Below are 57,671 nucleotides of genomic sequence, written 5' to 3'. Positions count from 1 at the left end.
GGTGGTATGTATCACAGAGGGTATTCCTGTACAGGATATGATCAAGGCGAAGAATTTCCTGCAGGGTACAACTACCCGCCTCATCGGACCAAACTGCCCTGGCGTTATCACGGCAGATGAAGCTAAAGTAGGTATCATGCCTGGCTTTATCTTCAAAAAAGGTAAAATCGGTATCGTATCCAAATCTGGTACTTTAACCTATGAAGCAGCCGACCAGGTGGTAAAAGCCGGCTTAGGCGTTTCTACTGCCATCGGTATTGGTGGAGATCCCATCATCGGTACACCTACCAAAGATGCGGTGGAACTGCTGATGAATGATCCTGAAACAGAAGGTATCATCATGATCGGTGAAATTGGTGGAAGTATGGAAGCAGAAGCTGCCCAGTGGATCAAAGCAAACGGTACTAAACCCGTAGTTGGTTTCATCGCTGGTCAAACCGCGCCTCCCGGACGCCGTATGGGTCACGCCGGTGCTATCATCGGTGGTGCTGAAGATACCGCTGCTGCGAAAATGAAGATCATGGCAGAATGCGGTGTTCACGTAGTGGAAAGTCCTGCTAACATTGGTAAAACAATGGCAGAAGTATTAAGCAAAACTGCAGCCCTGGCATAATTATCTGCCGGTAAAAATATATAAGGTGAAAAGTGAAGGGGATTTATTCCAACACTTTTCACCTTTTTTGTTCCCCTTTATGGAAACCATGCCTGCACCGGCATCCTTCAGTAAAAGAAGTAACTTACTGTAAATAACGATCCTATATGCGTTTATTCATCGGAATATTCATTGTTTTAATCTTTAGCAGCAATAAGATGATGGCCCAGTTCAACTACGATAACTCCTGGAAGAAAATTACAACACTGGAAGATAAGGGATTACCTAAATCAGCCCTGGAAGTCGTCAACGATATTTATGCCCATGCTGTAAAAGACAAGTTAACAGCGCAGCAAATCAAAGCGCTCATCTACCAGATGAAGTACAACGCGCAGATCAACGACAGCAGCACCCTGCTCAATATGCAGAAAATGGACGCGGAAATCACCGCTGCTGCCGGCGCACAAAAGGCCATTCTGCAAAGCATCAAAGCAGAAATGCTGTACCGGTATTTTCAGAATAACCGGTACCGGTTCTACAACCGCACCGCCATTGCCGGCGATGAAGGAACAGATGTAAGCACCTGGGGAGCCGACCGGCTGCACCAGGAAATTACCGCCGCCTACCAGGCGTCGCTGTCTGACCGGGAATTACTGGAAAAAACAAGCCTCTCCGCCTTTGAGCCCGTTATCGTTAAGGGAAATACCCGGCAACTGCGGCCAACCCTGTACGATCTGCTGGCTCACCGCGCCCTGGATTATTTTAAATCAGGAGAAGCGACCATTACCAACCCCGCCAACCAGTTTGAACTTACGGACCCTGCTGCCTTTGCGCCCGCCGCTACCTTTGCGGCACATCACTTCACCAGCGCCGACAGCACTTCCCTGCAATATCACGCCCTGCTGATCCTGCAGGAACTGATCCGTTTGCATGCCGGCGATAAAGCCGCCTTACTGGATGTGGATGTGGAAAGAATGGCCTGGATAAACCTGGTGGCAGTAATGGAAAATAAAGAGGCGCTTTATCTCCAGGCGCTCGACCAGATGGCATTAGCCTACGAGGGGCAAAAAGAGGTGACCACTGTAATGGTAATGCAGGCATCTTATTATATGCAGAAGGCAGATGACACGGAAAACGGAAAAGGAGATAATATGCAGAAAGCGAAAGCTATCTGTGAAAAGGCGGTGGCGCTGGCGCCTGAATCGGCCGGTGGCGCATCCTGCGCTTATATGCTGGACCAGATTAACGAGCAATTCCTGGAACTGGCAACAGAAACGGTGAATGTACCGGAGCTGCCGTTCAGAACACTGGTGAGATATAAGAATATTAATAAGATTTACCTGCGTGTTTTTAAAATAGATGAAACCTTCCTGAAGCTGTTACGCAAGGCGCAGAGTAACTACCGCGACCAGGGCAATACTTACTGGCAGCTAATGCTGTCGCGCCCGGCCATCAAATCCTGGGAACAGGCCCTGCCCGATCCGCAGGATTACATCACCCACAAAGCGGAAATTAAAATAGATGCGCTGCCAACCGGCCATTACATGCTGTTGTCCAGTGCCGATCCGAAGTTTGCACTGAAAAACAACCCTATGGCCATGCAAATGACCTGGGTATCCAATATCAGCTATGTGGAAAACGGGACTACCTATTATGCCCTGCATCGTACCACCGGTAAGCCACTGGCTGGTATCAACCTGCAGTTGCTGCGAAATAAGAACAACAATACAGAAGAATGGACGCTGGTGGAAAACCTTACCACCGGCAATGATGGCCGCGTAAAACCGGCTCCCATAAAGCAAAATAATAACCTGCGGTTGCATTGGAAAAATGGTCAGGATGAGCTGTATATCGACTCACACCGTTACTATTATACCAACTATGAGCGTAAAGAAGAACCCAAGGCCCAAACGTTCCTGTTTGCCGATAGAAGCATTTACCGCCCCGGACAAACCATCTACTTTAAAGGAATTGTTTTAAAGAAACGCACCAACGAAACCGGCAGTGACATACTCACTAATTACAAAACTACCTTGTCGTTGTACGACGCCAATGGCGATAAAGCGGATTCCATTAAAGTAACCACCAATGAATTCGGCGCTTATTCCGGGAAGTTTATTTTGCCGGAAGGCCGCATGAACGGCGGTTACAGCCTGAGAGATGAGGTGGGCAACGGATACCTCGCTTTCCAGGTAGAAGAATACAAACGCCCAAAATTCTATGTGCAGTTTGATACCATAAAAAGCACTTATCGTATAGGTGACACCGTTACCGCCAGTGCAAAAGCCCTGGCCTTTGCAGGTAACAATATCGACGGCGCCAAAGTAACCTACCGCGTGGAGCGGCGGGTACGTTATCCTTACCCGTGGTTATTTTACAAGATAGCCGCGCCGTACGGTTCCTCCCGTGAAATTGTTCATGGAGAAACAACTACCGATGCCAACGGCGCCTTCCAGGTGCAGTTTCCGGCCCTCAACGATAAATCCGTGGATCCTGCCACCAAACCGGTATTTACCTACGTGGTACATGCCGATGTAACAGATCTTAACGGCGAAACCCGCAGTGGCGACCAAACAGTAAGCGTGGGCTACCAGTCCATGGAAATTGTGGTAAACGCGCCGGCCCGCCTGCAACGGGATGATTTCAAGGATGTCAGGATTTATTCCCGCAACCTGAACGGCGCCTTTGAACCAGCCAACCTTACGGTGCAGATAAAACCGCTCACTCCCAACAAACGCCTGTTGCGCCCCCGCTATTGGGAAGCGCCCGACCAGTTTGTAATGGACGAAGCCAGTTACGTACAGACGTTCCCGGTAGATATCTATAAATCTGAAGATGATCATAAAAACTGGCCCCGCCAGGCGGCAGTTCTACAGGAAACGGTTAAAGGTAATCCCGAAGGGAAAGTAGTGCTGGATACCAAAAAACTGGCCCCTGGATTTTATGAACTGGAAGTAAGTGCAAAAGATAAAAACAACGAACCGGTTGTTCAGAAAACAACCTTCGAATTAATCGACGCTCATCCGAAAACGTTACCAGCACCGGTATATTTGTGGTCTTATCCTGCTACAGCAGTAGTGTCGCCGGGTAAAACGGCCACCATCCTGCTGGGTTCTTCTGCGGGTAATGTGCACCTGATTCAAACAAAGAAAACGGTGGTGGCACCGGAAGTACTTTCCACATTGGAACTCTCCGGTGTAAAGCAACTGGACTTCCCCGTTACAGAAAATGACCGGGGAAATATATCGCTGGCCTATGTGTTTGTAAAAGATAACCGGGTGTTTACTGTTGAGCCAACCGTAACAGTCGCCTGGGACAATAAAGACCTGCAGATAAAACTGGGTACCCATCGCGATAAATTATTGCCGGGACAAAAAGAAAAATGGACCGCACAGATATCCGGGTATAAAAACGAAAAAGTAGCCGCCGAAATGCTTGCTTCCATGTATGATGCATCCCTGGATGAATTTGTGCCACACAAATGGTACCAGCCGGCTATCTACCCTTATGTAAATAATATATTGAGGTTTAACGGCGGGGAGAATTTCAAAATGGATGTGTCCACAGGACTGTATGACCGTGATGGAAAAGTACATCTGGCGGAGGAAAAGAACTATGAAATGCTGAACCTGTTCGACTGGAACATGATGGATGGCGCCGGCGGAGGACAGATCATGATACGGGGGGCTGCCACTACAAAAAGAATGAAAGCATCTGCCGCGATGGGTAGCATTGCCCCCGGTGTTGCCCTACAGGAAATGGCGCCAGCTCCGGCAGCAGCAGTGGCCAATGACGCCATGGGTTATAAAGCCGTTGACACCCAATCGGCCAAAGAAAAAGCGCCGGCAGGCGGCGAGGAGCCAACCGCTCCTTCTATCCGTAAAAACTTCCAGGAAACTGCCTTCTTCTTCCCGGATCTCCGCACGGATAAGGACGGCAATATCACCTTTGAGTTTACTGTTCCGGAAGCCCTCACCAAATGGAACTTCCAGGGCCTGGCACATACAAAGGAACTGGCCTTCGGTTATACCAACGCCAGTATTGTTACACAGAAAGTGCTGATGATCCAGCCCAATACGCCCCGGTTTGTACGCGAAGGAGATAAAATGGAATTCACTGCTAAAGTGAGTAACCTGTCGGACTCCCAGCTGATAGGCCAGGCACACCTGGAACTGCTGGATGCTACTACCATGCAGCCGGTGGATGGATGGTTCCAGAACATTTTCCCGCTGCAACATTTTACGGCCAAAGCAGGACAAAGTACCGTGGTAAGCTTCCCGATCCAGATCCCGCACGGGTTCCAGAGCGCGCTCATTTACCGGGTTACCGCGCAGGCAGGGAATTTCAGTGATGGAGAAGAAAATGCATTGCCCGTGTTAACCAACCGGATGCTGGTCACAGAATCGCTTCCATTACCGGTTCGCGGCGATGGCAAACACGACTTTACCTTTGGTAAATTACTGCATAGCGATTCTTCCCAAACAATTGTACAGCATGGCGTTACCGTGGAATATACCAGCAACCCCGCCTGGTATGCCGTACAGGCGTTGCCTTACCTGATGGATTTTCCGTATGAATGCGCCGAGCAGGTGTTTAACCGCTATTATGCCAACGCATTGGCTACACATATTACCAATGCCACTCCTGGTTTAAAGGCCATCTTTGATAAATGGAAGATCACCGATACGGCTGCATTGCAAAGCAACCTGGCAAAGAACGAAGAGTTGAAATCTGTGTTGCTGCAACAAACGCCGTGGGTGCTGGAAGCAAAAAATGAAGCGCAGCAGAAAAAGAATATCGCGCTGCTGTTCGACCTGCAACGGATGCAGAAGGAAAGAAAATCAGCACTGGATCAGCTGGCGGCCAAACAATTGCCGGACGGCGCTTTCCCATGGTTTACCGGTATGTGGAAAGACCGTTTCCTTACACAATATATTGTTGCAGGCTTAGGTCATTTGCAGCAGCTGATTTCAGAAAAAGATCCGGCAGCTACCGCAATGGCCATGAAGGCCATCGACTACCTCGATAAAGAGCTCGATGCAGATTACTATAGATTGATCAAAGCAAAGGCTAACCTGAAAGAGGAGCAGATCAATCAGGTGCAGATCCACTACCTGTACGCCCGCAGCTTCTTCGACAAACCCGTGCCCGCTGCCATGAAGAAGTCGTTTGACTTTTACTACGCACAGCAGCAGAAATACTGGACAAAGCAAAGCCGTTATGCACAGGGCATGATTGCATTATCGCAGTTCAAAAAGAATGACCAGGTAACGCCGGCGGCTATATTAAAATCGCTGAAGGAAAATGCCATGAACAGTAAAGAGATGGGTATGTACTGGAAAGATGTAACCGGTGGTTACAACTGGTACCAGGCGCCTGTTGAAACACAGGCATTGCTGATTGAAGCCTTCCAGGTAGCAGGAAAAGACGCCGGCGCAGTGGCGGATATGAAAACCTGGTTGCTGAAAAACAAGCAAACTAATAACTGGCATACCACCAAAGCAACCGCAGACGCCTGCTACGCCATGCTGCTGCAGGGCGCTAACTGGCTGGCTGCTTCTCCCGAAGTATCCATTCAACTTGGAAATACTACGGTGAAACCCGCTGCCAAAGAAGCCGGTACCGGCTATTTTAAAGAAAGGATAGACGCCAAAGCCGTGAAGCGGGATATGGGCAATATCAGTGTAACCGTTAGCGATAGTAAAGGACAACCTTCCTGGGGCGCCGTGTACTGGCAGTACTTTGAAGACCTGGATAAAATTACTGCTGCAGCCACGCCGCTGGTACTGGAAAAAGAACTGTTCAAAGAAGTGAACAGCGACAAAGGACCGGTACTAACTAAAATCACCGACGGCAACGAACTGAAAATAGGAGACAAGGTAAAAGTGCGGATTGTGCTGCGCGCCGACAGGCAGATGGAATACATCCACCTGAAAGACATGCGGGCGGCATGTTTTGAGCCCACCAATGTAATCAGCGCCAGCAAGTGGCAGGATGGATTGAGCTATTATGAAAGCACCAGGGATGCCTCTACAGATTTCTTTTTCAGTTATCTGCCCAAGGGAACTTATGTGTTTGAATACACGTTGTTTGTTACCCACCAGGGTAAATTTTCCAACGGTATCAGCACTGCCCAGTGTATGTATGCGCCGGAATTTTCGGCACATAGCAGCGGCCTTAATGTAAAAGTAACCGAGTAATAACAGCAATATAGTTCAGAAGGGCTGGTGGACATCTCCATCGGCCCTTTTTTTATTGCTAATTTTGAGGCTATGAGGAAAGCAGATTACCTTATCATAGGGCAGGGAATTGCGGGAACCATGTTAAGCTGGTTCCTGTTGCAGGCAGGGAAAAAAGTGATTGTTATCGATGATGCAAAGCCAAACAGCGCTTCCAGGGTGGCTGCCGGAATCATGAACCCGGTATCGGGCCGCCGGTTTGAACCTGCCTGGATGTATGATACCATTTATCCTTTCGCAAAAGCCACATACACTGCGCTGTCGGATCTGCTGCAGGTGCCGGTTTTCACGGAACGTCAGCTATGGACGGTTTTCCCTTCACTGCAGATGCGGGAAGCTTTTCTGAACAAAACTACCGGCAATGAATATACGGAACTGCCGGTGGCACTGAAATATGAAGCTTTCCTGGATCAGCCTCACGGTGCAGCCATTGTACATGGCGCTACGGTGAACCTCCGTGACTTATTGCCGGCTTACCGGCAGTATTTAAAGGCGCAGGAGGCGCTGCTGGAAACTCACCTGGATGTGGCGGACCTGGAAATTACGGAAGATGGGGTTACCTATAAAGATATTGCCGCCACTAAAGTTATCTTCTGCGATGGGGTAGGTACTACCGGGCTTCCCTTTTTTAAGGAGATAAAATTTTTACCCAATAAGGGAGAAGTATTACTGGTGAAAATACCGGGGCTGGAAACCGGGGACATTATAAAGAAAGGCATTACGCTGGTACCGCAGGACAACGGATTGTTCTGGGCGGGGTCGTCTTTCGTATGGGATTATGAGGATGACCACCCAACGGCAAAGCAACGGGAAGTGCTGGGAAAAAGCCTCGCACAGCTGCTGAAGGTCCCATATGAAATAGTGGACCAGTTATCGGCAGTGCGGCCATCGGGAAACGACCGGCGACCAATAGCGGGTTTTCACCCTGCGTTACCGTCTCTGGGCTTATTTAACGGGCTAGGCACAAAGGGATGCTCGCTGGCGCCTTTTATGGCGGCGCATTTCAGGGATGTGCTTGTTCTTGATGCGCCACTGATGCCGGAAATAGACCTCGTACGATATTTTTAACATACGCCGGGCATAAAATGCCCGATCCAAACCGTATCTTTGCCCCCCTTATGGGTATAAGTGAACAACTGGATAGTGGTCGCCAATTGATGATTACTTGTCCCGTAATTCAACCATAAAACTAACTAAATCAACTATTTACGCATGTATAGGACGCACACTTGCGGGGAATTACGAATGGAACAGGTGGGCCAGGAAGTAACTTTGGCCGGATGGATACAGACAGTAAGAAAGTTTGGCAGCATCAATTTTTTTGACCTGCGGGACCGTTATGGTATTACTCAACTGCTGTTCGGCGAAAGCCTGAACGCAAAACTGGATGCACAGCCGCTGGGCCGTGAATTTGTGATCCAGGTGAAAGGTACCGTGACCGAGCGCTCTAATAAAAATAAAAACATTCCCACTGGTGATATTGAAATCACCGTGAGCGATTTTACCATCCTCAATGCGGCTAAAACACCGCCGTTTACTTTGCAGGATGATACCGACGGAGGTGATGAGCTGCGGATGAAATACCGCTTCCTCGATCTGCGCCGTAACATCGTAAGACAAAACCTGGAACTGCGCTACCAGGTAGGACGTGCTGCACGTAACTACCTGCACACCGCTGGTTTTATGGATATAGAAACGCCTTTCCTGATCAAATCTACCCCGGAAGGCGCCCGCGATTTCGTAGTACCGAGCCGTATGAACCCCAACGAGTTCTATGCGCTGCCACAGTCGCCGCAAACCTTTAAGCAATTGCTGATGGTGAGTGGATACGACCGCTACTATCAGATCGTGAAATGCTTCAGGGATGAGGATCTGCGTGCAGATCGCCAGCCGGAGTTTACACAGATCGACTGTGAAATGAGCTTTGTGGACCAGGAAGATATCCTGGCCACCTTTGAGCATATGCTGAAGCACATCTTCAGGGAAATAAAAGGAATCGAATTCCCCAATGCTTTCCCAAGGATGACCTTTGATGATGCCATGGAATATTATGGTAACGATAAGCCGGATATCCGCTTTGAAATGAAGCTGGTAAACCTGAATGATACCGCAAAGGATAAAGGTTTTAAAGTATTTGATGACGCAGAACTGGTGGTAGCTATTGCTGCCAAAGGTTGTGCCGATTACACCCGCAAACAGCTGGATGAACTGACCGATTGGGTAAAACGCCCGCAGATAGGCATGAGCGGACTCATCTATGTCCGTTATAACGCGGATGGTACACTGAAGAGTTCTGTGGATAAGTTTTTTGACGAAGAACAGCTGAAATTATGGGCGCAAAAATGTCAGGCGCAACCCGGAGATCTTATCCTGGTGCTGGCTGGCAAGGAAGAGCGTACCCGTAAAGCTGCCAGCGAACTCCGCCTGGAAATGGGAGAACGCCTCGGTTTACGCAACAAAAACGACTTTAAACCGTTGTGGGTAATAGACTTTCCGTTATTTGAATACGCCGAAGAGGAAAACCGCTGGGTGGCCCGTCACCATCCGTTTACATCACCAAAGCCGGAACATATCTCGCTGATGGATGATCCTTCACAATACGCTAAAATTAAGGCAAACGCCTACGATATAGTTTTAAATGGCACAGAAGTAGGTGGTGGCTCCATCCGTATTTTCCAGCGCGACCTGCAGCAGAAAATGTTTGCAGCACTGGGAATGAGCCGGGAAGAGGCAGAACATAAATTTGGCTTCCTGTTAGGCGCCTTTGAATATGGCGCACCGCCGCATGGAGGTATTGCTTTCGGATTCGACCGCCTCTGTTCGCTGCTGGGTGGTAGTGAAAGTATCCGTGATTTTATCGCCTTCCCGAAGAATAATTCCGGACGCGATGTAATGCTGGATGCACCTGCTGCAATTGACCAGGTACAGCTTAACGAATTGAAGATCAGCCTGGTAAAGCAATAAGCCACCAGTTAAATGGCAGAAGTTGCTATTGCCGGCATGGTCTTTGCAAAAGAGAATGCTTTTTGTCGCTAAAATCCCCTTTGATATGGCCAACTACCGCATCAAAGGGGATTGACACAAATATGAGGTACAATTTTTTTTAACAAGAGATTAACGGGTTAGATAAGAAAAAGAGAACGACGTATTATTTAAATTTTTAAAGTAATATTGCGGTGTGATCATCGTTGATATGTGAGGTAAGAAATGATGCTGAAAACAAAGAAGGAATTATCACCTGTATCAAAAAATACTACCATGAGAATTTCAACATTCTTTAAGAGGACAGTATGGTTATGTGCGGTGTTATTATTGCTAATGCTCAGCAATGTTGGGTTTGCACAACAATCCACAAACAGTTATTTAAAGAAATTTAAACCGGTTTCTGTAGAATTAATGCAGGAAACTGGTATCCCGGCAAGCGTTATCCTCGGAATAGCGATGCTGGAATCAGGCACCGGAACAAGTAGAAACGCAAAGTTGCTGCACAACCATTTTGGAATTGTAGGGAAAAATAATATTTCCAAGGCAAAACCAGGAGCCCGGTCCGTGTACAAACAATATGTGTCAGACATGGCTTCCTATGAGCATTTTGTGGAAGTACTGGCACGCAAGAAGTGGTTCGGCGAAATGAAGGGGAACCCCGAATTTACACTGTGGCTCAAGAAAATGAACCATAGCGGTTATTCATCTGCCGGCCATGAATGGATCAGACGAGTGACAAATATTATTAACCGCTATAAATTGTATAAGCTGGACGCAGGTATGGATAGCGTGGCAACGGAATCAGAAAAATGGTTAACCGTGGGCATGCCGGCAGCAGGCGATCAGTGATGTGCAACAGATCATAAACTATGTCCGGCAAAAATAAGTCTGCCTATCCGTTCTATATTATTCTTGGAACTTTAGTTTGCGTAGTAGGGCTGTCACAGCTCAATTACACCTTTTCATACAAAGACTTTCAATTCCGGAAGCTGGATATGTTGTCAGATCTGAGAACAAATGCTACTTCCCCGGACCAACAAAAGCTTACTGCAGCCGGCAACGACAGCAGTAAGCTTTCTGGTTTAGACAGCACCGGCGTTAATCCGCATATTCCGAATCCGGATCATACCCACGACTTTATGTCGTATACCGGTATCATGGAATACGCTTCCCCCGTACCTGGCGACTCCATTGTAGGAATGAAACAATTTCTCACCGCCCTCAAAGAACTGAAAGCCGGTAAACGCCGCAAAGTAAGGATCGCCTATTTCGGCGACTCCATGATTGAAGGCGACCTGATTACCGGCGACCTGCGCGACAGCCTGCAACATTACTTCGGTGGCGGCGGCGTGGGGTTTGTTCCCGTAACCTCTGTGGTAGCATCTTTCAGAACTACCATCACACATACCTTTTCAACCGACTGGAAAGATTATCACTACAAGAATTCACCACCATCCAATGTTACCCTGGGTTTATCCGGGCATACCTTTTATCCTGGCGGAAACAGCTGGGTGAAGTATTCTCCTGTGAAAAAGCCGTTGCTCGACAAATTCCGGGAAGTTTCAATACTATACGGCCCCGCTGAAGCCGGCGCGGTTACGATTAACGATAAAGCCTATACGCTTTCTGGTGCAGCACCGGTGAACCGGCTGGACCTGCAACAGGATACCGGCGCCACTTCGGTAACGCTCCGCAACGCCGGAAGCGCTATGCCTTTTTATGGTGTTTGTTTTGAAAACGGGGATGGTGTTTATGTAGATAATTATTCGTTCAGGGGCATCAGCGGCGTGGAACTGGGCCGCTTGTCCGCCAATATGGTCCGCCGCATGCAGCAGGAACGTCCTTACGACCTGGTAGTAATGCATTATGGTGCTAATGTATTGTTCCGTCCTGAGCTCACTGACTACAGCTGGTATGAGCGCCCGATGAAAAAAGTAATGGACTCACTTCGCCAGGACCTGCCAGCGACTTCATTCCTGATCATCGGTACTGCCGATAAATCTTACAGAAAAGCTGATAAATATATTACCGCACCCGGTGTGGAAGCATTGCTGAAAGTACAGCATAACCTGGCCGCCGGTCATGGTACAGCCTACTGGAACCTTTTTGCCGCTATGGGCGGAGAAGGCGCCATGGTAAAGTGGGTAGAGGGAGACACGGTGATGGCCAACAAGGACTATACACACTTTAACAGGACGGGAGCAGCCAAAGTAGGATCGCTGCTTTACAAAGCTATTATGAATGAATACAGTCAGGCACAACAACCTTAGCACAAAATGGGTGGCAGTGCTTTTACTGATACTCAGCGGGTTTAGAACTTATGCGCAACAATCAGCAGATGCCGGGGCTATCCAGCAGGACACTGCCTTGTACAATGTTTTTTCCCTGCTCCATGAAGCAGATAGTAACGTAATATCCATCCTGCACCTGGGCGATTCCCATGTGCAGGCAGGCTTTTTTTCACTAACAGTGGCATCGCTGTTGCAGAACCAGTTTGGTTATGCCGGAAGGGGATTTGTTTTTCCATATAACCTGGCCGGCACCAATGGCCCGGAGGATTTTAAGTGGAACAGCACTGCGAGATGGGCGTCGGAGCGGGTGGTAGACCGCAATAAATCTGATGTGCTGGGTCCAGGTGCCATCACCATCATTTCCCAGAACGATGCGCCTACCTTGTCTTTCTCCGGCAAAACGGACGGATCTATGGACAATAATTTCCGTAAAGTAACCCTGTTGTATGATGCCGGAAATACCAACAACACATTGGTAGTGCCGGATGCTACTGTAACGGTAACGCCTGCACCTTTTCCCGGCTCTTCCACCCTGAGCAAAGCAACCCTCGATTTTTTACAAACATCACAATCTTTCCAGGCCAGATGGGAAGGCACAGGGAGCGGCCCTTTCAGGTTTTACGGCGCCATTATGGAAAACAGCCGCAATGGAGTACTGTATCACAGCGTTGGCATTAACGGCGCGATGTTTCAACATTACAACGAAATCAGCAACATCCTGCTGGCACAAATGGCCGTGCTGAAACCCAAACTGGTCATCATTTCCCTCGGCACCAATGAAGCGTATGGCGGCAGAATGGACCCGCTGGCCTTCAGGGATGAAATAGATAAAACAGTAACACTCATCCGCGAACAAGACCCTTCCGTAAATATCCTGCTAACCACACCACCGGATTGTATGCGCGCAGTGCGGAAAGCCACCCGGAAGAAAGTAGGCAAAAAGAAATACAGAACAATATATCATACCGCATATTATCCCAATCCATATATCTCTATGGTGACGCAGCAAATCATGGGCTATGCCCGTCAACATGGTATTGCCTGCTGGAATTTTAATGCGGTGAATAAAGCGCAGAAAGGTAGATTTGCAGGAACTTGGGCGCCCGACCATATTCATTTTAATGCACGGGGATATCAGTTACAGGGACAGCTATTGTATGAAGCCCTGCAACGTTCTTATACACATTATCTACAGCAAACAAAGAAAAATCCAGTAACCTCCGATGATCGACATTAATAAACTGTTATACGAACTGTCGTACCATGAGTCAGACCCGGTCCTTTTTAACAGTGGGTTCTTCTTTTATTATTTTGCGCTATTCCTGATGTGTTACCTGCTGGTAAGCAGGAATAAAACCGCCAGGGTATGGGTGTATACGGTATTCTCGCTTTACTTCTTTTATAAAGCCTGCGGCTATTATGTAGGCCTGGTCATACTTTCAGCGATTGTGGATTTTAATTTGTCGAGATGGATCCATGAAAGCCCCGACAAAAAAGTGAAGAAATCGCTGCTCATACTGAGTATCTTTTTGAATATAGGGCTGCTGTTTTATTTCAAATACACCAACTTCTTTATAGGGATGATCAACGACGTTACAGCGGGGCATATTTCCACGCTGAAGCTGATCCTGCCCATTGGTATCTCCTTTTATACTTTCGAAAACCTGAGCTATACCATAGATGTTTACCGGGATGAAATTAAGCCGGTAGATAATTTCATGGATTATCTTTTCTTCCTGTCTTTCTTCCCCAAACTGATGATGGGGCCTATTGTGCGTGCAGCGGATTTTATCCCGCAGATCTCTATGCCTTACCGCCTCAGTTCTGAAGACATTGGCAAGGGGATGTACCTCATCATGGGGGGATTATTCAAAAAGATTGTGATCTCAGATTTCATTTATCAGAACTTCGTACAATACATATTTGATGATCCCAGCAAGCATACGGGTTTGGAATGTTTGATAGGTGTGTATGGTTATGCGCTGGTGATTTATTGCGACTTCTCCGGTTATTCCGATATGGCGCTGGGTATTGCCCGGTGGACCGGTTTTAAGATTCCGCCTAATTTTGATTCTCCTTACCAGAGTTCTTCCATTACAGAGTTCTGGCGCCGCTGGCATATTTCGCTGTCCAGCTGGTTGAGAGACTACCTGTATATACCACTGGGTGGTAACCGCAAAGGCAGGGTGCGCCAGTATGTTAACCTGGCACTTACAATGCTGATTGGTGGCTTCTGGCACGGCGCCAGCTGGAACTTTATTTTCTGGGGGGCGATGCACGGCGGTGCGCTGGCACTGGATAAAGTGCGTATCGACTATCTGAAGAAAAGTAAAACAGTAATCACCGGGTGGAAAGCCAGTTTCCTGAAAGTCCTGGGAGTGCTCATCACGTTCCACTTTGTGTGTTTTTGCTGGGTGTTCTTTAAGGCATCTACCTTCCACGATGCATGGTCGCTGATCCACCAGGTGGTATACGACTTCCAGCCTGAAATTGCCCTGGAGTTATACAATGGTTATACCGCTGTATTCTGGGTAATGGTACTGGGCTTCATCTTGCACTTCCTGCCTTCAAAAGTGGAATTTTCTGTAGAGAAAATACTGGGACGCATCCCTGTAGCGGGGAGTGTAGCCATCATGGTAGCTTTCATCTGGTTGCTGGTGCAGGTGAAAAGCACGCAACCTATGATTCCGATTTACTTCCAGTTTTAATAGGTTTTATCTTTTTTGCCAGGGGATGTAGATTTCAGATTCGTTTTCGCCGGTGAGTGAAATAAAGAAATGATTACCGCTCATTTTGAAATATCCTGCCCGGCAGCTGTTGTTAATGAACTCATACATGGGCAATCCTGCGGCTGCGAAGCTCATGGGCACCGGCAGCTTTTTGTAGTTGCCTGCCGGAACACGTTTCGTAAAAAGACTGAAGGGCTCCTGGAATGAACTCCGTACCTGGTTATGCGCTTTATCATATTCGTTTTGCAACGGAATCATAATACCCACATACATTAACATTCTTGAATAATCGGTTACAGGTACGATGTCCAGTGTGCCGGTGATGATCATGGCGCCGGGCAGTTCCAGGGAAGTTTTAATGGCATACAGCTGCTTCTGGTAAATCCCCAGGTAGTCCACCATTGTTTTCACCGGGTCGACCGTCCGTGGGAGGATATTATAATACAGCTGGTAATCAAGCAGTTTTATGTCCTCGGTCCGGTCCGGCGTGAAAATAACATGCTGTGGATCATCATGCGGCGTAGAGGCTATTTTGGTGCGTGCCAGGGTATTCTTTTCATTTATCAGGTAAAGCCTGTTGCGGAAGCTGATGGGCGCTTCGTCAAAGAATTCCCGGAAAGCTTTGGTAAAGCTGGATTGCGTGTATCCGCACAATTCACTGATCATTCCTACACTGTAATCGCTGTGACGCAGGTACCCTGCGCCCGCTTCCAATCTTCTTAGTTTAGTAAAATGGATGTAAGACATCCCATACATTTCTACAAACTTGTGCGAGAAGTTGCCAACAGATTCGCTGATCAGCGCGGCTACTTCTTTCAATCCGCGATCCCCCTGCGGATCGTCATGGGAAAGGGCAATCGCCTGTTGTATTTTCTTCTCCCAATGGTTAAAAGTTGATGTTTTCATGGACGCATATTTTTGGAGTAAACTAATTTACACGAAAGACTGCCGGCAGCAGGTGAGCTGGCCGGAACGGGAGCAGATTAACGAGCTATTAACGATTTAAGCCCTTCCGGTTTAAACAACTGGATTAAATAAAGGCTAATTCTATACTTTTGCGCAATAATTTCAGAACCTGATGCGCACTGCCAGAATTATTCCGATCGTTATTTTGATGTTATGTTTCACGGGAACTGCCCGTGCGCAATTCCTGATGGATATGATAGACACTACCACTGAAATGGGAAAGGGGATGATATCCATGTACATGAAGTACGATGCGCTGCGTTTTAGCGGCTATATCCAGCCCGAATTCCAGATGGCGCAGTCGAGGGGTGCCCAGGGGTATGCGGCGGGAAATTTCCCCACCGCAGTGGATAATCGCTTTACCCTGCGACGGGGGCGTATCCGGGTGGATTATGAGCGTTACAACAAACAGGATATGCCGGTAGTGCAGTTTGCTTTCCAGTTTGATGGAACAGAGCGCGGAGTGAACATCCGCGATTTCTATGGGCGTTTTTTTGAGACGAAATTCAATTTATTCTCGCTGGTGGGAGGGATGTTTGCCCGTCCTTTTGGTTATGAGGTGAACCTGTCATCGGCGGATCGTGAAACCCCTGAGCGTGGGCGGATGTCACAGATCCTGATGAGAACGGAGCGCGACCTTGGCGCCATGATATCTTTTGAACCCCGTCGCAAGGATCATCCGCTGCGCTTCCTGAAAATAGATGCGGGCGCTTTCAACGGGCAGGGGCTTACAGCTACCACTGATTTCGACAGTCATAAAGACTTTATTGGCCGCATATCTATTAAGCCACGGAAAATAAAGGGCACCCAAAGCCAGTTATCGGGTGGTGCATCTGTGCTGTACGGCGGCATGCAGCAGTTTACAAAACAGATCTATACCATGGGCACCGCCAATGGGCAGCCCGTCTTTACAGTGGATTCGTCCGTATCCAATGTGGGAAAAATTGCGCCCCGGCATTACTACGGCGCGGATGTACAATGGAAAATTTCCAACGGGGAAGGGAAGGGATTCACCCAGTTCCGGGCGGAGTATCTCCGCGGAAGGCAAACAGCTACTGCGCTTACCACGGAAACGCCGGGTGTTATACCGGTTGGACCGGAAGGGAGACTGCTGCCCCTTTATATCCGCAATTTCGACGGGGCCTATCTCTATTATATCCAAAACCTCGGCAACGCAAAACACCAGGCCGTATTGAAGTACGACTGGTACGATCCCAATACAAAAGTAAAAGGTAAAGATATCGGCGCTCCCGGCGCAGGACTCACCCCCGCGGATATACGCTACAATACCGTAGGCATCGGCTACCTGTATTATGCAAACGAACACCTGAAGTTCATGGTGTATTACGATTGGGTGACCAACGAAAGCACTGAACTGGAAGGGTATAAGGACGACCTGAAGGATAATGTGCTTACCTGCAGGATGCAATACCGTTTCTGATTATTTTATTCTCTTCCGGATTCCATGGTAAATCCAAACGTGCTGCCTATTTCAGGTTTGCTGCGTACGGTAATGGACTGGTCGTGGGCTTCCACGATGTGCTTTACGATGGCAAGACCCAGCCCGGTGCCGCCAATATCGCGGCTGCGTGCCCTGTCGGTACGGTAAAACCGCTCAAATACACGCGGCAGGTGTTCTTCCGCCATCCCGATACCATCATCGGAAATTTCTATCAGCACCCTCTTTCCATCCATGCTGTAAACGCTGGCAATGGTATGTCCATCGGGTTTGCCATATTTTATGGAGTTATCTACCAGGTTAATGAGTACCTGGCGGATCTTTTCTTTATCGGCGTATACCGGCTGCGGCGCTTCACAGCCCTTTTTGATACTGAACTTAATGCCTTTGGTATTGGCTTTCAGCGACAGGGTATCAAATACATCTTTGATCAGGTCCTGGATCACGAATACTTCTGCGTTCACGGTCATTTCACCGCTTTCCAGCTTGGATATTTCGTCCAGGTCGTCGATCAGCCGGCAAAGGCGGTCGATGTTCTTGGTGGCGTTTTTCAGGAACAGCTTATTTACATTGGGATCTTCCAATGCGCCATCGAGGAGGGTGTGAATATAGCCCTGAACGGCAAAAATAGGCGTTTTGAGCTCATGGGAAAGGTTCAGCAGGAACTCCTTACGGAACTCTTCATTCCGGCGCAGGTTGTCCAGTTCTTCTTTTTTCTGGCTGGCCCATTTTTCTACATCTTCACTTACTTCTTCAATGGTTTTCAGGGGAAGAATATTCTTTTGGAAAAACTCCTCTCTCTTGGACGCTTTTGTTTGGTAGATGAATTTATAGATCAGCTTTATCTTCCTGTAAATAAAATTCTGCAGGGTATAAAGATAGAGGTAATAGGATACCAGGAAAGTCAGCACAAAGGCTCCCACTACTACTTTCCAGTTGCCATCTATCACCAGGCTGCCCAATGCGATGACGGCTGATATCACAAGGGCTGTAAATCCCGCTAACTTCTGGGGGGACAGGTTTTTTGCTTTAAACATACTCCAAAGTGAGTAATTAAGGTAATAATGGGAAATTACTTTAAATTTTTTACTTGACAACAGTAATGGCTTTTGACCGCCAGCATTCAGCTGCCGGAGAACAATGTTTTGGTGGGATCTGAACAGGCTGCCGGCGCTGAAAGGCCAACAGCCAAAGGCTAACAGGGTGGATGACTACATCTCAAATTTATAGCCAACGCCTTTTACAGTAGTGATCAGGTCGATGCCTATTTTCTGGCGTATTTTGCGGATATGCACATCGATGGTACGGTCGCCCACAATCACTTCGGTACCCCATACCTGGTTAAGGATTTCGTTGCGCAGGAATACACGGCCGGGTTTAGATGCCAGCAACTGCAGCAATTCAAATTCTTTCTTTGCCAGGATGATTTCCTGTCCTTTGTAAGTAACCGTGAATTTTTCCCGGTCGATGATCAGGTCGCCCAGTGTTACGCGGGTTTCCTCGGGCTTGTGCAAACGGCGGAATAGCGCATTGATGCGGCTTACCAGCAATTTGGGTTTAATGGGCTTGGCGATGTAATCGTCTGCTCCCATGTTCAGTCCGTCTACTTCGGATTTCTCATCGTTGAGCGCAGTTAAAAACAATACCATTGTATCTTTGAACTCAGGGATTTTCCTGATTTCGCGGCAGGTATCAATCCCGTTCTTGTTCGGCATCATGATATCCAGCATAATCAGATCCGGTCTGAATATTTTTGCTTTCTGGATAGCCTCGCTGCCGTCTTTCGCCGTTACGGTATCGTAACCCGCTGTTTTGAGATTGTAACTGATGATTTCCAGAATATCCAATTCGTCATCTACTACCAGAATTTTTCCTGCAACCGCTTGGTCTATCATAAATTTTGCTTTTAAAAAGACGGGACAAAATTATAAAGCCATCTCCGTGATTAATGGAAAATTAACATTATGAAATTGTTAATTCAATATCAGACTGGTTTTCCGCGCTCCACGGCAAGGTACGTCAAATAACAATGCTGTATTAATATGTCAATTATCCGCCATCCATAGGAAGGTGATTATGATCATGCTGAACAACAGCCTTCTTTTTCGTGTTTATTTTCAATCAGACGCTGGTAACGAATAACAGGTTTAGTTATAGATAGAATAATTAAGATATATTTCCCGCTAAAAAACAAAAGATAGCAACGAAGTGCTGGCAAACTCTGTATTTGGTTGTAAATTTGCTATCTGGTCCTTGCGAAAAGATCCATTTAGTATGAGAAGATTTTTATTAATAGTGACGCTGACGGTCTTGGCAGTCAGCCAAATACAGGCACAAAGCAGCCACCATCCGATTCCAATCAGCAGACAGGGATTTCACGATAACATCGATAAAGAACAGGCCGCTGCCGCCAAGTTCGATGGTAAAGCAGATGATCTCGTAAAAGTATCTGATGATCAAACCACCAACCTGCAGGTAACCAACGCCCTGATCAAGGAAGTGGACGATATGCAGCAGGAGATAGAGGATAACGATTCACTGGATCACCGGCTGAAAGTAAAATACCTTTCTGCTATCTATGTAACGCTGAAAGATTATAACCAGAAACGGTCGCGCCGTAACATCGATCCGGAAGAAGCACCTGCTATGATAGCGGCTTTCCGCAATATGATGCGTGCAGATATCAAAGGTCAGAGCATTTTGCCCTACATCAGCAATCTTTCCTTTGAGGCATCCGAAAAGATCATCGAATCCTTCCAGGATAACCCCGGCTACAAAGAAGCCAGGGGACAGGTATTCACTAAGTATGCCTTCAATAACCTGGAAACTGTAATGCCTAAGCTGGGAGACTATCTCAACTATCCGGGCACCGATTCCATTGTAGCCGCCGTAGCCCGTAAATACCCCAACCAGGTACTTACCTACGCCACCTCCTATACGCCAATGGCCAATGCCGTTAAGCGTAACCAGGATCCTATTGTACAGCAGATTGTACGCATTGGGCAGTCGCCCCAAAGCACCAAGATATTACCCTTCATAGATGAGCTCCTGGCAGGCACCACTACCGTTGAGAAGCTGGAGGCCGTTGTAGATAACGACTACCAGTACTTCAAGCAAATGGTGAAGTCCAATATCGCGCTGCAGAAGCTGAAAGCCGACGGACAAAACCCATTCGGCCTGAAAGCTATGATGGAAAACATGCAGGCAAAATCACTACTGTATATCCGTACGGTAAACGACCTGCATGAAGAATCCGCCCCGGTGAGATTCGCGATCGTTAAGAATTTCACACCGGAAGAACTCTACTACCTGATCATCAACGGCCAGGAAGAACTGTATACCTCCAGCTACACCAATCACAGCAACGCCGGTTTATACGACCAGATGATGCTTCGCATGAAACCTCCGCGTGGCGACAGCCTACTGATGGTGGTGAATTTCGACCGCTTCAAGAAGTTTATTGCCATGGCCGCCGGTTTCAATACCCTGGATCATTTCCTGAAATCCATGGCGCCGGAAAATTCCAACTATCTCATGCAGAAATATGTGCAGAACCTGGAAAAAACCGAAGACCTGGAAGATGCGGTAGACGTGGCGAACTCCTTTGGTAGTATCCGCGATGAGAAACTGCTGGAATTCCTCCGTGTAGAAGTAAAGAAGAACCTGAACTATGTAAAAAAACACAGTGATAAACGCGGTACAGTGATTTATCAACTGCTCAGCAGCCTGTTTGAAACGGAGTCAAAATCAGAAAACGATTCTTCCAAAGCCACCGATATGGCTGCCAAGCTCCAGCTGCCGCCTATCAACTACGTTACCTATAACACATTGGAAAGCGATAGTGGCAGGGTATATCAGCAGGTGTTTTTTTATGGAGATAAGGACGGGCAGGAATCTTTTGCCAGCTTCATGACTAATTTCCCTTCGTCCGACTGGAAAGTGAGCAAGAATAAATACTGGGCCACCATTACTTCGGTGAAAGGGAAAGCCACCACTATTTATGCAAACCTGCCCACCGATGAACCTGCGGATAAAGAAGCAATATCCAAACTGTCGGAATACCTGGATGAAAACGATATCCACCCTACCATTTTCATTCACCGTGGCCACAGTTATCATATCAATACCACCCTGGAAAATCTCCAGAGTTCTGCTAAGATAGTCGTGCTTGGTTCCTGCGGCGGTTATCATAACCTGGCTACTGTACTGGAAAAGTCGCCCGAAGCGCATATTATTTCTTCCAAACAGGTAGGTACCCGGTTTGTAAATGAACCGATCATCCACAGCCTGGAAGACCAGGTACGTTCGGGTAAAAATGTGGATTGGGTGATCATGTGGGCGCAGCTGACAAAGAAATTTGCAGGAGATGCCCGCAACAAGGACCTTTTCAGCGATTATGTACCACCTCATAAAAACCTTGGAGCTATATTCATTAAGGCTTACAAGCAAATTATGAAGGACGAAAAGAAATAACATCTTCTCAATAACGGATAAAATAAAAGCAGCCGTCTCAATAGGGACGGCTGCTTTTATTTTATCCGTTAAGTGTCTTTATATTTTTACCCATGTGCCGCTGAGGGAAGCTCTTTTATAAACGGCCCTGTCGGTGCCAACGCCTAATATGGTGCCGTCACTCATTACCGTAGCGGCAATTACGGCGCCGCTGTTGGGAACTACCACCCAGGGGGCATCCAGTGTTGTCCGTTGATAAAGCAGGTGGTCCCGGCCCACTCCGAGGAGGCTTCCATCATTCATAGTAGCAACAGTCACTATTGGCGTGCTCACCGCAGCGGGTGCCCAATTGTAGCCGAGTGAAGAGAGTGTATAGAGCTGTGAATCGGTTCCTACACCCACTATGGTTCCATTTTGCATAACTGTAAGGGCAGTAACCAAACCGCTGTTCGGTATTGCGGCATTCCATCCGATTTCCGTACGACTCCATATTTGCAGATCAGTGCCCACACCCAACCATTGCCCGGTTGGTGTAACCGCTACACCCAGCACAACACTACTGTTAGGAACAAGTGTCCAGGGGCTGGTAAGGGTGGCTTTCGAATACACCAGCATATCTGCACCTACGCCGAGGATAGTACCGTTTGGCGTCACCGCAAGGTTAACGAACTGGTTGCTGTTTGGCGGCAGGTTTTCCCCGTAAATGCGATTCAGTGCAATGGTGTCGTTGGCATTGAACGGACGATCGTATCCACTGTTGCATGCCAGCATCCAGCTCAGTGCGTTAGTAGTGGAAGGGGTACCGGAGACGCTGATAGCGCCTGCCGATCCATTGGACGAAGCGGTATCAAAAACGCATCCGGCCATTCCGTTCAGGTATTTTGTATGTCTGAAACCAATAGCGTGACCAATTTCGTGCGTAATCAATGTAACCAAGTAACCTAAATCCGGGTTGCTGCCAAGCAGTTGTGTGTTCAGCTTTATGCTGTCGGCAGGGTTACCATTGCTGTCAGGAAATCCATAGATTCTGGCCTTCCGTGTAGCACCGAGATTTTCCGGTGTTATGGTAATATCCCCGTTCGCCTGAACTCGCCAGAATTTGATACGGAGATTTAGAGAATTAAAACGCCTGTTGGCACGGTCTACTGCGTCTTTATAGTAGGAAGGCAGCGCCGAGGCGTTGATCGTAATAACACGCGGCAACCCGGTAACAAGACTGCTCGTTTTGTACAGTTCATTGCCTGCTATCTTCAAGCCGATAGATGATGCAGTTTGATTCAGATCTGCTTCAGAAAGAAAAATATCGTCTTCCACTACATAGCCGTTCGGAACAGTAAGAACGCCGTCTGTACTAAATCCAAGATTCCTGATCTTATCAAGTGCGGTAAGAGAATCGGTTTTGGGAGGATCGGTGTGTGGCGACTTTGTACAGGATTGGAATGCGGCTAATAAAATTAGCCCGCAACTTAATAGTCTTAAGTGCTTTATCATAGTGTAAGGGTATTTAAACAGATTAACAAACGATTACTCTGTTTTACGGTTAATAAAAATGTATAAGGAAAGCAAATATAAAAGTAAAAAGACAGATTACATCAGTTTATATTTTCTTTTTTACTGCTCTGGATACCCACATGCAAACCTCCGGCATAATTATTTTTTATCGTAGGTTTGTTGAGTAGTTTAAACCTGGCACATTGGAAAATCTTGCGGTAAAGAAAGTATTTGATTTCAGTTTATTACGGCGCATATTCTCATTCGCGGCCCCTTACAAACGATCCTTTTACATCTCCATGATATTAACGGTTGTACTGGCCGCTATTTCCCCGCTGCGCCCGTACCTGATCCAGGTAACGGTAGATAAGTATATAGCGGGGCAGCTGATGCAGATGCTGATCCTGGTGACCATTGTACAGATAGGGTTGTTGTTGCTGGAAACAGTGGTCCGCTTCTATTTTTCCTACCTCACTAACTGGCTGGGGCAGTCAGTAGTAAAGGACCTGCGTGTAACTGTCTATAAAAAGATCGTACACCTCAACCTGGCATTTTTCGACAAAACTCCCATCGGTACGCTTACGACGAGGACTATCAACGATATTGAGGCAATCAATGATGTGTTTTCTGAAGGGATTATTTCTATAGTGGCGGATCTGCTGATGATCATCGCCATATTGGCCGTGATGTTTATGGAAGACTGGCGTCTGACGCTCATCAGCCTTTCGCCTTTCCCTATACTGATCTTTGCTACTTATATTTTTAAGGAAAGTGTGAATAAGTCGTTTTACAGGGTCCGTAATGCGGTGTCGGCGCTCAACGCCTTTGTGCAGGAACACCTTACAGGAATGGTGGTGGTGCAGGCATTTACAGCGGAGAAAAGGGAGTTTGCCCGTTTCAAACATATTAACAAGGAACACCGTAAAGCGAATATTGACGCTATTTTTGCCTATTCCGTTTTCTTCCCGGTTGTGGAAATTATCCTGGCCATTTCATTGGGATTAATGGTATGGTGGGGCGCTAATAAAGTGCTGAACTACGAGGTTACCCAGGGGGTGATGATCGCTTTTATCATGTACCTGAATATGCTGTTCCGCCCGCTGCGGATGCTGGCAGATAAGTTCAATACGCTGCAGATGGGTATGGTAGCCAGTGAACGGGTGTTTAAGGTAATTGATAACCAGGATTATATCCCGGACAGGGGGCACCAGAGCGCTGAGAAGATGAAAGGCGCCATTACTTTTGATAACGTAAGTTTTGCGTATATAGATGATCGTTATGTGCTGAAAAATATCAGCTTTCATGCAAACCCCGGCGATACAGTGGCCATTGTAGGGCATACCGGGTCCGGTAAAACCACTATCATCAGTATCCTGAACAGGTTGTATGAAATTCAGAAAGGAAGTATTAAGATCGATGATATTGATCTGCCGGCTTACTCCCTGGAGTCGTTACGCAGCAAAATAGGCGTGGTATTGCAGGATGTGTTCCTGTTTGCCGGGTCCATTTATGATAACATTACGTTGCATAACAGCAATATCAGCAGGGCGAAGGTAGAGGAGGCGTCCCGGCTGATCGGGATCCACGATTTCATTATGCAGCTGCCCGGCGGCTATGATTACCAGGTGATGGAGCGCGGTAGCACCCTTTCCCTGGGGCAGCGGCAGCTGATTTCGTTTGTACGGGCTTTGCTGTACGATCCGGCTATCCTGGTGCTGGATGAGGCTACATCTTCTGTGGATACAGAATCAGAAATGATGATCCAGCAGGCGATCGACAAGCTGATTGCCGACCGTACCGCCATCATCATTGCCCACCGCCTTTCTACGATCAGCAAGGCCGATAAAATTATCGTGCTGGACAAAGGGGAAATTAAGGAGATGGGTACCCACGAAGAGTTACTGAAGCAGGAAGGGTTTTATTTCAAACTACACAGTATGCAGTTTAATGTGAGTAAGGTATAAGACGGTAAAATGAATTAGAAAAATATTAATATGAAATACTTTAACGGGCTGTTGATTTCAACGGCCTTTTTTTATGGAAAAAAACGGGCGTTTTTTAATTACAAGCAACTGGTTATCAGTATAATTACGATATATCTTACTTTTTTTCCGTAGTCGCTTAATTTTGAAGATAAAAACGAGTATCTTTGCGCAAAATTTCAGAAAACGGTGATTTCTTTCAATTGGTTCAAACATAGAATGGTAGCACTTGTGTTGGTTTTAGGCCTTCACAGTTTTAGTAATTTTTCCTTTGCACAGGAAGTTTCCCACCATGAAACGGCAGCAGCTGCACCTCATGAAGGAGAAGAAGGTAAGGGGGGAGAAGAAGGTGAGCCTAAAAAATTTGATGCTAAGGAAGTTATTCTGGGACACGTAAAGGATGCCCACGACTGGCACCTGTTCAGCATTGGAGATAACCATGTAACTGTTCCGTTACCGGTGATCATTTACAATCCTGCACGCGGCACGTCAGTATTTTCGTCTTCTAAATTTGAGCATGGTCATGCAGCGTACGATGGTTACCAGCTGGTAAACGCGCACTACCTGCACGAAAAAGGACTGGATCCGGCCAAATACATGGATGGCAAAGTGATCGCAGTAGACGCCAATGGCAATCCTACCGATGAGCCGATCTATGATTTCTCCATGACCAAGAACATCACTTCCATGATCATCGCCGCTGTATTGCTGGTAATCCTGATGCTGAATGTAGCGAAGGCTTACAGGGTACGTGGTTCCAAAAAAGCCCCTAAAGGCTTCCAGAGTCTGATGGAACCGGTGATCATCTTCATGCGTGATGAAGTGGTAAAGCCTAATATTCCCGGTAAACATGCAGAAAGGTATACGCCTTTTATTTTGACTATATTCTTTTTTATCCTGATAAACAACCTGTTAGGTCTGTTACCTGGTTCTGCCAACGTAACGGGTAACCTGGCAGTAACGGCAGCACTGGCCATCATCAGCTTTATTGCTACCATGTTCAGCACCAACAAACATTTCTGGGGTCACATTTTCAATCCTCCGGTTCCGTTTGGCGTTAAGTTTATCCTCGCGCCGGTAGAGCTGATCGGTGTATTTACCAAGCCAGTGTCACTGATGATCAGGTTATTTGCCAATATCCTGGCAGGTCACATTATCATCCTGAGTATTATATCCCTGGTGTTCATCTTCGGATCTTTAAATAAGGTAGCTGGTTACGGCTTCCTGCCTATCACTGTTCTGTTCAACATTGTAATGATGATGCTGGAATTGCTGGTAGCATTTATCCAGGCGTTCATCTTTGCTAACCTGACAGCCGTATTTATTGGCCAGGCAATGGAAGGTGCGCACGACGAAGCACACCACTAAGCATAGGAATTAGCTTTTAGCCTTTGCCAAAAGTTAAATGCCAACCGCGTTATTAAATCGAAATTTTTTATAATTCAAATACATATTCATTATGGCACTTTTGTCTATTTTATTGCAGGCTGCTGCTGCATCTGGTCTGGCTAAAGCTGGTGGTGCTGTTGGTGCTGGTATCGCGGCTATCGCTGCTGGTATTGGTGTTGGTAACATCGGTAAGAGCGCGCTGGAATCTATCGCTCGTCAACCGGAAGCTGCTAACGACATCCGTGCGAACATGATCCTGGCTGCTGCGCTGGTTGAGGGTGTTGCTCTCTTCGGTGTAATCGCTGGTCTGTTGGCGGTAGTTCTGTAAGCCAAACTTTTTACTGCATCCGGCGCACAGGGCAATGGATGCAGTAATCTTTTGTTACAGACAAACCATCAAACTACCTGAAATCAGAAAATATCAACATCAAAAAAATAATAAAATTCTAATTATATGGATCTGTTGCAACCCGCGTTAGGCTTGTTTCTTATTTCATTATTCATTTTCATCGTCGTTTTCCTGATTCTGAAAAAATTCGCCTGGACTCCCATCCTCGCTACCCTGAAGGAAAGGGAAGGTTCCATCACTGACTCTATCGCAACTGCAGAAAGAGTAAAGGAAGAAATGGCCCAGATGAAAGCTGAACATGAACATGTGCTGGCGGAAGCTAAAGCTGAAAGAAGCAAGATCCTGAAAGAAGCGAAAGACGCGAAGGATATGATCATCAGCGAAGCCAAAACACAAGCGCAGGCAGAAGCAAAGAAGATCATCAGTGAAGCTTACACCGCTATCGAAAACCAGAAAATGGCTGCGTTAACGGATGTAAAGAACCAGGTAGGTAACCTCGTGATTGAAGTGGCTGAAAAAGTACTGAGAAGAGAACTGGCTGATAAAACAGCACAGGAAGGTTACGTGAAACAACTGGCAGGAGAAATCAAATTGAACTAAGATATTAGCCATTAGCTCTAAAGGCTAACAGCTAAAAGCTAAAAGCTTTTTTAATATGCAGAATCCCCGTTTAGCATCCCGGTATGCAAAATCATTGATAGGTCTGGCTCAGGAACTGAACCAGCTGGAAGTGGTGCATACAGACATGCTGTTCTTACAACAGGTGATGAAAAGCAACCCCGATGTGGTGAGTTTGCTTAAAAGCCCTATCATAAAGGCCGATAAAAAGCAGAAGATACTGGCTGCCATATTTGAAAGCCGCATCAGTGCTACTACCATTTCCTTTATCAACCTGTTGGTGACCAAAGGCCGTGAAAGTGCACTGGCTGAAATGACCACTGAGTTTGCACGCCAGTACATGGTACTGAAAAACATCAGCCCGGTGAAGATCACCACGGCTGTTGCTTTGGATAATGCTACCCTGGACGTGATCAAACAGAAAATTGCCAGCGAAACAACGCAGCAGATCCAGCTGGAAACAGCCGTGAATGCTGACCTGATCGGTGGTTTTGTACTGGAAGCAAATGATCAGTTGTTCGATGCTTCTATCCTGCGTGATCTGAAAGATATTAAACAACAGTTTAACAAGAATATTTACGTATCTGACTTACGTTAATCTATACAGCAGCCGCTGCGTACACGCAAAGCTGTTGTCGTTATACTAATTTTCTCTAACGACTTTTTTTAAAATCATAATTATGGTTGATATTAAACCTGATGAAATTTCGGCGATTTTACGCCAGCAGTTAAGCAACTTCAATGCTTCTGCCGACCTGGAAGAGGTAGGTACTGTATTACAGGTGGGTGATGGTATTGCCCGCATATACGGATTGGGCAATGTAGGTTATGGTGAACTGGTTGAATTCAGCAATGGCGTAAAAGCAATTGCACTGAACCTGGAAGAAGACAACGTGGGTGTGGTATTGATGGGTCAGTCAGCAGGTATTAAAGAAGGTGATAAAGTACGTCGTACCAAAAAGATCGCTTCCATTAACGTGGGAGAAGGTGTTGTTGGCCGCGTAATCAATACACTGGGTGAACCTATCGATGGTAAAGGCCCTATCAAAGGTGAATTGTATGAAATGCCGCTGGAGCGTAAAGCACCAGGTGTTCTGTACCGTGAACCAGTAAAAGAACCACTGCAAACAGGTGTAAAAGCAATTGATGCGATGATCCCTGTTGGTCGTGGTCAGCGTGAGCTGGTAATTGGTGACCGTCAGACAGGTAAAACAGCTATCTGTATTGATACGATCATCAACCAGAAAGAATTTTATGAAGCAGGTAAACCTGTTTATTGCATATACGTAGCAATTGGCCAGAAAGCATCTACTGTTGCCGGTGTAATGAAAACATTACAGGAAGCAGGCGCTATGGCTTACACTACCATCGTAGCAGCCAACGCTGCTGATCCTGCACCGCTGCAGTTCTACGCTCCATTTGCCGGCGCTGCTATCGGTGAATTCTTCCGTGACTCAGGTCGTCCTGCACTGATCGTTTATGATGATCTGTCCAAACAGGCAGTTGCTTACCGTGAGGTATCCCTGCTGCTGAAACGTCCTCCGGGCCGTGAAGCATATCCTGGTGACGTATTCTACCTGCATAGCCGTTTACTCGAGCGTGCTGCGAAAATCATCAGCAATGATGCCATCGCAAAACAGATGAACGACTTACCTGAATCTATCAGACACCTGGTAAAAGGTGGTGGTTCCCTGACCGCATTGCCTATCATCGAAACACAGGCAAGTGACGTATCTGCTTACATCCCTACCAACGTAATCTCCATCACCGATGGTCAGATCTTCCTGGAAGGTAACCTGTTCAACGCCGGTATCCGTCCTGCTATCAACGTAGGTATCTCTGTAAGCCGCGTGGGTGGTAACGCGCAGATCAAATCCATGAAGAAAGTATCTGGTACCCTGAAACTCGATCAGGCACAATACCGTGAAATGGAGGCCTTCTCCAAATTCGGTGGTGACCTGGATGCTGCTACCAAAGCAGTTATCGATAAAGGTGCCCGTAACGTGGAAATCCTGAAACAGGCACAGTTCAGCCCGTACGCTGTAGAAAAACAGGTAGCTATGATTTACCTGGGTACAAACGGTTTGCTGCGTGATGTTCCTGTTAAACAGGTACGTGCTTTTGAAGAAGCTTTCCTGAATGAAATGCAGGTACGCTTACCGGAAGTACTCGGAGAATTCAAGAAAGGTAACCTGCCGGAAGATGGCCTGAAGAAAATGGTTACACTGGCTAATGAACTGAAGCCAAGATTCGCATAAATAACAGCGTTCATCGCTAAAAAATATAAGCACCTTTTACCGTCAGGTAAAGGGTGCTTTTTTTATATAGATACCCGCATAGTATCTTATACAATAAGATAGTGATATTATCTTTTATAAATCTTTAAAAAAAGAAAATGTAAGCGGGCTGTGCTTTATATGGTGAGGTCGCTATACATTTGCTACAATTGTCCGTATCCAAATCTTATTCGTCAGGGCTCCTGACAGGTTCATAATCCCCGCTAAGAGTACTGTTCATCGCCTCTCCACTTAAGAGTTAGTATCACCAAAACTGAATCCGTGCGCGTCTGTAAGCTAGTAGTTCGTCATTTTTCTTCAGTATTATTTTTCTGGTAAATCGAATACAGTTGCCTGAACCCCGGGTTAATGCGATTAGAAAATGTGTCTGTTCAGCAGTTGCCTGAGATGCAAAATGTTTCTATGAGAAAACTTTTGACCCTTTGTTCCGTCGTATTATTCGCCTTATTCCCCGTTGTGTATTGCCAGGCAGAAGGCAGTAAGGATATGTATCCTTCCGGCGCCCTGGGAAACAGGGCCTATATGACCAGTTCTTCCACTTCTACCAGTTCCCTTATCGGGAATATCATCAACCCGGGCAGAATGTTCGTATATGCGAAAGCGGGAGAAGTGATTTATATCGGGTCCAGCGCACAGGGCATTGGGTCGGGAACTACCAGGCTGGTGGCTCCTAACGGTACCGTATATACCACAGGCGCTTCTGTTACAACAGGGCGGATCAATAGCCGTGCAGAAGAACTCGCCGGCCCTGCCGCTTTAAATGCCGGTGGGTACACGGCTTACAACAGGACGGTATTGGCTGCAGAGGAAGGCATATGGACAGTTGAATTTACATCGCCCAATCCCGCGTCGGCATTGGGCTCCGGGTATACCCCCCCGGCTGCAAATGCCAGCTGGACAACGGCCAATCAAACCGCAGTGAGTGCCCTGGCCCTCATAGTGGCCTGGGACATCACCGTGGCCAGCGCCGGAATCCAAAAACCAGGACGTGTATACCTGAATATTTTTACCGGAAACGCCGGTACTGCCAGTTCAGCTTTTTATGGCAAATTTAATGTGCTTACAAAAGACGGCTTTACCTATACTGCAACCGGTAATGGTATACAACCTTTCCTCTTTGCTTTTTTTGTGAATAACAAAGGCACCCGCGATAAGGCAACAGGTGTGCCGGTATATAAAAGTGTTGATCTTGCCCAGGTTACCTCCGCCGGAGGCGCCTATTCTTTTCATAATCCCACCTTACCGGACGATGCCACCAATATTACCCAGAAGATGTTCTATAACCCGCCGGATAATACCCTGCCAGCCACCGCTCCGGTTTGGATAGACGCCGGCGCAACATCCACCTGGCTAATCAGTACACCTGTAGTGCCCACTGTTACCAATGTCTCTTTTACCGGAAAGGAAGGCACACCCGGGCAATCCGGCACACCTCCCCTGGCAGGTGGCTATATCCGTTTTACTGCCAATCAGAATGGCAATTTCAAAATTTCAATAGATGTCAATAACAACGGAAGCACAGCTGATCCGATAGATCGCATCATCACAGGATCTTCTGTTTCCGGGGCCAACAGCATTTTATGGGACGGTAAAAACGGCCAGGGCGGCGACGTAGCCAATGGCGCTACCATCAATATATCAGTAGTATTGTTTTCCGGCGAAGTTCACTTTCCCTATATGGATGTGGAAAATAATGTGAATGGCATCGTTATTACCCGCACCAATGGCTCCAATGCGCCAGATCCTACCGTTTACTGGAATGATGAACTGCTGGGCGCCGGCGCCGGCGCACCGTCGCCTATTAATGCATCTGCCAGCCCGGGAGTTAACAGCAGTACTAACGGTCATAAATATACGAACAGCTATGGCGACAATAGTTTACTTGATACCTGGGCTTATATTTTTAGTGCGCCTGTTACAACTACAGTAACGGTAAGGCAGCTTCAGGCGGATCTGCAGGTAGTGAACAACGACCCAAGTGTGACTGCTATTTGTGTTGGCAGCAGGATTTCATTTACTACCAGTATAAGGAATAATGGCCCTGATACAGCGAAGGGAGCGAAGTTTAATTTTTCTTTCCCCGCGGCGCTGACAGGCGTCACCGTAACACCCACTATTACCGGCACCGCTGCAATTGTATCCGGTGGTGTTATTGGTAATGCATATAGTGCAACGGTGAATATGAACAATGGAGCGGTGATCTCGTACGTTATTTCAGGTACCGTATCAGCAGTTCCCGCCGGTGGAAACCTGCTAACCAAATCAAGTATACTCCGTCCTGCCGATGTAACGGACCCGGATGCCACCAATGCAGCCAGCTCCATACCAACAGATCCGGATGTGGAATGTAACGGCGCACCATCGGGTACCGGTTGTAACAACATCATCACCAGTTCTGTTGCAGTGTCGCCTACCATCGGAAGTAATACCGTTGCTGCGGAACAATCAGTTTGTTTCGGCAGTACACCTGCCCCGCTAACCGGCACCACCATTGCAGGAACGCCGGTGTATTTGTGGCAAAGCAGTACTGTTAGCGCCACCGGCGGTTTCGCCGTCGTTCCGGGTGTATCTAACGGTAAGGACTATACGCCACCTGCCCTGCAGCAAACTACCTGGTTCAGGAGAGCAGTTACTGCAGGCAGTTGCAGTGACACAAGCCTGGCAGTAATGATTAAAGTAAACCCGGTACTCACACCCGGCACCATCACCGGCAGCCAGGTGTTTTGTGGAAGTGGAAATCCGGTGGCATTTAGCCAGCCAGTCGCGCCCGGCGGTGGAACCGGAACGTATTCTTACCGCTGGCAATCGTCAACAGACAGTATCAACTTTACAGATATTTCCGGCGCTACGCAACAAATATATGATGCGCCCGTACTCAGCCAGAGCACCTGGTTCCGCAGGGTAGTTAGCAGCGCAGGATCTGGTTGTGCAGATGTGATTACAGATACCGTAGCGGTTAAAATTGATGCACTACCTACGGTAGCAAATGCAGGCGAGGACCAGCAGTTGTGTAACGTAAACACTGCTACGCTGGCTGCCAACACAGCCACCATTGGCACTGGCCTATGGTCGCAGGTGGCAGGTCCGGGGGCCGTTATCTTTGTAAACGCAGCACTGCCCAATACCGGAGTCCAAAACCTTGCGCCAGGTAATTATGTACTAACCTGGACCATCCGCAACGGTTCCTGTGCACCATCTGTGGATACGGTGCAAATACAGGTGTATGCCCAGCCGGATGCAGCTAATGCAGGCCCGGATCAGACAAAAAATAACAGCGGCAGCTTTGTTATGAGTGCGAATGCACCGGCAAATGGTACCGGTACATGGACACAGGTCAGCGGCACAGCCGTGATTGCGGATGTTAATAATCCCAATACAAATGTTACACTGCAACCCAATATCAGCGCCACACTCGTTTGGACTATCTCCAACGGAAATTGCGCTGTGGCAAACGATACGGTTGTATTAAATTATATCCGTCAGGCTGATCTTACAGTAACCAAATCTGATGCAGGCAATACCTATAAAACCGGTAGCCCGCTTACGTACACCATTACCATTGAAAACCTGGGCCCTTCCAATGTTTCAGGCTTCCAGGTGCAGGATCTCCTGCCTGTAAAAATGGAAAATGCTTCCTGGACTTCCACCGTTAGCGGTGCAGGTGTTGGCTTGCAGCCTGCCACAGGTACAGGTACATCTGTAAACCCAACCGGGAATTTGCCGTTTGTAACAGGTAACAAAATTGTTATTACCGTAACAGGAAACGTAGCAGCTACAGCTATTGGTGGTGATGCTATTGCCAATACCGCTACTGTTGTGAGCCCTGCCGACATGCCGGATCCGGTTGCTGCCAATAACACTTCATTTGTTAGCGGTATCGTACCCAATAACCCACCGGTAGCGGTAACGGATAATTTTACTACCAACAGGGATGTACCGGTAAGCGGTAATGTGCTGACCAACGACAGTGATCCCGAAAATCAGCCGATTACGGTAACAACTACACTGATTGAACAGCCATCTCATGGAACCGTTGTGCAAAATGCAAATGGCACATTTACATATACTCCGCAGGCAGGCAGTGTTGGCGTTGATTTTTACCGGTACCAGGTTTGTGATAACCAGGGCGCCTGCGCAATAGGAACAGTAAATATTACAACACAGGCGGGAGTAATAGATCTGAGTATCTCTAAAACGGCTTCCCCTGTCAACGCTACTGCAGGATCCCCACTTACCTATACCATTACAGTTACCAACAATGGACCTTCCACTATTTTGCCCGGAGAAACATTTACCGTTACAGATGCTTTACCGGATGGCTTTATTGCAAACAGCTATACACCTTCTGAGGGTACGTATTCAGGCAGCAACGGAAGCTGGACGGGAGCGCTGCTGCCTCCGGGAAAATCAGTAACGCTGACCATCGCCGGTGAGGTACAGTCTCAATATGCAGGTACCAGCTTAACTAACAGCGTAGAAGCAACACCACCTTCTTCCACAACAGATCCCACTCCTGCCACCACTACATTGGTTACGCCGGTAGCGAAATCGGTGGAAGTTAAGGTCACCAAAACAGACAACACCACTACCTATACCGCAGGAACTACTACCACCTATCATATCAGTATCCTGAACAGCGGGCCATCGGATTTAACCGGTGCGACTTTCCTGGATCCACTGCCAACGGGTATTACCGTTGCTTCCTGGACAGCTAGCAACCCGGGAGGAAGCCAGTCGGAAGACGATGGCTCAGGGCCAATTAATGAACTTGTGAACATCCCGGCGGGTGGCGAAATCGTATATACGTTAACGATAAATATACCTTCCGGTTACACCGGCCCGCTCACAAATACAGCGAGCATTATTATTCCATCCGGCTACAACAATATCAATCCTGCCGGCAACAGCGCAACGGATACGGATACCCCTGATCCGCAAACGGATATTGAAATAACAAAAACGGGTCCTGCCAGCGCAACAGCCGGCACCGGCATCAGTTACCAGTTAACAATTGTCAATAAAGGCCCTTCTGATGTAGCAGGTGTAGTGATGGCAGATCAGCTACCTGCGCAAATACAAAACCCGGTATGGACAATCACCGCTAATGGTAACGCTACCGCCAGCGTGCCCGGTGGCAATGGCGCCGTGAATTTTACGGCTGGCCTGCCAGCGGGTACGGGCAATTCTATCATTGTAAATATCAGCGGTACCATAAATCCTGCTGCCACCGGGAATCTTTCCAATACAGCTACCGCCACGCCTCCAGCAGGTACGCCGGTTTCTTCCAATACGGTAAATACCACGCTGATCAATACTACTGGTCTCACCCTGGTTAAGCAAGGCCCCGCAACCGGCAGAGTAGCTGCCGGTGAGGCCGTGAGCTATGTGCTCCGGCTGGTGAACGCCGGTCCTTCAGATGCAACAGGTGTTATCCTCACAGATGCAGTACCTGCCGCCATCACAGGTACCACCTGGTCAGTTACCGCCACTGGTGGAGCAGCGGTGGCCACAGGAGGATTATCGGGAGGTACAGGCAATAATGTGAATACATTGGTGAATATTCCCGCCGGTGCAGGAAATGCTATCATCGTGCAAATAAATGGTACGGTGGCACCTGGTGCGCTGGATACACTGACGAATACCGCTACTGCAGAACTGCCAGGTGATACTACTGTTACTGCCGTTAATAAAATTGTAATAGATAATCAGCCAGGACTACAGATAGTGAAGGCTGGCCCGGCAACCGCTGATGCGGGAACAGAGATCACATACACTATTACCGTGAATAACAGCGGCCCTTCAGATGCTCTGCAGGCAGTTATTACAGATGAGATAGCCACAGTTTTGACTAATGTGAGCTGGACAGCTACCGCCTCCGGTGGCGCCGTAATTAACAGCGGAGCTAACGGTAACGGCAATACGTTAATGGTGAATGCCAACATTCCGGCGGGGAATAATAATACGGTTACCATCGTGGTACATGGCACGGTAGGCTCCGGGGCAGACGGTACTATTGGCAATATTGCACAGGTAGAAGTAACTGGTCAGCCGCCCGTTAATTCGAATGAAATTATTACAGCAATCAATAACAAGCCCGGTCTGGTACTTACGAAGAGCGGCCCCGCAACCGCAGATGCCGGCGGTACTATCAGCTATGTGCTGCAAATCAATAACAACGGTCCTTCTGATGCGTTTAAGGCAGAACTGTATGATACGCTGGCTGCTGTCATCCAGGATCCGGTGCTGAAAGTAGTAACGAATGGCAGCGCATCTTACTTTACTGCTGATATCAATAACGGTGTATTGCAAGTAACCGGTGATATACCGGCGGGCGACAGTAACTACATCCTGGTTTACATAACGGGTAAGATCAATCCATCTTTCACCGGGCAAATTACTAACCGGGCCATTGTTGGTACTGTGGGAGGTACGCCCGTACTATCAGATCCTGTTATTACCACTGTGTCCAGTAATCCGCGTGTGGAATTAACCAAGAGCGCTCCGGATACCGCGGTGGCCGGGCAGGCGGTTACCTATACACTGGTTGCAACCAACAGCGGATTGTCGGACGCTGTTAATGTAGTTATCACAGACGTGGTGCCGGCGTCTTTATCAAATACGCAGTGGACTGCCGCCACCACGGGTGGGGCCACTATTGTGAGTGGAGGTACCGGCACGGGTAACACCGTAAATGTAACCGGTAATATTCCTGCCGGTGCAGGCGAAGCAATTGTAATCACGGTACAGGGTACACTGGCATCATCGGCTACCGGGAACCTGTCTAATCATTTTACAGCTACAGTCAGTGGAAACACCGTTACATCAGACACGGTGCAAACCCATATTATCAGCAAACCAGTGTTGCAGATTACCAAAACCGGTACAACTGATATTTCTGCGGGCGGCCGGATCCGGTACACTGTACAGGTAGAAAACACCGGCGTGTCGGATGCATCAGGCGTGAATATATCAGACAACGTAAATACAATTGTACAGAATACCAGCTGGACATCCGCAGCCAGCGCTGGTGCGGTAATTACTACAGGTAGTACCGGTAACGGTAATACCGTGGCCGTAACAGCAAACATTCCTGCAGGAGGTACTGTAACGATTACTATCGATGGTACCGTAAGCGCTGCCGCTGCCGGAACGCTGCAAAATACAGCCACCGCGTCGGTTACCGGTGCGCCAACTGTAGAGGCAGATGTAACAACTTTAATTACCAATGATCCTGCAATAGATATCAGTAAAACAGGCCCTGCACAGATAAAGGCCGGTGAAGAGGTGAACTACCAGTTGGTTATCACCAACTTCGGCGTTTCCAATGCGCGCGGTATTGTGATACAGGATATTGTGCCGGCTGGCATTACCAATGTAAAATGGACAAGCAGCCTCGCAGGCAGTGGAACTATTATCAGCGGCGCTACAGGTACCGGTAATAATGTAACATTGGATGCAGATCTGACTGCAGGTACTGCTAATCACATCTTTGTAAATATCACTGGTAAGGTAGCTGCTGGTTATACAGGAGTCCTTACTAATTATGCATCCGTAGTAGTGCCGGGTAAAGATACCGCGAGGAGCGACAGCGTTACTACCACGGTGATCAATGCACCTGGTATCCAGGTGGTGAAGAGCGCACCGGATACTATTGCTGCGGGTAGTAATATTACCTTCACCGTAACAGTAACCAATATTGGCCCATCAAATGCGCCGGCCGTTACCATTGCGGACATTGTACCGTCAGCGGTACAAAATGTAACCTGGTCGGCTGTAACTACTGGCAACGCATCTGTACAAACCGGCGCCGGCAGTGGAAATAATATTTCCCTGAATGGAGCGGTTGCAGCAGGAGCAGGTAACAGTATTACGCTTACCATTCAGGGAACCGTGAACCCGGCAGCTACCGGCGATATCAGTAATACCGCCACTGTTACGCCGGCCGGAAATACACCGGTTACCTCTAATGAAACTACTACACATGTAGATAAACAATTTGCTTTGATTTTAACCAAGACAGGACCTGCAGAAGTACCAGGCGGAGCAAAGATTGTTTACCAGGTCACACTGCATAACAATGGCCCATCGGATGCTACGGGCTTGCAACTGAAAGATACAGTGCCGGCCGCTATCGGGAATGTGACCTGGACGGCAGCTACCACAGGGAACGCGGTGATTCATGGCAGCAGTTCGGGCGCGGGTAACCTGGTAAGCATATCTGCGGATCTTGCCGCCGGCGCTGCCACTAATGGAATAGTCGTAACCATTGAAGGAACCATTGATCCGTCATACACAGGAACACCATTGCGGAATATTGCATACGTTACTTCACCCGGTTTACTGCTACCGTTAACGGATACACTGACTACCACTGTAACTTCACTTGCGCGTCTTGTATTAACGAAGAGCGGCCCGGGAAGTGCTTTCAGCGGCGATACCATTACTTATACCATCCACCTGTCCAACGCAGGCCCGTCCGATGCGAAGAGCATAAACATCACCGATATTATTAACCCGGCAATACTTCAGCCGGTATGGACTGCCGTTGCCACTGGTACTGGTACTACCATCAGCAGTACTACCGGCGCAGGAGATATTCAACTCACCGCTGATATACCTGCATCTCCGGGCCACGCCGTTGATATAACGGTAACGGGTAAACTGAATCCGGAATTCACCGGCGCTGAAATCAATAACACCGTTACTGCCGTTATCGCAGGTGAGGAGCCATTTGTTTCTGCCGTAACTACCCAAACAAGCCGGAAGGCAGGCTTGCGCGTAGTGAAGAGCGGACCGGCTAACGCAGTGGCAGGCGAAAAAATAAGCTACACCATTTCGGTTACCAACGAAGGACCATCCAATATAAGTGGTGCTACTATTTCCGATGTTATTCCAACCGGCATTCTACAACCAACTTGGACCGCAGTGGCCAATGGTGCAGGAAGTTTTGCATCAGCAGGTAGTGGTACGGGAGATGTAACCCTGCAGGCCAATATACCTGCCGGTACCGGCAGTATTGACATTGTGGTAAATGGTATTTTGGATCCTGCTACCGTAAGCGGCAACAGCATTACTAATACAGTTACAGTAACTCCGCCGCCGGACATGACTAACACCAGTGCGGCTACCGCCAGTGTTGTTACCAATGTAACGAAAGAAGCAGACCTGGTGATCGTGAAATCAGGTCCGGCTAATATTGCAGCAGGACAGGAAATCACCTATCAGCTGGTAGTTACCAACAATGGTATTTCTGATGTTGATGTTGCCAGCATCACCGATGCAGTACCGGCATCCATCCATATCACCAACGCAAGTGCATTAACAAGCGGCAATACAATTGCCGGCAGCCCGGTTATAACCGGTAATACAGTTACCGTGAATGCCAGCATACCTGCCGGTCCTGGTAACAACGTATTGATAACCATCACAGGCACTGTAGACCCTGCCGCTACCGGTACAATATCCAATACCGCTACAGTTGCTTCTACCGTAACAGAAACAAACCCGGCTAATAACATCAGTACGGTTAACACCAATGTCACTACCGATCTTGGTTTACAGGTGTCTAAATCAGGACCTGCAAGCGTGAATGTAAATGATCAGATTACATACACCATTGTATTGAGCAACAACGGGCTGTCTGATGCAAATGAAGTATTTGTTACAGATAACATTCCTGCTGAAATCACAGGGGCAACATGGTCTGCTGTGGTAACCGGAAATGCTTCCATTACTAACCTCAGTGGCACCGGCTCTATCAACAATGAAAGAGTATCACTGGGTGGCAGCAGCAGTGGCAGCATTACTATTACTATCACCGGTAATGTGAGCCCAACTGCAACGAATACGATCACTAACACGGTTACTGCCGCTGCAGGTACCACTAAAGTAAGTACAGTAGTTACTTCCGTTAATAATTCTGCCGATCTGAGAATTAATAAAACTGCTCCTTCTATAATTGCCGCCGGTAAAGAGATCACTTACGTGATTTCGGTAAATAATGCAGGTCCGGCAGATGTAACAGGAGCAGTGATTACAGATAATGTTCCGGTGGGCGTCAACAATGTACAGTGGACGGCCGCAGGCGCCGGTGGTGCTACTGTAGGAGCAGGCAGCGGTAGCGGCAATGCTATCTCATTAACAGGAAATATACCGGCAAGCAGTGGTAGTATTACCATTACCGTAAAAGGTATTGTAGATCCGGCATTCAGCGGAGTACTCAGCAATACGGCTACAGCAACGCCGCCAACAGGTGTAACAGATCCAACGCCGGGCACAGTGACCGTGAATACGCAGGTTACTGCGGTGCCGGGATTGTATGTCCTGAAATCAGGACCTGCACAGATAGCAGGCGGCGACACCGTGAGGTATACGCTTGATATCCGCAATAACGGGCCTTCTGTAGCTACCGGTGTAAGCATCAGGGATAGTATTCCTGTTGAATTGAAAAACGTGAAATGGGCTGCCATTGCTAGCAACGCCACTATTGCAAGTGGCGGCACCGGCACCGGCAATTCTTTGAATATGACAGGCGACATCCCTGTAGGCGGCCTGATAAGAGTAACTATTACCGGTAATTCCGATCCTGCATTTACCGGTAGTATTATGAACAGGGCAGTAGCAGAGGCAAAAGGACAATCAGTTTTAAGTAACGAAGTAAATACGCAGATTATAAATCAACCGGGTATTGCCATCAGTAAATCAGGGCCTGCGAATGTTGCAGCCGGCTCGCAGGTTGCCTATACCATTGCCGTAACCAATACCGGCATTTCAACGGCACAGGGAATTACGGTCAGTGATGTGCTGCCACCTGCATTGAAGAATACGTTATGGTCTGCCACCGCAGCAGGCAGCGCTGTTATCAGCGGAGGTAACATCAGCAATCAATCCGGCAACGTAAGCTTCCAGGCAACTATACCACCGGGAGCTGCCAACACGATCCTGGTAACGGTAAATGGAACGCTCGATCCTTCCGCCTCCGGTACTCTTGTGAACGTAGCCGCAGTAACACCTGTTACCGGCGCTCCGCTCACAGATACGGTTACAACGGTGATATCAACCGTTAGCGGTATCAGGCTGGTAAAAGCAGCGCCAGATACAGCCGCGGCAGGTAACACTATTTCTTATACAATAGATGTGTATAACGATGGTCCGTCTGATGCGGTGGGTATGCTGGTAACGGATACGTTGCCGGCAGCATTGCAAAATGTACGGTGGTCTGCCACTGCGGTGGGTGCGGCTGCTATCAACGGAGGTAATCTGCAGCAACAGCCGGGTGATGTGAGCTTTATCGCCAATATTCCGGCAGGCACAGCAAACATCATACACGTGGTAATTACAGCTGTCATTCCTTCTTCCCAAACAGGTACATTAAGGAACCAGGCCAATGCGCGTGCAGGTGGAATAGATTATCCATCAAACGATGTAGTAACACAGGTAACCGGCAAACCGGGATTACAGTTAACCAAGTCCGGGCCACCAAAGGCCGCAGCCGGCAGTACGATTAATTACAGCCTCGTTTTGAGTAACGACGGTCCATCTGATGCATCGAATGTAACAGTAACAGACCTGCTTCCGGCTGAATTGCAAAACCCGGTATGGTCCGCAACAGCACAGGGCAGCGCCGTTATTAACGGCGGTAATATTACCAACCGGACCGGCAACGTTAGCCTGGTGGCCAACGTGCCAGCAGGTGCAGGTAATCGTATAGTCGTTAATGTGAGTGGCAGTATTTCCTCTTCTTTCTCCGGAAATATCAGTAATACCGCTGCTTATACCCTGAATACTGTAACTGTAAATACACCACCGGTCGTCACAGTAGTGCAGAAACGCGCAACAATAAGGATTAATAAATCAGCGCCGGATACAGTAATTGCGGGAGGTGTGATTAATTATACCTTACTGGTTGCAAACGACGGTCCATCCGATGCCGATAGTATCACTATTACAGATATAGTACCCGCAGCAGTGCAACAGGTAACCTGGAATGCAGTGGCAGCTGGCGGTACGCTGATTGGTGCAGCATCCGGTGCAGGGAATAATATCAGTGTACGCGGCAGCATTCCGGCAGGCGCAGGAAATAATATCCTGGTAACTATCACCGGCACTATCGCACCGGGATTATCAGGTATCATACAAAACAAAGCGCAGGTAAGTATACAGGGAAATGTAATTTCGGAAGATGCTGTTAATACACGTATCCTCAACAAACCGGGCGTACAGTTCACAAAATCCGGTCCGCAGAAAGCCATCGCCGGCAGCAATATCAGTTATGTAATAGCGCTCGCCAACCAGGGACCATCTGATCTTGTAAATGCATCCATCACCGACGTGGTGCCACCGCAAATAACGGATGTAAACTGGACCATCACGCTGCAAGGTAACGCCACCCTGGCCACCGGTACCGCGGTTTCAGGAGTTGGCAACCGGATCTCGTTCAATGCCGGTGTGCCGGCTGGTGCTGCCAACGGTATACAGGTGACCATCACCGGAAGAATAAATCCTGATTACGAAGGTAATATCACCAACAAGGCTACGGCTACGGATAGCATTGGTAATGAGTATACCTCCACTACTAATATGACGGTGACTAATGAAGCCGTTGTTAAACTGGATAAAATAGGACCTGCCACTGTTAAGGCTGGTAGCAGTATCAGCTATGTAATCACTGCCTCCAACCAGGGTCCATCCAATGTGAAAGGATTTGTAATCACTGATGTAGTGCCTGCTGCAGTTACCAATGTAAGCTGGACTGCCGTGGCAAACGGTAATGCACAAATAACAGGACCAGCCACCGGAACAGGTAACAGCATCCAGCTCCAGGGAGATATGGCCGCTGGCGCCGGTAACACGATACAGATTACGGTGAATGGCGATATCGCGGCAAATGTGGCAATTGCTGCCATCAGCAATACGGCTACCGGAGCGAAAGCAGGTGGAGCCACTATCACCTCTCCAACAGTAACAACAACTATTCAGCATGCCCCGGGCATTAGTATTATGAAAGTAGCGCCGCCAACGGTGAATGCAGGCGACAGTTTACAATATGTAATCACGGTAGCCAACACAGGGCCTTCAGATGCAACCAATGTAAAGATCAGCGATGTGGTTCCTGCGGCACTTACCAATGTGAGCTGGACGGCCACCACTGCCGGAAATGCGCAGCTCATTGGCGCAGCGGCAGGCATCGGGTCGCCGGTGAACCTTACGGTTAATATCGCCGCCGGAAACGGCAATACGGTTCAGATCCGGATCATCGGAAAAATTACGCCCGGATTTACAGATAGTATTGTGAACACTGCCAGTGCAACAGATGCTGCTGGCAAAACAATTACTTCCACAGCAACTACACAGGTAAATAGTAAATCAGTATTAAGTATCATCAAAACAGGCAGTGGCCAGGTAAATGCAGGCGACAGCATCCACTATGTAATTACGGCTTCCAATGCAGGGCCATCCAATGCTACCGGCATGAACATCACCGATATAGTGCCGGCAGCCATTGGCCAGGTAACCTGGACGGCTACTGCAAATGGGGCCTCTCAAATCATTGGCGCCACCAGCGGCAGTAACGCTAACATATCAGTAAATGCGAATATCGCTGCGGGTAATGGTAACAACATCGTGATAAATATTTCAGGTGTGGTACCGGCCAATGCCACTGTTACTTCCCTTTCCAACATGGCAACACTGAAACCTGCAACAGGGGATTCCATTCCGACCACGCCGGTGATTACTACGGTAACAAAGAAACCATCGTTGCACATAGTGAAACAAGCGGCAGCAACAGCTACCGCGGGCGACAGCTTACACTATAATATCACCGTTACCAACGATGGCCCGTCTGATGCCACTGGTATACAGATCAGTGATATTGTATCCGATACCTTGAGTGGTGTGAGCTGGATAGCTACCACCACCGGCGCTGCGCAAATTACAGGCAGCAGCAGCGGCGTTGGCGATGTACTGTTGAATGGTAACATCAGTGCAGGTGCAGGTAATTCCATCAACATAAAGATCAGCGGAAAAATCAATACCGGCTTTACCGGTAGCATTACCAATACGGCCAGCGCCAGGGATGCGAATAATCAAACAGTAACAGGAACGACCACCACGCAGGTAAGCAGCCGTTCAGCACTGAGCATTACCAAAACTGGTTCTGCAGAAGTGATCGCGGGCGACTCCATCCATTATGTGATTATTGCTGCGAATGCCGGTCCTTCCAATGCGGCGGGCGTAAGCATCATAGATGTGGTGCCGGCTGCTATTTCCGGTGTTGCCTGGACTGCAGTCGCCAATGGCGGATCGCAGGTCAGCAGCGGCGTATCCGGCAGCGGTAACCAGGTACTGGTAACAGGAAACCTCAATGCGGGTAGTGGTAATACCATCGTGATAAATGTCAGCGGGTTGGTGCCAGCAAATGCTACCATCACTTCACTGTCCAACACGGCAACACTGAAACCTGCAACTGGGGATTCCATTCCGACTACGCCGGTGATTACTACGGTAACAAAGAAACCATCGTTACACATAGTGAAACAAGCGGCAGCAACAGCTACCGCGGGCGACAGCTTACACTACAACATCACCGTTACCAACGATGGCCCGTCTGATGCCACTGGCATACAGATCAGCGATATTGTATCCGATACCTTGAGTGGTGTGAGCTGGATAGCCAGTACCACCGGCGCTGCGCAAATTACAGGTAGCAGCAGCGGCGTTGGCGATGTACTGTTGAATGGCAGTATCAGCGCAGGCGCAGGTAATTCCATCAACATAAAGATCAGCGGAAAAATTAATACCGGCTTTACCGGCAGCATTACCAATACCGCCAGCGCCAGGGATGCGAATAATCAAACAGTAACAGGAACGGCCACCACGCAGGTAAGCAGCCGATCACAATTAAGTATTGTCAAAACAGGATCTGCGCGTATAAATGCCGGGGACACTGTCCGCTATGTGATCATTGCATCCAATGCAGGACCCTCTGCGGCAGCAGGTATTAATATTACCGATGTGGTGGATGCAGCGGTTACACAGGTAACATGGACTACCACCGCCAATGGCACATCACTGGTAACCGGTGGCGCAACCGGTAGTGGAAGTACTGTGTCCGTAACAGGTAACCTGGATGCGGGTAACGGTAATACCATACAGGTGAATATTAAAGGCGTTATTCCGGCAGATGCGGTTATTACGGCTGTTACCAATACGGCCACACTGAAGCAGGGTACAGGTACGCCTGTTTCATCTGACCCGGTTGTAACGGAAATAGTGCCGGGTATTAAAAAACTGGATCTTTCTGTTACCAAATCCGGGCCGGTTCAACTTACCAGCAATGATTCCATTACTTATATCATTGTCGCTAGAAATGGAGGTCCCGCTGCGGGAGATGGTGCAGTGATCACAGATATTCTGCCTCCAAATATTGAAGGCTCCTATGTGCGGATAGTAACAGCTACCGGTGGCGTTGCCGGTGTGCAAACTACTAATACGGGAAATGTGGCAAAAACTACTATCGGCACCTTCCCGGCAGGAGGTACAATTACCCTGGCTATCACCGGTAAGGTAAACAGCGCACTGGAATTACGTAACCAGGCAATCATTGCAGCCCCGGCGGGTACCGTGGATACCACTGCAGGTAATAATACCAGCGCCACTGTTATCACTTCCGTATCGGCTATTCCAATGGCGGATCTGCGGTTGCAGAAAGAGCTGCTTAATACAGCGCCGGTGCAGGTGGGCGGCAAGGCCGACTTTGTGTTAACGCTGACTAATGCAGGTCCGTTTAATGCTACCCGGATTGCAGTAAGAGATACCCTGAAAGAGAACCTGGACATTATCAATGGTTTTGATGCAAGCATAGGGGAGATAACTTATGATCCGGCTACACGTATATTGATCTGGAGCCTGGATAGCCTCTCACTCACGCAAACGGCTACACTGAAATATACTACACGGGTCACCAATACGGGGGATGTGATCAACAGCGCCACTGCTACTTCCCTGATACCGGATCCCGACCCGTCTAATAATACTGCGGTGAGCAAAGTAGTTACCGTTACCGGCGATGATATCCTGGTACCGAATGTGATTACGCCTAACGGAGATGGAAAGAATGACAAATTCATTATCACCGGTATCCTCCGGTATCCTAATTCTTCTCTCTTCATTTATAACCGCTGGGGAAATATGGTGTACCAGTCGAAGAATTACCAGAACGAATGGACCGGCGATTCCCTGAATGAAGGCACTTATTATTACGTGCTCAAGCTAAATACGCCAACCGGGGAAAGAAGTTATAAAGGCTGGATAGAACTGCTTCGATAGCCAAAAATTAATAATTCCGGAAGAAACAGGGCATTTTGCCCGGTTTCTTTTTATAATATTTGGTTTATAATATAAACTAGTTTATGTTTGATGTGTAATTAATCCCTTAATATGTCGAATATCAACCGCTATCTGTGTCTCTTCATTTTTACACCCCTGTTCTCTTTGGCGCAGCATAAAATCAGCGGCAAAGTAACTGATACTAAAAAGCATCCTTTACCCGGTGTGAACATCGCAGTGAAAGGCTCCTATGATGGCGCCACCACCGCAGCAGATGGTTCTTTTTCCTTTACCACCACCGCCACCGGCGACCAGCTGTTATCGGCCACGCTCACCAATTACCAGGCACTGGAACTGAAAATAAATACCGCCGCAGGAGAACAACTGAACATTGTGCTGAAAAGCGCGGTGAATGCACTGAGAGTTGTAACCATTTCTGCCGGCAGCTTTGAAGCCAGCGATGATAAGAAAGGTACAGTACTGAAGCCGCTGGATATTGTAACCACAGCCGGCGCCGGCGCCGATATTGCCAATGCCATTAAAACATTACCCGGTGCCCAGCAAACCAACGACCGCGAGGGCCTGTTTGTACGCGGCGGTACCGGCTATGAAACACAAACCCTCATCGATGGCATGCTCGTAAGGAATCCTTTTTACAGCAGCCTCCCCGACATCCCGGGACGTGGCCGCTTTTCTCCTTTCCTGTTTAAAGGAACCACTTTCAGCAGTGGCGGCTACTCCGCGCAATATGGCCAGGGGCTGTCTTCTGCACTGATCCTTGAATCCATCGACTTGCCGGAGCGTTCGTCTTCTTCTGTCGGGGTATCGGTAATAGGCGTGAGCGCCGGGCTGGACAATCTCTCAAAAGATAAAAAAACCTCCTATGGTATAGAAGCAGATTATACCAATCTGTCGCCCTACTTTAATATCGTCAAGCCTAAAAACGCACCGAACCTGGGACCGGAAATCATCGGCACCTCCGTAAATTTCCGGCATAAAACCTCCCGTACAGGCATGCTCAAATTTTACGGGTATGGCAACTGGACCAAAATGGGATTTAACTCCAACAGCCTGGAGTACCCGGGTTATACAGAGTCGTTTAAGTTGCATAACAATAACGTATATACGAATCTTACCTACCGGGAAAATATTGGTCACGACTGGCACCTATATATCGGCGCTTCTTTCAGCAGCAATACGGACAATATCAATGCAGATACCCTGTTAAAGAATCCCGCGCCCTCACTGATTAAAGTGCGATCGGACCTGAGCCAGACGCGGGTGATGTTTTACAAGAACCTCGGGCGCTTCTCTGTATTGCGGCTGGGAGGGGAGTACCAGTATGCGGAAGAAAGATCGGCCTTTAATGAAAATAAAGCCAACTTCTCAGACAACTACACGGCTGCTTTTGCAGAGGGAGATATTTACTTTACCCCAAGCTTCGTAGGGCGTGTAGGAGGTCGTGCGGAATACAGTTCTGTATTGGGGGAAATGAATTTTGCACCCCGTGTATCGCTGGCGTATAAAATGAATAACTACAGCCAGTTTTCCGTAGCCTATGGCGATTATTACCAGAAGCCGGAGCCGCAGTATATCCGCTTCAACCGCAACCTGGGGTATATGAAAGCCACACATTACATCCTCAGCTATCAGCGGGTGGCAACGGATTATACTTTCCGTACAGAGGTATTTTATAAGAAGTATACCGACCTGGTGAAAACAACGCCGGCATATAACAACAATGGCAGCGGGTATGCGCAGGGAGTGGAACTGTTCTGGCGCGACCGGAAAACGTTTAAGAACGTGGACTACTGGGTGTCGTATTCTTACCTCGATACCAAACGCGACTACCTGAACTATCCATTCCGGGTACAGCCCGACTTTGCGGCCAATCATACTGCCAGCATTGTGTACAAGCATTTTCTGCCAAAGCTCAGCACCAACCTGGGGTTAACGTATTCGTTTGCCACAGGCCGTCCTTATTACAATCCCAATCAGCCCACCGACAAGTTCATGTCCGACCGGACAATGACCTACAACTCCGTAGGCGTGAGTGCCAGTTACCTTACCAGTATCCGGAAGGCATTCACCATTTTTGTGTTGTCGGTGAGCAACGTATTAGGCAATAAACAGGTGTTCGGATACCATTATTCTACCGATGGATTGCGCAGGGATGAAGTAGTACCCAACGTACCAAGATTCATTTACCTCGGCATGTTTATGAATTTTGGTATCGACAGAAGACAGGATGTTATTAATAACCTCTAATCATAATAAATATGAAACGATTATTTCTTGCTTTTTTATTTACCGGTAGTGTAACTACTGCTGTCATGGCGCAAAGCGCCCAATACACGGAGGCCATGATGAAGCAAACGTCTGACCTGGACAGTAGCAGTATTTTCACTGCCGAAGGATTACAACAGAAGGCCAACACTTTTGAACGTATTGCGGATGCAGAAAAAAGTCAGTGGCTGCCTTATTATTACGCTGCCTATATGCAGGTAATGCAGGCGTTTACCCTGAAAGACAAAAGCGGGATAGATCCGCTGGCCGACAAAGCAGAGGCTAACCTCGACAAGGCCGAAGCGCTGAGTCCAAAGAACTCTGAAGTTGCCTGTATCCGTTCACTGGTAGCTACCGCCCGGTTAACAGTTGATCCTATGAGCCGTGGCATGAAATATGGCCCTGAAGCAGCTTCCCTGCTGGAACAGGCGAAGAGCTTCAATCCGGAGAACCCGAGAATTTACATGTTACAGGGACAATCATTATTATTTACACCGGAACAATGGGGTGGCAGTAAATCAAAAGCTAAAACAACCTTGGAGCTGGCGTTGGAAAAGTTTGCGGCCTTCAAGCCGGAAAGCAGTATAGCACCGCATTGGGGAGAACCATATACCCGCAAGCTGCTGGAACAAAGCCAGCAATAATCAGGTAGTATTTATTCAGATATTTAGTTATTTTGTTTCCGTGATAAAACCATTGAAACAAAATAGCTAAATATCAAAATAGCTGTTTAAGAAAATTAAGCTCATGGATTTTAAAGATCTGGACCCGGTATTACATTCACAGTTGAGGCTGGCTATTATGTCCGTGTTGATCAGTGAAAAAGAAGCAGAGTTTACGCTGCTGAAAGAAAAAACAAATGCCACAGCAGGTAATCTGAGTGTACAGATTAATAAATTACGCGATGCGGAATATATTTCTGTAGTAAAGCAGTTTAAGGATAATTATCCGCAAACCATCTGCAAGATAACCTCCACCGGCAGGAAAGCCTTTGAAAACTACGTTACTTCCATACAATCTTATCTGAAAGCCGGAAGGCCCTGAGCTATTCCGATGCCAGTTCTGTTTTCTTGAGTGGGTTCCGGGTGTTCTCGGCATAGCGTTCCCGTTGTTCCAGTATTTCCAGGCAGGCAAAAATCGCTTGTCTGAAAGAATCCGGGTCAGCCAGGTTTTTGCCGGCAATATCGAATGCCGTGCCGTGATCCGGTGAAGTACGCACAATGCCCAGTCCGGCAGTATAGTTAATACCGTTGCCGCTGGCCAGCGACTTAAACGGTATCAGGCCCTGGTCGTGATACATAGCCAGTACGCCATCAAATTGCTTAAACATTTCCCTTGCAAAGAAGGCGTCTGCACTATACGGTCCGAAACACAGGATACCATTGCCTTTCGCGTGCCTGATGGCAGGGGCAATGTGTTCAATTTCTTCGCGGCCAATCAGTCCTTCGTCGCCGGCGTGCGGGTTAAGTCCCAATACGGCAATACGTGGCTGGTCCACACCAAAGTCTTTTACCAGGCTGTCTCTCATCAGGTGCAGCTTGCCCAGGATATTTTCTTTGGTCACATATTTTGCTACATCCGCCAGGGGTACATGTTCTGTGAGCAAGCCCACACGCATATTGTCGGCGGTCATGAACATCAGCACATCCTTTGCATTGAAGGAATCCCTCAGGTAAGGCGTGTGGCCGGTATAGTTAAAAGTTTCGCTTTGAATATTGTTTTTATGGATGGGGGCTGTCACCAGGCCGGTGATATACCCATCTTTCAAACAGTTGATGGCAGCTTCCAGTGCCCGTGCGGCGTATTTGCCACCGGTTTCATTCAGTACCCCGGGGGTGATTTGCACTTCTTCTTCCCAGCAGTTATACACGTTTACCTGCTTATGGTTAAGACGGGTAAAGTCCTTGATGCTCTGGTAGTTAAAATTATTTTCATTCATCAGCTTCCGGTAAAAGTTGATGGTTTTGTTGGATGCAAAAATCACCGGCGTACAAAATTCCATCATACGTGCGTCCATAAACGTTTTGATGATAATTTCGGCGCCTATGCTGTTGATATCACCGATGGTGATGCCGATTACCGGTTTGTTGATCTGAATAGTACTCATGCTGAATTGCCTCAATGAATGGCAAATATAAAGTATTTAGCGGTTAGCTTTTCGCTTTTAGCCGGGAGCATTTTCAAAAGCTAAAAGCTAATAAATGCTTTATCTTTGCGCTTCACAATGTATACACTAAAAAAATCACTCGGCCAGCACTTCCTCACAGATGAGAACATCTCGAGGAAAATTGTGGAGTCGCTACCTGTAATCGAAGGCCAGCAAGTGCTGGAAGTGGGCCCCGGCGGGGGCGCCATCACAAAATACCTGTTGCAGCTGCCAGGCATTCATTTCAAAGCTATTGAGCTGGACAGGGAAAAGGTGGAGTTCCTGGAAAAAACGTACCCCGCTATCAGGGGGAAGCTGATCAATGAAAGCATTCTGGATGCTGCCCTGCCTTTTGAGGGTCCGTTCCGCCTCATCGGCAACTTTCCCTATAATATTTCTACCCAGATCATGTTTAAGCTGCTCGATTGGCGTCAGCAGGTGGATGTGGTAGTGGGCATGTTCCAGAAAGAAGTGGCACAACGTATTGCCGCTCCGCATGGAAATAAGGAATATGGTATCCTGAGCGTACTGTTACAGGCTTATTATAAGATTGAATATTTGTTTGAAGTACATGAAAACTGCTTCAATCCGCCGCCAAAAGTAAAATCTGCCGTCATCCGCCTCACCCGGCTGGAGCAACCGGTAGATATTGCCTCTGAGCGTAAATTTCTTGTATTGGTGAAAACAGCTTTCGGACAACGGCGCAAACAATTGCGCAATCCGCTGAAAACGATGTTTGACAAGGAACTGCTGGCACAGGATCCCATCTTTACAAAAAGAGCCGAGGAGCTGAGTGTGGCTGATTTTGCAGCATTATCCCATAAGATGATATGACCAGGAAAGTATTAGTTACGGCAAAAACACATCCGTATTTGATTGAACAGCTGGAAAGCAAAGGGTATGAAGTCACCTACCTGCCGGCTGTTACATATGATGAAGTATATCGTGAGATCGGTGAATGCACAGGACTGATCGTTACCACGCGTATTCATGTGGACAAGCAGTTGATCGACCAGGCTAAACACCTGCAATGGATCGGCCGCCTGGGTTCGGGAATGGAGCTGATCGACGTGCCTTATGCAGAAAGTAAGGGCATCCGTTGTGTGAGCAGCCCCGAAGGTAACCGGGATGCAGTAGGAGAGCAGGCTGTGGGCATGCTGTTGTGCCTGTTGAACAATGTGCTGAAAAGCAGCCTTGAGTTACGACAAGGTATCTGGGAGCGCGACGGCAACCGGGGCTATGAGCTGAACGGCAAAACGGTGGCCATTATTGGCTATGGTAATACGGGCAGCACCTTTGCGCATAAGTTGCAGGGATTCGACGTTAACATACTGGCGTACGATAAATATAAAACAGGCTTTGGTACGGCTGCGGTAAAGGAGTCGACCATGGAAGAAATATTCCGGGAGGCAGACGTGGTAAGCTTACACCTGCCACTGACCGCCGAAACGAAATACCTGGGCAACGCGGCGTTCTTTGCTTCTTTTGCCCGGCCGGTGTGGTTCATGAATGTGGCCAGGGGCAAGCTGGTGAATAACCGCGACCTGATTGCCGCACTCAGTAGTGGCGTACTGGCAGGCGCCTGCCTGGATGTGCTGGAAAATGAAAAACTATCTGCTTATAACGAAGAAGAAAAAGAACAACTGGCCTGGTTGCTGAAGGCTGATAATGTAGTAGTAACCCCGCATATTGCCGGTTACTCTCATCAGGCAAGCATCAAAATGGCCCGTATTGTATTAGAGAAATTAAATATACTTTAAACCTGGTCAAACAGGTGTGTTTTTCGGATATAAATGATTGATTATCAATTTATTTATAACCGAAATAAGGGGCTTTTTTCTTTATACAAATTTCATTATATTTGCAATAATACCAGTAAACAACGCTTCTGTGCAAATGGAGGCGTTGATTTTTTTTTCTTATAACCAAAAAAACACAACAGGTTATGTCTGGCATAAATTACGTTACGAAAGAAACCCTTGATCAAATGATGAGCGAACTGACCCAGCTTAAAACCAAAGGAAGGGCAGAAATTGCACGTGCTATTTCAGAAGCAAGGGAAAAGGGTGACTTAAAGGAAAATGCCGAATATGATGCCGCTAAAGAAGCACAGGGTTTGCATGAAGCGAGGATTGCCACACTGGAAAATGCGATTGCGGCTTCCCGGATAGTGAGTGCAGATGCTATTGATACGTCAAAAGTGTCTATCCTTTGTAAGGTAACTATTACAAATGTAGCTAATAAGAAGACGGTTACTTACCAGATCGTTTCTGAAACCGAAGCGGATCTGAAGGCCGGCAAAATTTCGGTAACCTCCCCGATAGGCAAGGGCTTGTTGGGCAAGCAGGTAGGCGAGGTCGCTGAAGTACAGGCGCCAAACGGACAGATTAAATTTAAGATCGATAATATAACTGCATAAGCCTACTTTTTCATGATATTTGCAGGGGTTGCATTCATTTGCAGCCCCTGTTTTTTTTATCATGTTACTAAGAACTACATACTATGACCATCTTCACGAAAATTATCAAAGGCGAGATTCCGAGCTATAAGATAGCAGAGAACGAACATTTTTATGCTTTCCTGGATGTTTTCCCGCTGGTAAAAGGGCATACCCTGGTGATACCCAAAACAGAAACGGATAAGTTCTTTGACGTGGCAGATAACCTGTTGCAGGAGTGGTTGTTGTTTGCCAAGCCGATTGCACAGGCCATAGAAAAAGTGATTCCCTGTAATCGTATAGGCATTAGCGTGGTAGGACTGGAAGTGCCGCATGCGCATATGCACCTGATCCCGATTAATTCGGCAGATGATATGAATTTTTCCCGCAGTAAGCTGAAGCTGTCTGTAGAAGAATTTAAGGCAATACAGGCGCAGATTATCGCTGCAATGTAATGGTTATTTGGAAGGGATATTAAACCGGAATCCCACACCATGCACGGTTTCCAGTTTGATTTGCGGATCTGATTTGAAGTGTTTCCGCAGTTTGGTGATAAATACATCCATACTGCGTCCGAGGAAATAGTCGTCTTTTCCCCATACATTGGAAAGTATGTCTTCTCTTTTCAGTGTTTTGTTGGGATTATTACAGAAGTATTTCAGCAGGTCCGCTTCTTTTTGTGTAACGGAAATGGATATATCTCCATTGGAAGTATAGAGGCGGAGATCTTCATAATCAAAGGTAAGCTGGCCTATTGTATAGAGGTTCAATTTGTCTTTCCCGCGGCTCATGGTCCGTTTCAGGAAAACTTCTATGCGCAGGATCAGTTCCTGCATACTGAAAGGTTTGCTGATGTAATCATCCGCACCGGTTTGGAGTCCGGCTATTCTGTCTTCTTTTTCATTTTTAGAAGTGAGGAATAATATAGGAACATGGTCATTGAGTTCGCGGATCTGCTGCGCAAGTTGTAGGCCGTCTTTTTTGGGCATTACCACGTCCAGCAGGCAAATATCAAATGAGCGTAACTGGAACTGTTCCCAGGCCGCCTGGCCGTCTATACTGTGCACTACATCATAGCCCGCTTCTTCCAATCGTTTCTTCGTAACCGCACCAATATTTTGATCATCTTCCACCAATAGGATTCTTGCTTTCATATCTGCCTGATGCTGATTAATATAAAAAAGCTTGTTATACAATTTCCGTATAACAAATGATGGTCACTTTTCATAGTTAAGCTGTTGTCCGGACGCATGGCCGTTAGCTTTAATTGGGTTATTGAATTTAAACCAAAGTAACTACAATTTACGGATTTATGAAATAACCTTTTAACCCGGTAACTTTTATCTGGAAATCCTTTCCGGGTGCTGCTGCAGGAATTTCTCCCAGCCTTTTGCTTTGCCTGGTCCTGCGAGCGGATTACCTTCCTGGTAAAAGTGGCATACTGCCACTGCGAGAGCGTCTGTAGCATCAAGGTAATCAGGGCGTTCAGAGATACTGAGGATGCGTTGCAGCATCAGCCAAACCTGTTCTTTGTCAGCATTACCATTGCCTGTAACAGATTGCTTTACTTTTTTTGGGGAATATTCGGTAACCTCCAGACCGGCCTGGATAGCCGCTGCAATAGCCACGCCCTGGGCACGGCCCAGTTTCAGCATACTTTGCACATTCTTGCCAAAAAAGGGCGCTTCAATGGCAAAACTGGTTGGTTGGTGCTCTTGAATAAGTTCCTGTACCCTGCAATGAATCAGCTGTAGTCTTTCGTAGTGATCTTTGAATTTAGAGAGTTTCAATACATTCATCTCCAGGAGGCTGGCCTTTTTTCCTTCGATAAGTATAAGCCCATAGCCCATTACAAGGGTGCCAGGGTCAATGCCGAGAATTATTTTTGACTTGTTTGCCAACAGGAGTTTATTTTTGCCAAAATTTGACTGTCTGAACAAAAGTACCAAAATAATTCTCAATTACTTATTAGGGGCAGGGCTTTTTACTTGGCTGGCATACTCTATCTACTCGCAACTCATCCACCGTGATAACCTGCAACAATCCGTGCGGCACATGTGGGGAGCCTTGCAGGAGAAAGGCTGGGTGGGCATTTTCCTCGTTACGGTACTGATGCTTTTCAACTGGGGACTGGAAGCCCGTAAGTGGCAGAAGCTGGTGAAACCCCTCGAAGAAGTGTCGTTCCTCCGGTCGTTCAGTGCAATCCTTTCCGGCGTATCCCTGTCTATAAACACCCCCAATCGTGTAGGCGAATACGGTGGACGCATACTTTACCTGAAAAACCATAATAAGCTGAAAGCCATTGCGGCAACGATAGTAGGAAGTTTCAGCCAGCTGATCGTCACTATTATTTTTGGGTTAATTGGTTTGCTCTATTATATCAACAACTATGCGCTGGCAAAAGAAAGCGGCTTCCTTACGCCTTCTTTATGGCAGAAATTAGTCCTGATTACCGGTACAGTAATTTGTGGCCTGACGATATTGTTATATTTTCGGTTAGAAATCATTCTGTCTGTATTTGAAAAGATACCTTTCCTTCGTAAAGCGAAGGTGTTTGTGCAGATCATTGTTAAGTACTCATCCGGCGATTTACGTTACCTGTTGCTGCTTTCAGCCCTGCGGTACGTGGTCTTCTCGGCACAGTATTTGATTTTGTTGGACGCACTTGGCATGGAATTTCTATGGTGGCAGGCCTTCTTGCTGAACAGTGTCATCTACCTGGTAATGGCAGTAGTTCCTACCATCGCTATCGCAGAATTAGGAGTCCGGGGAAAAGTAAGTATCTTTTTTCTTGGGTTGCTTAGCTCCAATACCGTGGCCATCGTAGCTGCCACTGCAGGTATCTGGCTGATTAACCTGGTAATACCGGCCGTTTTGGGAAGTGTGCTGTTGTTAGGAGTAAAAATTTTTAAGGAAAAATAGCTTCCATCAATGAAGTATTTGCTACTCATAATTTTAGGACTTTCCTGTATTCAACCCGTTGAAGCACAATCCGATTTCTGCTCCATCCGTAACAGCAGCTTCAATGCTGGTGAAAGTATTACCCTGAAAGTATTCTATAATCTTGGTAAAATGTACGTAGGCGCCGGGGAAGCCACTTTTAACGTGGCACTGGAACGCTTCGCCAACCGCGATGTTTATCATGTGGTAGGCGACGGCAAAACCTACCGTGCATACGACTGGATCTTTAAAGTACGCGACAAATACGAAAGCTACATAGATACTGCCACCCTGCAACCCCTCAAATTTGTCAGGAATGTAAACGAAGGCGGGTACAAGATCTTTAATAACGTTGTGTTTAACCAGGCCGGCCACCAGGCCATCAGCACAAATGGCACCTTTACCGTACCCCCCTGCGTACAGGACGTGATCAGCGCTATCTATTACGCCCGTAACATCGACTTCAACAAATACAACGCCGGCGATAAGATCCCCTTCGCGATGTTTCTCGACGACCAGGTATATAACATCTACATCAGGTACATGGGAAAAGAGGAAGTAAATACCAAGTTCGGGAAGTTCCGGGCCATTAAATTCAAGCCCCTCCTCATCAAAGGCACCATCTTCGAAGGCGGCGAAAAAATGACCGTGTGGGTAAGCGACGACGCCAACAAAGTACCGCTACGCATCGAAAGCCCCATATCTGTAGGGAATATCGTGGTAGATATGATCAATTATACCAATCTCCGTTATCCCTTCACTTCGCTGTTAAACAAGAAATAATAAGACTTTAGCCCGACCAGCCACCGTAAGTTTAACAAATCATTTGAGGGCCGGCGCCCAAATTTTACCGACCTTTCGTGCCGCAGAAAAACTTTATATTTGTTGTAATCAACCCTTTATGATTATGGAAGAACGTAAACCGAAAATATTATTGGCTGAGGATGATACCAATCTGGGTATGGTGCTGAAAAATTACCTGGAGCTGAATGACTATGATGTGGAATTATGCCGCGATGGTATCCTGGCCCTGGCAGCCTTCCGCCGCGAAAAATTTGACATCTGTCTGCTGGACATTATGATGCCCAATATGGACGGATTTAAACTGGCGGAAGAAATCAGGGACGTAGACCCCGATATTCCCCTCTTCTTCCTGTCCGCCAAAACCATGAAGGAAGATATCATCCAGGGCTACAAACTGGGCGCGGATGATTATATATCCAAGCCATTCGACAGCGAACTGCTGCTGCTGAAAATAAAAGCCATCCTGAAACGCAACCAGGAACTGAACAATAAGGAAGAAGAAATTCACGAATTCGTGATCGGCTCCTACTCTTTCAATTCCCGCCTGCGCACCCTGGCCCATAACGGTGAAACACATACGTTATCCCCTAAAGAAAACGAATTGCTCCACATGTTGTGCGAACATAAAAACGATCTCTTGCCACGCGAACTGGCACTGAAGAAAATATGGGGCAGCGATACCTACTTCAACGGCCGCAGCATGGACGTATACATCGCCAAACTGCGCAAATACCTGAAAGATGATACCAATATCGAAATCGTGAATATCCATGGTAACGGCTTCAGGCTGGTAGTGAAAGAGTAGTGCGGATGTTGTCTTGGCTCAGGATTACGCTGATTTTACTGATTACCTGGATTTTTACTTTTGGATTTTTTTTAGATTTTTAGAT

34 protein-coding genes (1 of these 34 running past the window's edge) are annotated in these 57,671 nt (G+C 47.6%); 27 read left to right on the top strand and 7 right to left on the bottom strand.

Annotated features, from left to right (window positions below; all coding sequences use genetic code 11):
* The 8 genes from sucD to AB6805_RS05355 form a co-directional block, all read left to right on the top strand.
* A protein-coding gene (sucD, locus tag AB6805_RS05390) for a succinate--CoA ligase subunit alpha (protein WP_370908431.1) crosses the window boundary here: on the top strand, nucleotides 1-613 show its 3' portion. It extends 275 nt beyond the left edge of the window; only the last 613 of its 888 coding nucleotides appear in the window; the start codon falls outside the window, past its left edge; the stop codon is at nucleotides 611-613.
* 146 nt (nucleotides 614-759) lie between these two features.
* Nucleotides 760-6,792: an alpha-2-macroglobulin gene (locus tag AB6805_RS05385; RefSeq protein WP_370908430.1), complete on the top strand. Its 6,033-nt coding sequence runs from the start codon at nucleotides 760-762 to the stop codon at nucleotides 6,790-6,792.
* A 72-nt stretch (nucleotides 6,793-6,864) separates the two neighbouring features.
* Nucleotides 6,865-7,899: an NAD(P)/FAD-dependent oxidoreductase gene (locus AB6805_RS05380; RefSeq protein WP_370908429.1), complete on the top strand. Its 1,035-nt coding sequence runs from the start codon at nucleotides 6,865-6,867 to the stop codon at nucleotides 7,897-7,899.
* Between the two features lie 144 nt (nucleotides 7,900-8,043).
* Nucleotides 8,044-9,795, top strand: a complete 1,752-nt coding sequence (gene aspS, locus AB6805_RS05375; protein ID WP_370908428.1) for an aspartate--tRNA ligase — start codon at nucleotides 8,044-8,046, stop codon at nucleotides 9,793-9,795.
* 294 nt (nucleotides 9,796-10,089) lie between these two features.
* Nucleotides 10,090-10,665 (top strand): glucosaminidase domain-containing protein, encoded by a 576-nt coding sequence (locus AB6805_RS05370; protein ID WP_370908427.1) that lies wholly within the window; start codon nucleotides 10,090-10,092, stop codon nucleotides 10,663-10,665.
* A 20-nt stretch (nucleotides 10,666-10,685) separates the two neighbouring features.
* Nucleotides 10,686-12,086 carry a hypothetical protein gene (locus tag AB6805_RS05365; RefSeq protein WP_370908426.1) on the top strand — a complete coding sequence of 467 codons (1,401 nt, stop codon included), beginning with the start codon at nucleotides 10,686-10,688 and terminating at the stop codon, nucleotides 12,084-12,086.
* Nucleotides 12,058-13,344, top strand: a complete 1,287-nt coding sequence (locus AB6805_RS05360) for a GDSL-type esterase/lipase family protein (protein ID WP_370908425.1) — start codon at nucleotides 12,058-12,060, stop codon at nucleotides 13,342-13,344. The genes AB6805_RS05365 and AB6805_RS05360 overlap by 29 nt, the downstream gene beginning before the upstream one ends.
* Entirely contained in the window at nucleotides 13,331-14,815 is a 1,485-nt protein-coding gene (locus AB6805_RS05355) for an MBOAT family protein (protein ID WP_370908424.1), read from the top strand. Before AB6805_RS05360 ends, AB6805_RS05355 begins: the two co-directional genes overlap by 14 nt.
* Before the next feature lie 6 nt (nucleotides 14,816-14,821).
* Here AB6805_RS05355 and AB6805_RS05350 read toward each other — a convergent pair whose 3' ends face one another.
* Nucleotides 14,822-15,742 carry a helix-turn-helix transcriptional regulator gene (locus AB6805_RS05350; protein WP_370908423.1) on the bottom strand — a complete coding sequence of 307 codons (921 nt, stop codon included), beginning with the start codon at nucleotides 15,740-15,742 and terminating at the stop codon, nucleotides 14,822-14,824.
* Between the two features lie 172 nt (nucleotides 15,743-15,914).
* Between AB6805_RS05350 and AB6805_RS05345 the strand changes: the two genes are divergently transcribed.
* Complete coding sequence (locus tag AB6805_RS05345) at nucleotides 15,915-17,243, top strand: porin (RefSeq protein WP_370908422.1); 1,329 nt, start codon at nucleotides 15,915-15,917, stop codon at nucleotides 17,241-17,243.
* Nucleotides 17,244-17,248: 5 nt separating this feature from the next.
* On the opposite strand, the gene AB6805_RS05340 is transcribed toward AB6805_RS05345, so the two are convergent.
* Both AB6805_RS05340 and AB6805_RS05335 read right to left on the bottom strand, forming a co-directional pair.
* Nucleotides 17,249-18,298, bottom strand: coding sequence for a cell wall metabolism sensor histidine kinase WalK (locus AB6805_RS05340; RefSeq protein WP_168771500.1), 1,050 nt, complete (start codon nucleotides 18,296-18,298; stop codon nucleotides 17,249-17,251).
* 174 nt (nucleotides 18,299-18,472) lie between these two features.
* The gene (locus AB6805_RS05335; protein WP_079471020.1) at nucleotides 18,473-19,156 is read right to left on the bottom strand and encodes a response regulator transcription factor; all 684 of its coding nucleotides are present in this window, start codon (nucleotides 19,154-19,156) and stop codon (nucleotides 18,473-18,475) included.
* A gap of 415 nt (nucleotides 19,157-19,571) precedes the next feature.
* On the opposite strand from AB6805_RS05335, the gene AB6805_RS05330 reads away from it, so the two are divergent.
* Nucleotides 19,572-21,734 carry a hypothetical protein gene (locus tag AB6805_RS05330; RefSeq protein WP_370908421.1) on the top strand — a complete coding sequence of 721 codons (2,163 nt, stop codon included), beginning with the start codon at nucleotides 19,572-19,574 and terminating at the stop codon, nucleotides 21,732-21,734.
* Nucleotides 21,735-21,812: 78 nt separating this feature from the next.
* On the opposite strand, the gene AB6805_RS05325 is transcribed toward AB6805_RS05330, so the two are convergent.
* The gene (locus AB6805_RS05325; protein ID WP_370908420.1) at nucleotides 21,813-23,204 is read right to left on the bottom strand and encodes a M57 family metalloprotease; all 1,392 of its coding nucleotides are present in this window, start codon (nucleotides 23,202-23,204) and stop codon (nucleotides 21,813-21,815) included.
* Nucleotides 23,205-23,407: 203 nt separating this feature from the next.
* Here AB6805_RS05325 and AB6805_RS05320 point away from each other — a divergent pair, with 203 nt between their 5' ends.
* From AB6805_RS05320 to AB6805_RS05275, 10 genes are all read left to right on the top strand, one after another.
* A complete protein-coding gene (locus AB6805_RS05320; RefSeq protein WP_370908419.1) occupies nucleotides 23,408-25,168 on the top strand; it encodes an ABC transporter ATP-binding protein in 1,761 nt (586 codons plus the stop codon).
* Between the two features lie 237 nt (nucleotides 25,169-25,405).
* On the top strand, nucleotides 25,406-26,554 hold the full coding sequence (atpB, locus tag AB6805_RS05315; protein WP_370908418.1) for a F0F1 ATP synthase subunit A: 1,149 nt from the start codon (nucleotides 25,406-25,408) through the stop codon (nucleotides 26,552-26,554).
* Between the two features lie 91 nt (nucleotides 26,555-26,645).
* On the top strand, nucleotides 26,646-26,903 hold the full coding sequence (gene atpE, locus AB6805_RS05310; protein ID WP_079471016.1) for an ATP synthase F0 subunit C: 258 nt from the start codon (nucleotides 26,646-26,648) through the stop codon (nucleotides 26,901-26,903).
* A 126-nt stretch (nucleotides 26,904-27,029) separates the two neighbouring features.
* Nucleotides 27,030-27,524 (top strand): F0F1 ATP synthase subunit B, encoded by a 495-nt coding sequence (atpF, locus tag AB6805_RS05305; protein WP_370908417.1) that lies wholly within the window; start codon nucleotides 27,030-27,032, stop codon nucleotides 27,522-27,524.
* A 55-nt stretch (nucleotides 27,525-27,579) separates the two neighbouring features.
* Nucleotides 27,580-28,140 (top strand): ATP synthase F1 subunit delta, encoded by a 561-nt coding sequence (gene atpH / locus AB6805_RS05300; protein ID WP_370908416.1) that lies wholly within the window; start codon nucleotides 27,580-27,582, stop codon nucleotides 28,138-28,140.
* Nucleotides 28,141-28,222: 82 nt separating this feature from the next.
* Nucleotides 28,223-29,800: a F0F1 ATP synthase subunit alpha gene (gene atpA, locus AB6805_RS05295; protein WP_370908415.1), complete on the top strand. Its 1,578-nt coding sequence runs from the start codon at nucleotides 28,223-28,225 to the stop codon at nucleotides 29,798-29,800.
* A gap of 441 nt (nucleotides 29,801-30,241) precedes the next feature.
* Nucleotides 30,242-46,168, top strand: a complete 15,927-nt coding sequence (locus AB6805_RS05290; protein ID WP_370908414.1) for a gliding motility-associated C-terminal domain-containing protein — start codon at nucleotides 30,242-30,244, stop codon at nucleotides 46,166-46,168.
* Between the two features lie 111 nt (nucleotides 46,169-46,279).
* Entirely contained in the window at nucleotides 46,280-48,436 is a 2,157-nt protein-coding gene (locus AB6805_RS05285) for a carboxypeptidase-like regulatory domain-containing protein (protein WP_370908413.1), read from the top strand.
* Nucleotides 48,437-48,447: 11 nt separating this feature from the next.
* Nucleotides 48,448-49,098, top strand: a complete 651-nt coding sequence (locus AB6805_RS05280) for a hypothetical protein (protein ID WP_370908412.1) — start codon at nucleotides 48,448-48,450, stop codon at nucleotides 49,096-49,098.
* Nucleotides 49,099-49,201: 103 nt separating this feature from the next.
* On the top strand, nucleotides 49,202-49,498 hold the full coding sequence (locus tag AB6805_RS05275; protein ID WP_370908411.1) for a winged helix-turn-helix domain-containing protein: 297 nt from the start codon (nucleotides 49,202-49,204) through the stop codon (nucleotides 49,496-49,498).
* A gap of 1 nt (nucleotide 49,499) precedes the next feature.
* Here the strand turns inward: AB6805_RS05275 and pdxA are convergent, their stop codons facing one another.
* Nucleotides 49,500-50,561, bottom strand: coding sequence for a 4-hydroxythreonine-4-phosphate dehydrogenase PdxA (pdxA, locus tag AB6805_RS05270; RefSeq protein ID WP_370908410.1), 1,062 nt, complete (start codon nucleotides 50,559-50,561; stop codon nucleotides 49,500-49,502).
* Between the two features lie 117 nt (nucleotides 50,562-50,678).
* On the opposite strand from pdxA, the gene rsmA reads away from it, so the two are divergent.
* From rsmA to AB6805_RS05250, 4 genes are all read left to right on the top strand, one after another.
* Nucleotides 50,679-51,434: a 16S rRNA (adenine(1518)-N(6)/adenine(1519)-N(6))-dimethyltransferase RsmA gene (gene rsmA, locus AB6805_RS05265; RefSeq protein WP_370908409.1), complete on the top strand. Its 756-nt coding sequence runs from the start codon at nucleotides 50,679-50,681 to the stop codon at nucleotides 51,432-51,434.
* Nucleotides 51,431-52,360, top strand: coding sequence for an NAD(P)-dependent oxidoreductase (locus AB6805_RS05260; protein WP_370908408.1), 930 nt, complete (start codon nucleotides 51,431-51,433; stop codon nucleotides 52,358-52,360). The genes rsmA and AB6805_RS05260 overlap by 4 nt, the downstream gene beginning before the upstream one ends.
* Before the next feature lie 185 nt (nucleotides 52,361-52,545).
* Nucleotides 52,546-53,019, top strand: coding sequence for a transcription elongation factor GreA (gene greA / locus AB6805_RS05255; protein WP_370908407.1), 474 nt, complete (start codon nucleotides 52,546-52,548; stop codon nucleotides 53,017-53,019).
* A gap of 83 nt (nucleotides 53,020-53,102) precedes the next feature.
* Nucleotides 53,103-53,492 carry an HIT family protein gene (locus tag AB6805_RS05250; protein WP_370908406.1) on the top strand — a complete coding sequence of 130 codons (390 nt, stop codon included), beginning with the start codon at nucleotides 53,103-53,105 and terminating at the stop codon, nucleotides 53,490-53,492.
* 3 nt (nucleotides 53,493-53,495) lie between these two features.
* Here the strand turns inward: AB6805_RS05250 and AB6805_RS05245 are convergent, their stop codons facing one another.
* Complete coding sequence (locus AB6805_RS05245; protein ID WP_111579992.1) at nucleotides 53,496-54,191, bottom strand: response regulator transcription factor; 696 nt, start codon at nucleotides 54,189-54,191, stop codon at nucleotides 53,496-53,498.
* Between the two features lie 186 nt (nucleotides 54,192-54,377).
* A complete protein-coding gene (ruvC, locus tag AB6805_RS05240) occupies nucleotides 54,378-54,938 on the bottom strand; it encodes a crossover junction endodeoxyribonuclease RuvC (protein WP_370908405.1) in 561 nt (186 codons plus the stop codon).
* A 154-nt stretch (nucleotides 54,939-55,092) separates the two neighbouring features.
* Here ruvC and AB6805_RS05235 point away from each other — a divergent pair, with 154 nt between their 5' ends.
* From AB6805_RS05235 to AB6805_RS05225, 3 genes are all read left to right on the top strand, one after another.
* A complete protein-coding gene (locus AB6805_RS05235; protein WP_370908404.1) occupies nucleotides 55,093-55,959 on the top strand; it encodes a lysylphosphatidylglycerol synthase domain-containing protein in 867 nt (288 codons plus the stop codon).
* Between the two features lie 9 nt (nucleotides 55,960-55,968).
* Entirely contained in the window at nucleotides 55,969-56,760 is a 792-nt protein-coding gene (locus tag AB6805_RS05230) for a DUF3108 domain-containing protein (protein WP_370908403.1), read from the top strand.
* A gap of 124 nt (nucleotides 56,761-56,884) precedes the next feature.
* On the top strand, nucleotides 56,885-57,586 hold the full coding sequence (locus AB6805_RS05225) for a response regulator transcription factor (protein ID WP_370908402.1): 702 nt from the start codon (nucleotides 56,885-56,887) through the stop codon (nucleotides 57,584-57,586).
* Nucleotides 57,587-57,671: the final 85 nt, after the last annotated feature.

The sequence above is a fragment of the Chitinophaga sp. RCC_12 genome, assembly GCF_041360695.1.
Classification (GTDB): Bacteria; Bacteroidota; Bacteroidia; order Chitinophagales; family Chitinophagaceae; genus Chitinophaga.
This window is presented reverse-complemented; position numbering and strand designations above follow the sequence as displayed.

Excerpts from the sequence above, each read along its gene's own strand:
- AB6805_RS05385 (WP_370908430.1), top strand. The coding sequence starts at position 760 with ATGCGTTTATTCATCGGAATATTCATTGTTTTAATCTTTAGCAGCAAT.
- AB6805_RS05380 (WP_370908429.1), top strand. The coding sequence starts at position 6,865 with ATGAGGAAAGCAGATTACCTTATCATAGGGCAGGGAATTGCGGGAACC.
- aspS (WP_370908428.1), top strand. The coding sequence starts at position 8,044 with ATGTATAGGACGCACACTTGCGGGGAATTACGAATGGAACAGGTGGGC.
- AB6805_RS05370 (WP_370908427.1), top strand. The coding sequence starts at position 10,090 with ATGAGAATTTCAACATTCTTTAAGAGGACAGTATGGTTATGTGCGGTG.
- AB6805_RS05365 (WP_370908426.1), top strand. The coding sequence starts at position 10,686 with ATGTCCGGCAAAAATAAGTCTGCCTATCCGTTCTATATTATTCTTGGA.
- AB6805_RS05360 (WP_370908425.1), top strand. The coding sequence starts at position 12,058 with ATGAATACAGTCAGGCACAACAACCTTAGCACAAAATGGGTGGCAGTG.
- AB6805_RS05355 (WP_370908424.1), top strand. The coding sequence starts at position 13,331 with ATGATCGACATTAATAAACTGTTATACGAACTGTCGTACCATGAGTCA.
- AB6805_RS05350 (WP_370908423.1), bottom strand. The coding sequence starts at position 15,742 with ATGAAAACATCAACTTTTAACCATTGGGAGAAGAAAATACAACAGGCG.
- AB6805_RS05345 (WP_370908422.1), top strand. The coding sequence starts at position 15,915 with ATGCGCACTGCCAGAATTATTCCGATCGTTATTTTGATGTTATGTTTC.
- AB6805_RS05340 (WP_168771500.1), bottom strand. The coding sequence starts at position 18,298 with ATGTTTAAAGCAAAAAACCTGTCCCCCCAGAAGTTAGCGGGATTTACA.
- AB6805_RS05335 (WP_079471020.1), bottom strand. The coding sequence starts at position 19,156 with ATGATAGACCAAGCGGTTGCAGGAAAAATTCTGGTAGTAGATGACGAA.
- AB6805_RS05325 (WP_370908420.1), bottom strand. The coding sequence starts at position 23,204 with ATGATAAAGCACTTAAGACTATTAAGTTGCGGGCTAATTTTATTAGCC.
- atpB (WP_370908418.1), top strand. The coding sequence starts at position 25,406 with ATGGTAGCACTTGTGTTGGTTTTAGGCCTTCACAGTTTTAGTAATTTT.
- atpE (WP_079471016.1), top strand. The coding sequence starts at position 26,646 with ATGGCACTTTTGTCTATTTTATTGCAGGCTGCTGCTGCATCTGGTCTG.
- atpF (WP_370908417.1), top strand. The coding sequence starts at position 27,030 with ATGGATCTGTTGCAACCCGCGTTAGGCTTGTTTCTTATTTCATTATTC.
- atpH (WP_370908416.1), top strand. The coding sequence starts at position 27,580 with ATGCAGAATCCCCGTTTAGCATCCCGGTATGCAAAATCATTGATAGGT.
- atpA (WP_370908415.1), top strand. The coding sequence starts at position 28,223 with ATGGTTGATATTAAACCTGATGAAATTTCGGCGATTTTACGCCAGCAG.
- AB6805_RS05290 (WP_370908414.1), top strand. The coding sequence starts at position 30,242 with ATGAGAAAACTTTTGACCCTTTGTTCCGTCGTATTATTCGCCTTATTC.
- AB6805_RS05285 (WP_370908413.1), top strand. The coding sequence starts at position 46,280 with ATGTCGAATATCAACCGCTATCTGTGTCTCTTCATTTTTACACCCCTG.
- AB6805_RS05280 (WP_370908412.1), top strand. The coding sequence starts at position 48,448 with ATGAAACGATTATTTCTTGCTTTTTTATTTACCGGTAGTGTAACTACT.
- AB6805_RS05275 (WP_370908411.1), top strand. The coding sequence starts at position 49,202 with ATGGATTTTAAAGATCTGGACCCGGTATTACATTCACAGTTGAGGCTG.
- pdxA (WP_370908410.1), bottom strand. The coding sequence starts at position 50,561 with ATGAGTACTATTCAGATCAACAAACCGGTAATCGGCATCACCATCGGT.
- rsmA (WP_370908409.1), top strand. The coding sequence starts at position 50,679 with ATGTATACACTAAAAAAATCACTCGGCCAGCACTTCCTCACAGATGAG.
- AB6805_RS05260 (WP_370908408.1), top strand. The coding sequence starts at position 51,431 with ATGACCAGGAAAGTATTAGTTACGGCAAAAACACATCCGTATTTGATT.
- greA (WP_370908407.1), top strand. The coding sequence starts at position 52,546 with ATGTCTGGCATAAATTACGTTACGAAAGAAACCCTTGATCAAATGATG.
- AB6805_RS05250 (WP_370908406.1), top strand. The coding sequence starts at position 53,103 with ATGACCATCTTCACGAAAATTATCAAAGGCGAGATTCCGAGCTATAAG.
- AB6805_RS05245 (WP_111579992.1), bottom strand. The coding sequence starts at position 54,191 with ATGAAAGCAAGAATCCTATTGGTGGAAGATGATCAAAATATTGGTGCG.
- AB6805_RS05235 (WP_370908404.1), top strand. The coding sequence starts at position 55,093 with ATGTGGGGAGCCTTGCAGGAGAAAGGCTGGGTGGGCATTTTCCTCGTT.
- AB6805_RS05230 (WP_370908403.1), top strand. The coding sequence starts at position 55,969 with ATGAAGTATTTGCTACTCATAATTTTAGGACTTTCCTGTATTCAACCC.
- AB6805_RS05225 (WP_370908402.1), top strand. The coding sequence starts at position 56,885 with ATGGAAGAACGTAAACCGAAAATATTATTGGCTGAGGATGATACCAAT.